The 57,671-nt window shown below is 43.0% G+C and carries 39 protein-coding genes (2 of these 39 only partly in view); 12 read left to right on the top strand and 27 right to left on the bottom strand.

Annotated features, from left to right (window positions below):
- The 3 genes from GKS34_RS01320 to GKS34_RS01310 all read right to left on the bottom strand — a co-directional run.
- Nucleotides 1–994: the 5' portion of a RagB/SusD family nutrient uptake outer membrane protein gene (locus GKS34_RS01320; RefSeq protein ID WP_163383013.1), read on the bottom strand. 461 nt of this gene lie to the left of the window's left edge; 994 of the gene's 1,455 nt are visible here — the first part of the coding sequence; its start codon is at nt 992–994; its stop codon lies beyond the left edge, outside the window.
- 104 nt (nt 995–1,098) lie between these two features.
- Nucleotides 1,099–4,311, bottom strand: coding sequence for a SusC/RagA family TonB-linked outer membrane protein (locus GKS34_RS01315; protein WP_163383012.1), 3,213 nt, complete (start codon nt 4,309–4,311; stop codon nt 1,099–1,101).
- Nucleotides 4,312–4,900: 589 nt separating this feature from the next.
- Nucleotides 4,901–5,509, bottom strand: a complete 609-nt coding sequence (locus tag GKS34_RS01310; RefSeq protein WP_163383011.1) for a Uma2 family endonuclease — start codon at nt 5,507–5,509, stop codon at nt 4,901–4,903.
- 66 nt (nt 5,510–5,575) lie between these two features.
- Between GKS34_RS01310 and GKS34_RS23545 the strand changes: the two genes are divergently transcribed.
- Entirely contained in the window at nt 5,576–5,698 is a 123-nt protein-coding gene (locus tag GKS34_RS23545; RefSeq protein ID WP_262888537.1) for a hypothetical protein, read from the top strand.
- Nucleotides 5,699–5,762: 64 nt separating this feature from the next.
- Here GKS34_RS23545 and GKS34_RS01305 read toward each other — a convergent pair whose 3' ends face one another.
- From GKS34_RS01305 to GKS34_RS01290, 4 genes are all read right to left on the bottom strand, one after another.
- The gene (locus GKS34_RS01305; protein WP_163383010.1) at nt 5,763–6,137 is read right to left on the bottom strand and encodes a sulfatase/phosphatase domain-containing protein; all 375 of its coding nucleotides are present in this window, start codon (nt 6,135–6,137) and stop codon (nt 5,763–5,765) included.
- 33 nt (nt 6,138–6,170) lie between these two features.
- Entirely contained in the window at nt 6,171–7,523 is a 1,353-nt protein-coding gene (locus GKS34_RS01300; RefSeq protein ID WP_163383009.1) for a Gfo/Idh/MocA family protein, read from the bottom strand.
- Nucleotides 7,524–7,851: 328 nt separating this feature from the next.
- Complete coding sequence (locus GKS34_RS01295; RefSeq protein WP_205601996.1) at nt 7,852–9,486, bottom strand: RagB/SusD family nutrient uptake outer membrane protein; 1,635 nt, start codon at nt 9,484–9,486, stop codon at nt 7,852–7,854.
- 18 nt (nt 9,487–9,504) lie between these two features.
- Nucleotides 9,505–12,660, bottom strand: a complete 3,156-nt coding sequence (locus tag GKS34_RS01290; protein ID WP_163383007.1) for a SusC/RagA family TonB-linked outer membrane protein — start codon at nt 12,658–12,660, stop codon at nt 9,505–9,507.
- A 206-nt stretch (nt 12,661–12,866) separates the two neighbouring features.
- On the opposite strand from GKS34_RS01290, the gene GKS34_RS01285 reads away from it, so the two are divergent.
- Nucleotides 12,867–13,073, top strand: a complete 207-nt coding sequence (locus GKS34_RS01285) for a hypothetical protein (protein ID WP_163383006.1) — start codon at nt 12,867–12,869, stop codon at nt 13,071–13,073.
- On the opposite strand, the gene GKS34_RS01280 is transcribed toward GKS34_RS01285, so the two are convergent.
- The 6 genes from GKS34_RS01280 to GKS34_RS01255 form a co-directional block, all read right to left on the bottom strand.
- A complete protein-coding gene (locus GKS34_RS01280; RefSeq protein WP_163383005.1) occupies nt 13,062–13,205 on the bottom strand; it encodes a hypothetical protein in 144 nt (47 codons plus the stop codon). The two genes, GKS34_RS01285 and GKS34_RS01280, sit on opposite strands and share 12 nt — an antisense overlap.
- 81 nt (nt 13,206–13,286) lie before the next feature.
- The gene (locus GKS34_RS01275) at nt 13,287–14,474 is read right to left on the bottom strand and encodes a sulfatase-like hydrolase/transferase (protein WP_163383004.1); all 1,188 of its coding nucleotides are present in this window, start codon (nt 14,472–14,474) and stop codon (nt 13,287–13,289) included.
- Between the two features lie 542 nt (nt 14,475–15,016).
- Entirely contained in the window at nt 15,017–16,819 is a 1,803-nt protein-coding gene (locus GKS34_RS01270) for a RagB/SusD family nutrient uptake outer membrane protein (RefSeq protein ID WP_163383003.1), read from the bottom strand.
- Between the two features lie 32 nt (nt 16,820–16,851).
- Nucleotides 16,852–20,142 (bottom strand): SusC/RagA family TonB-linked outer membrane protein, encoded by a 3,291-nt coding sequence (locus GKS34_RS01265; RefSeq protein WP_205601995.1) that lies wholly within the window; start codon nt 20,140–20,142, stop codon nt 16,852–16,854.
- Nucleotides 20,143–20,321: 179 nt separating this feature from the next.
- Complete coding sequence (locus GKS34_RS01260) at nt 20,322–21,431, bottom strand: FecR family protein (protein ID WP_163383001.1); 1,110 nt, start codon at nt 21,429–21,431, stop codon at nt 20,322–20,324.
- 430 nt (nt 21,432–21,861) lie between these two features.
- Complete coding sequence (locus GKS34_RS01255) at nt 21,862–22,461, bottom strand: RNA polymerase sigma factor (protein WP_163383000.1); 600 nt, start codon at nt 22,459–22,461, stop codon at nt 21,862–21,864.
- A gap of 501 nt (nt 22,462–22,962) precedes the next feature.
- Here GKS34_RS01255 and GKS34_RS01250 point away from each other — a divergent pair.
- Both GKS34_RS01250 and GKS34_RS01245 read left to right on the top strand, forming a co-directional pair.
- Complete coding sequence (locus GKS34_RS01250) at nt 22,963–24,021, top strand: amidohydrolase family protein (protein WP_163382999.1); 1,059 nt, start codon at nt 22,963–22,965, stop codon at nt 24,019–24,021.
- 27 nt (nt 24,022–24,048) lie between these two features.
- Nucleotides 24,049–25,368: a Gfo/Idh/MocA family protein gene (locus GKS34_RS01245; RefSeq protein ID WP_163383702.1), complete on the top strand. Its 1,320-nt coding sequence runs from the start codon at nt 24,049–24,051 to the stop codon at nt 25,366–25,368.
- A gap of 255 nt (nt 25,369–25,623) precedes the next feature.
- On the opposite strand, the gene GKS34_RS01240 is transcribed toward GKS34_RS01245, so the two are convergent.
- The 12 genes from GKS34_RS01240 to GKS34_RS01185 form a co-directional block, all read right to left on the bottom strand.
- Complete coding sequence (locus GKS34_RS01240) at nt 25,624–26,757, bottom strand: DEAD/DEAH box helicase (RefSeq protein WP_163382998.1); 1,134 nt, start codon at nt 26,755–26,757, stop codon at nt 25,624–25,626.
- Nucleotides 26,758–26,797: 40 nt separating this feature from the next.
- Nucleotides 26,798–29,329, bottom strand: a complete 2,532-nt coding sequence (gene glgP, locus GKS34_RS01235; protein WP_163382997.1) for an alpha-glucan family phosphorylase — start codon at nt 29,327–29,329, stop codon at nt 26,798–26,800.
- 312 nt (nt 29,330–29,641) lie between these two features.
- Entirely contained in the window at nt 29,642–31,174 is a 1,533-nt protein-coding gene (locus tag GKS34_RS01230; protein ID WP_163382996.1) for a RagB/SusD family nutrient uptake outer membrane protein, read from the bottom strand.
- 13 nt (nt 31,175–31,187) lie between these two features.
- On the bottom strand, nt 31,188–34,568 hold the full coding sequence (locus GKS34_RS01225) for a SusC/RagA family TonB-linked outer membrane protein (protein ID WP_163382995.1): 3,381 nt from the start codon (nt 34,566–34,568) through the stop codon (nt 31,188–31,190).
- 140 nt (nt 34,569–34,708) lie between these two features.
- The gene (locus GKS34_RS01220) at nt 34,709–35,743 is read right to left on the bottom strand and encodes a FecR family protein (RefSeq protein WP_163382994.1); all 1,035 of its coding nucleotides are present in this window, start codon (nt 35,741–35,743) and stop codon (nt 34,709–34,711) included.
- Between the two features lie 32 nt (nt 35,744–35,775).
- Nucleotides 35,776–36,405 carry an RNA polymerase sigma factor gene (locus GKS34_RS01215; RefSeq protein ID WP_163382993.1) on the bottom strand — a complete coding sequence of 210 codons (630 nt, stop codon included), beginning with the start codon at nt 36,403–36,405 and terminating at the stop codon, nt 35,776–35,778.
- A 474-nt stretch (nt 36,406–36,879) separates the two neighbouring features.
- Nucleotides 36,880–37,275: an arsenate reductase family protein gene (locus GKS34_RS01210; protein WP_163382992.1), complete on the bottom strand. Its 396-nt coding sequence runs from the start codon at nt 37,273–37,275 to the stop codon at nt 36,880–36,882.
- Between the two features lie 178 nt (nt 37,276–37,453).
- Nucleotides 37,454–38,446 (bottom strand): aldo/keto reductase, encoded by a 993-nt coding sequence (locus tag GKS34_RS01205; RefSeq protein WP_163382991.1) that lies wholly within the window; start codon nt 38,444–38,446, stop codon nt 37,454–37,456.
- Between the two features lie 70 nt (nt 38,447–38,516).
- Entirely contained in the window at nt 38,517–39,722 is a 1,206-nt protein-coding gene (locus GKS34_RS01200; protein ID WP_163382990.1) for a GAF domain-containing sensor histidine kinase, read from the bottom strand.
- Between the two features lie 286 nt (nt 39,723–40,008).
- Complete coding sequence (locus tag GKS34_RS01195) at nt 40,009–40,686, bottom strand: SGNH/GDSL hydrolase family protein (RefSeq protein ID WP_163382989.1); 678 nt, start codon at nt 40,684–40,686, stop codon at nt 40,009–40,011.
- 26 nt (nt 40,687–40,712) lie between these two features.
- Nucleotides 40,713–41,636, bottom strand: a complete 924-nt coding sequence (locus tag GKS34_RS01190) for a patatin-like phospholipase family protein (protein WP_163382988.1) — start codon at nt 41,634–41,636, stop codon at nt 40,713–40,715.
- Nucleotides 41,637–41,650: 14 nt separating this feature from the next.
- The gene (locus GKS34_RS01185) at nt 41,651–42,412 is read right to left on the bottom strand and encodes a DUF6503 family protein (RefSeq protein WP_240459146.1); all 762 of its coding nucleotides are present in this window, start codon (nt 42,410–42,412) and stop codon (nt 41,651–41,653) included.
- 655 nt (nt 42,413–43,067) lie between these two features.
- Here GKS34_RS01185 and GKS34_RS01180 point away from each other — a divergent pair.
- The 4 genes from GKS34_RS01180 (at nt 43,068) to GKS34_RS01165 (ending at nt 50,176) form a co-directional block, all read left to right on the top strand.
- A complete protein-coding gene (locus GKS34_RS01180) occupies nt 43,068–44,426 on the top strand; it encodes a NarK family nitrate/nitrite MFS transporter (protein WP_205601994.1) in 1,359 nt (452 codons plus the stop codon).
- Nucleotides 44,427–44,451: 25 nt separating this feature from the next.
- Nucleotides 44,452–47,976, top strand: a complete 3,525-nt coding sequence (locus GKS34_RS01175; protein ID WP_163382986.1) for a nitrate reductase — start codon at nt 44,452–44,454, stop codon at nt 47,974–47,976.
- 170 nt (nt 47,977–48,146) lie between these two features.
- Nucleotides 48,147–49,577, top strand: coding sequence for a rubredoxin (locus GKS34_RS01170; protein WP_163382985.1), 1,431 nt, complete (start codon nt 48,147–48,149; stop codon nt 49,575–49,577).
- Between the two features lie 203 nt (nt 49,578–49,780).
- Nucleotides 49,781–50,176, top strand: coding sequence for a DUF7009 family protein (locus tag GKS34_RS01165; RefSeq protein ID WP_163382984.1), 396 nt, complete (start codon nt 49,781–49,783; stop codon nt 50,174–50,176).
- Between the two features lie 28 nt (nt 50,177–50,204).
- On the opposite strand, the gene cobA is transcribed toward GKS34_RS01165, so the two are convergent.
- A complete protein-coding gene (gene cobA, locus GKS34_RS01160; RefSeq protein ID WP_163382983.1) occupies nt 50,205–50,975 on the bottom strand; it encodes a uroporphyrinogen-III C-methyltransferase in 771 nt (256 codons plus the stop codon).
- 162 nt (nt 50,976–51,137) lie between these two features.
- On the opposite strand from cobA, the gene nirB reads away from it, so the two are divergent.
- From nirB to GKS34_RS01140, 4 genes are all read left to right on the top strand, one after another.
- Entirely contained in the window at nt 51,138–53,636 is a 2,499-nt protein-coding gene (gene nirB / locus GKS34_RS01155; RefSeq protein ID WP_163382982.1) for a nitrite reductase large subunit NirB, read from the top strand.
- 52 nt (nt 53,637–53,688) lie between these two features.
- Nucleotides 53,689–54,066, top strand: a complete 378-nt coding sequence (gene nirD / locus GKS34_RS01150; protein ID WP_163382981.1) for a nitrite reductase small subunit NirD — start codon at nt 53,689–53,691, stop codon at nt 54,064–54,066.
- 137 nt (nt 54,067–54,203) lie between these two features.
- On the top strand, nt 54,204–56,021 hold the full coding sequence (locus GKS34_RS01145) for a sensor histidine kinase (protein ID WP_163382980.1): 1,818 nt from the start codon (nt 54,204–54,206) through the stop codon (nt 56,019–56,021).
- Nucleotides 56,022–56,041: 20 nt separating this feature from the next.
- The gene (locus GKS34_RS01140) at nt 56,042–56,722 is read left to right on the top strand and encodes a response regulator transcription factor (protein ID WP_163382979.1); all 681 of its coding nucleotides are present in this window, start codon (nt 56,042–56,044) and stop codon (nt 56,720–56,722) included.
- A 200-nt stretch (nt 56,723–56,922) separates the two neighbouring features.
- On the opposite strand, the gene GKS34_RS01135 is transcribed toward GKS34_RS01140, so the two are convergent.
- Nucleotides 56,923–57,671 carry the 3' portion of an MptA/MptB family glycosyltransferase gene (locus tag GKS34_RS01135; RefSeq protein WP_163382978.1) on the bottom strand. It continues 616 nt past the right edge of the window, so 749 of the gene's 1,365 nt are visible here — the last part of the coding sequence; the start codon falls outside the window, past its right edge — the gene reads right to left on this strand; it ends in the stop codon at nt 56,923–56,925.

Genomic DNA, 57,671 nt, shown 5'->3' with positions numbered 1-57,671 from the left:
CAAACTCAAATAAAAATGCTTTTAACCTTTCATCCTCAGGATCAAAAAGTTCTAAAAAAGCAGACCATATTTTATACTCGGCAGCAAATATGACACGAGGAGGATATTGCCATTGATAACCTCTGGGAACGACGTGGCTTAGCCACCCGTCTCCAGTATTATCATCCGGATTATCCGACATAACTGCCACAAATATGAATTCGTTATCTCTTTGGTTTTCGGGACTGAACAACTCAGTTCTATCACCCTGGGTAAACAAATCATATATCCCAAGATCCATTACCTGTCTGCCAGCAGATGCAGCTTCAGTCCACTTTTTTGTCATCATATAAAACTTGGTCAAAGCTCCAAGCGCAGCCCCTTTGGTGGCACGCCCGTATTCGGAATTTCTTGGTTCCACAGGCAGGGCATTCGCAGCAGCTATGAATTCATCTTCAATGAATGAAATTATTTCTTGTTCAGAAGCTCTTGATGGCCGATCCGTTACAGTTGTTTGGCTATCTGTAATAAGGGGAACAGGACCAAATAGATCATACAATAGATAATAGTTGAATGCCCGTAAAAACCTTGCCTCCGCAATGGTTTCTCTTTTTCTATCTTCATTCATTTCAATAGCATTGGCATTATCCAAGACAACGTTTGTCCTAAAAATCGTACGGTAACGGCGTTCCCACATATTCCTGATCCATTGGTGCGAGCTTGTCCAGGTGAATTCTTCAATTGGTTCATTAAAGGTAAATATCCCTCCGCCACGTTCCAATGCAATATCCGTGTTTACTTCCTGAAGCGTCACCCCGTCTCGCTTTATATCGCTATACCTTAATTCACCATATACCGAATTAAGAACTACATCGAGATCATCGCCTGTGTTGAAAAAATCATTGGGACTTAGGACGGTGAAGGTTTCTTCTTCCAATAAGTCTTCGCATGAAATTAGCACTGAACAAATCATTGCCAACCAAATAAGGGATTTATGTGATTTTATCTTTTTCATCTGTTTATATATTTTTTTTATTGGTCAGATGGAATCTTTGACGATTAAAATAATCATTGCCCTGTGTGTTTAATGATGATTTTAATCGTGTCGATTTCATATTTTCAAAAATTTACATTAATTCCGATTGCATATGTTCTGGCAAGTGGGTACGCGCTATAATCAATCCTTAAATTCGAAGTTCCCAAAGAGTTAATATCGGGATTATAACCACTGTAGTCGGTCCAGGTGACCAGGTTCTGACCTGATGCAAATAGAAGCAATGATCCAATACCCTTAATATTTAAGTTCGGAAAGGCGTATGCAATCCTGGCACTTCTTAATCTTACAAAAGAAGCATCTTCTACTACCCTGGTATTGAAATCATAGGTTCGGGAAGGGTTAACAAAAGACGGGTTCTCGTTCGTTGGGTTATCAGGAGTCCATCTATCCAAAACATAGGTTTGTCTGTTTCTTAAATCATCGATTGGATTTTCAGAGTCAATTTTTGTGAAATTTGCCATTTCAAAACCAAATTTACCCTCTAAGAATACATCAAGTGTAAAGCCTTTGTAGGATAACGTGTTATTTAGCCCTACAGTGAAATTAGGAAATGGATCGCCTATAATGGTTCTATCCTGATCGTTAATCACATTATCACCGTTCAAATCCTGGAATTTTCTACTGCCGACTGCACCGTTTGTCTGAGTGGGTGAATTGGCCAACTCCTCTGCAGACTGAATTACTCCATCAAACACATGACCATAATAAGCATTGACAGGGCTGCCCACTTCCAAAATCGTATAATCTTGCATGAACCGGGTACCGCCTTGAAGAATCCTGGGCAACAGTCCAAGGTTAGTAACCTCGTTTTTCACTGTGGCCAAATTTATATCTGTTATCCATGAAAAATTACCGACGAAGTTCCTTGACGATAATGAAAGTTCAAAACCACTGTTTCTGGTATTCCCTACATTTTGTAAAGAATTACCAAAGCCTGTAGTAGTAGGGATGGGTAACAGCAATAATAAGTCCCTGGTATTGTTCTGGAAGTATTCCACTGAACCGGTAATTCTCCCGAAAAGCATGCCTAAATCAACTCCTAGATTAAAGGATTCTGTTGTTTCCCATCTTAGATCCGGATTTGCCAATTGAGTAGGAGCAATTGATTGGTATTCATCGCCATTAAAAACGGCAATTGGTCCTGAACCCAAAAGAACAAGCGATCTTCCATTATCAATTTCCTGGTTTCCACTCACCCCATAGCTAGCCCTTAATTTTAAATCGGAAACAAGACCTTCCTTCGGGAAGAAAGACTCATTGGATATATTCCATGCCAGGGCTCCTGATGGGAAGTAGGCGAATTTGTTGTTCGCTCCGAATCTAGAAGACCCGTCCGCCCTAAATGATGCCGTCATCAAAAAACGTTCATCATAAGAGTAGTTCACCCTGCCAAAACCTGAAACAATATTGTTTTTACCCTTAAATGACCCCACTTCATTTAGGAAAGGATCACCAGAACCCAAATTATTTGGCCCGAAAGATGTGGTGGGGAAACTCATTGCGCTTGCATTAAACCCTGAACTGATGAATTCCTGGTAAGAATAACCACCAAGCAAATTCAACCTATGCTGACCATGAATTATCTTATTGTAATCCAATGTAAGTTCAAAAACATAACTATTATTTTCGCTTAAACTTTGCGACGCCTGACCTTGTCGCAAAAGTCCAATTTGAGTCACCACATCATCAAAAGTATCACTTCTTGCAATGCTCTGATCCACACCCAAATTTAGTTTTGCCTTCAAATCACTGATGAGCTCATATTCCAAAAATCCATTGCCAAAAAGACGTGTTCTTCTTTCAAATCGATCCATCGTTCGGGCCTGAGCCACCGGATTGCTTAAATCCTGCAGGCTAGTTGAGTAGGTCCCATCGCTATTGAATACCGGTTCTGTAGGTGGTAATTGTAATGCCGCCGCAATCACACCAGCAGTAGCGTTAACTCCAAGTCCAAGTGGCACTTGATCCTCTTTTACATAGCTATTATTGAAATTGATCCCCACCTTTAACTTATCTCCCACAGAATGAGTAAGATTTATCCGGCCGGAAAACCTTTTAAAACCAGAACTTATAACGATGCCATCCTGATCAAAAGCATTTAAGGATAAGAAATACTGGGTATCCTCAGATCCACCCGAAAAAGAAACACGATGTTCCTGAATGGGTGCCGAGCGGAAAATCTCGCCTTGCCAATCTGTACCTGCACCTATGGTGGCAAAGTCATTTTGATTAAAGATAGGTTCCCGACCTCTATCGAGGTACAAATCATTGTAAAATGACATGTATTGTTGGGCATTCATCATGTCTAATGTTTTCGTGGCAGCTTGAATGCTGGTCGTTACATTATAATTGATAGTTAAAGGACTATTTTGCTTTCCGCTTTTGGTGGTTATCAATACAACTCCGTTTGACCCTCTTGCGCCATAAATTGATGTGGCAGAGGCATCCTTTAATACTTCTATGGATTTTATATCGGAAGGATTTAAGGAATTTTCCGGATTTGCTCCGGGAAGTCCGTCGATCACATATAGCGGTTCATTCCCGGCGGTTATGGAATTCGATCCTCTTATTCTAATGGAAAAATTTCCGCCTGGTCGGGCACTTGCCTGTGTAACCTGCACACCCGGAAGCCTTCCCTGAATGATCTGCTCTACCGATGCCTGGGAATCCGTATTCAACTTATCAGCCTGAATGGAACTGACTGAGCCCGTAAGGTCACTTTTTCTCACTGTTCCATATCCTACGACCACTACCTCATCCAGGGAGGAAGCATCCTGTATAAGGGTAATGTTAACGGTGGTTTGGGTGCCTATTGCTACGGTTTTTGATTCATAGCCAATGTATGAAAACACCAGGCTTGCTTCATCCGGAACGGTAATGGAGTAATTACCATCTATATCTGTGACGGTACCCGAGGTGGTGCCAAGCACGGTAATCGAAGCCCCTGGTAAAGGTTCTCCGTTTTCATCGGTAACTGTACCTGAAACGGTAATATCCACCCCTTCAGTAACCGGTACCAAATTTTTCTTATCGGATCTCACCGTATGGATCTTCCATCCCTCCTGCTTCAATCTTAAATTGGATGTAGTTAGGAATACCATCCGGTCATACCGGCTTCCTGTTATTTGGCTTTCCACGCTTACTACTCCTTTGCCTATCTCCTGGGCGTTACCGCTCCAGGCAAGAAGTAGATCCATACTGAGACACTGTAGGGTGAAAGCAATGCTAAATAATTTGGTCATGTAAGTTACATGCTTAAGTAGTGATTTTTTCATATCTATAAATCATTTGCTTGTCTATTCGGTCAAAGAAATATTTTTCGTAAAAAGAACTGATTAATTGTTTTAAATAATATTTCCAAAGATCATTGTAATCATATAGAACGTAGCCCTTAACATTCCCCTCATCTCTCCCTTTAGCCAAGCTGTATTTGAAAAATACCCTTGCATAGCATCGGCATAAACCTTCCAGTACATTGCCTAGAACCAGCAAAAAATTGTCATAGAGATTACAGGAAATTGAATCCGAATAGATTTTCACCTTGGTTATATTGGGCTATAGATTATCGGGATGTATAATTATCGCTATAATTCTAGATAAAACCAAATTCTATGTGCTTTTCCTACAATTTAGTTTGTTCTATTTTCTATGGATTTAGGCCGAATAAGCATTGGAGCTAGCTCCCGCATCCCTTCATCCCAGATAAAATGAATATCCACTTCTCCCAAACTCATTGATTGGGCATTTTAACCCCGACCCTGATCCTATCATTTGCGGCCTTTGTCAAGTGATTATGTCCAAAATAGGCCTTTGAACGTAACAAACAGGTCTCTTGCAAATGGATATGGAAATTGAATTTATATGCTACTCGATATCCCCAAAAAACTCCTCCAAATCCAGTTTAAACCCGTTGATGACTTTTGACTCCACCACATCACCGGAGGTAAACAGGCGTGAAGGAACGTATTTTCCCTTCGTAAGGCTATAGATCAGCAAATCCTGGGTTTCCGCATGAATAATCCAATATTCACGAACCCCACTCGCTTCGTACAGTTCAAACTTATGCTTTAATTCGGTTTTACTATTACTGGGAGAAAGAATCTCTACGATTAAGTCCGGGGCTCCGAGGCAGCCCCGCTCGTCCAGTTTTTCCGGATCGCAAATCACGCAAATGTCCGGCTGTACCACATCGTGTATTTTATCATCTTCTTTGGATTTTTTAGGAAACCGTACGTCAAAGGGTGCGGCATACACCTGGCATTTTTTCCCCTTTAAAAACCCTGTTAATCTAAATGACAATTCGCCAGATACTTTTTGGTGAATCCTTTTCGGTGCGGCTGCCGCTTTTTTAAAAACCTTCCCTTTGATCAGTTCCACCACTTCTTCCATCTGCCAGGTCAGGTAGTCTGCATAGGAATGGTTGGTGTATTCCATATCCGGTTCATTCACGGTATCGGTTTGTTTGGCTGCCATGGATTAAATATACCGATTTTCAGGCTAAAAAAGCTGCCCATTTGGGTGAAAAAACTACCTACGCGGATGCGATCAAAACCGCCAGGTCCGGGCTTTCGTTATTTGTTGCTGGTAGCAGAAGAATTTAGCCACGGCCATCCGGCGCTTCCATTCTTATCGATAAACATGCGAACGGAAGACAGGCAATAAACCAATAATGACCTCCCGCTAAAAACCCATCAATAAGCGCTCAATTTTTTGAGCAATTCCGGGTTTACTTCCTGCAGGTAAAAAGGAGTGTCTTGTCTCCCCTGTCTTTCCAAAAAGTTGATGCCCCTTCGGGTGATAGAAGAACTTCGCTTGGGATCATCACTTTGGGTTTGGATCGTATCATTCGGTGACCTGTTCCAATTTTACCGCCGACGCCCACACTTTCACTGGCTACATACGCATGAATCTGTGTAGAAGGGTCACTCAGGATAGGCGATAGGGATTTTCCATTCAAATGATCCGGAATCGGCAAACCGGCCAAATCCAAGATCATCGCAAAAACCGAAGTACTGCAAACCAGTGCTTCGGTTATTGTCTGATTAATTTTGAATTTATTCCAGTAGAAGAACATGGGAATCCGGACCGATTCTTCATGCATGGCCAATGTATTTTCAATATAGTGTGGACAATTCTACCAAAGGTCTTCTCCGTAAGACCATCCTTCGCGAACAGGTTCCTTAATGTATGCATCTAACTCGGGACGACCAACGGCCTTCATATTTTTTTCGTCGTAGTGAATAGTTCCGCCAAAACGTTGAGCTAGTACACCAACAAGTCCCATTTCTGTTAAGTCTGCGCCATAATCGAAGTTTGAGCCTGGCAAGGTGTCGTTTTTAATGGCAGCCACCCATTCTTGTACTGGTTTTTCTTCTTCCACTCTTGGAATTGTTTCTGCTGGTTTATTCTTTTGGAAATCTATCCATTCTTCTTCAGGAACAAGTAATCGAGGATTATTTGGACGACCACCATGGTAAAGTGTCTTCTTGGAACCAATCATAATCATCCCATTGTCCGGCATTTCTTTAAGCCCATACTCTTCCTTTAATTCGGGTTTGCCCATGCCTTCAATCCATTTCATAGTAACAGGTGGTTTATTACCACGAGCTCCAAATTGCCATGTTATCGTTGATTCCTGTGCAATCATACTATGATCTGGGACTTCAGGGTTTGGTACCACGGCATCTACGGTATGTGGCATTCCAAGATCCAATGCCCAAAAAGGAGCATCCAAAGAATGACAACACCAGTCGGCCATTGCTCCGCTACCGAAATCGTAGAAGGTTCTCCATGATTTGGGTGCATATTCATTATTAAAAGGGCGATCAGCTGCGGGACCTTTCCATAAATCCCAATCTAAACCCTCAGGCACATCATGTTCTGGAAATGGAAACCCTTCAGGCTTCGAGAAATAGCCATCCGGATTAAATGTTGTTGGGCCTCCCCATCTAATTACTTCTTTTACATCTCCAAGAACACCTGCATCAAACCATTCTTTTACCAATCTAATTCCATGGGTTGTATGTCCTTGGTTTGCCATTTGCGATACGATACCATAATGTTTTGCTGCTTTTTTCATGGTGCGGCATTGCCAAATATTATGCACTAGTGGTTTTTCAACTAATACATGTTTCCCTAGTTGCATGGCAGCCATTGCCGCTGGGAAATGGGTGTGGTCAGGCGTAGCAATCATAACGGCATCAATTTCGTTGGCCATTTCGTCGAACATCACCCTGAAATCTTTGTACTTTTTTGCATTTGGTACAGTTTTGTATGCTTGTTCAGTCATTCTGTCGTCAACATCGCACATGGCAACAATATCCTCTACGGCAACCTGGCTCCAACTGGCACGACCTCTGGCTCCTACACCAATCATTGCAAAACGCAATTTTGTACTTGGTGGACGTTCAATAAAATTAGGAATAAATAATGCTCCTAAACCAGCTGTTGAAGCTGATTTTAAAAAGGTTCTTCTCGTTGTATTCATTATATGATATTGATTTAGGTATTTCTTGAATATCTAATTAAAAAATCCAAATTAGTATTTTTTGAGCCAATTTTAGCACGGGTATTACGACAAAAGCTATTTATCCTATCGAATTTGGTTTATCTTCAGTCAAAATACTTTATTTTTTTGTCCTGTAATCATACTTTTTGGTTCTTTAGAGAAGGATTCAGTCCTTTTCAAATTAAAAAACAGCCCGCCCAAACCTTACCAACAGGGGCAGTAAATGAAAATAGCATCCGGAATATTCCGGATGCTATTTTTCATCTCAAAATAAATTACGCTTTTAGAATTTTAAAGATCTAGCTAGTTAATTATAATTAGGATTTTGAGTTAGCTCAACTTCTGTGTTTGCATCGATTTCTGACTGAGGGATAGGGAGTAATTCATCACGGCCAAAAGTAAATGTAGGCCCTGAGACTGGGTTATACATTTGTACTCTTTCCCCTAAAAGGCCAACTCTCCTCAGGGTAAGTTGACGGGGTTCTTCCACTATAAGCTCGCGAGCTCTCTCATCAAGCAGATAGTGTACATCTACCTCTCCCGGTTCAACCGGTGCGGCATTTGCCCGGGCCCTGACCACGTTAATATCATTTGCAGCACTGATGTTATTTCCTGCTTTTAGATGAGCTTCCGCCCTTAACAGGTAGGTCTCAGCAAGTCTGAAAATGTATATATCGTTATAGGTCCTTCCGCCAGGATCATATCCCTGTGGATGACCAAGAGGCATGGTAGCCTTTTTAACATAAACAAAGACATTCCTGACTGTTTGGGCTTCCGTAGGAACAATCACCTCTCCAAAATGAGCAGACTCCGGATTATTGATGACAAATTCGCGTTGCATATTATAGGGAGAGTTGCGAATATCGTTGTTAAAATCTGATTCCCATATAGTAGAGTCCAGGTAAATCGATGGACGAATGAAACCAACCGGGCGCCCCCAAAATTCATCCTTAAGAATTGCCTGAAGACCGTCCGGAGTTCTTACCGGATCCATGAAAGGACCCCAGGCTCGTTCAGTACGAGCGGCGCTCCCGGCTCCACCCGGTAAATTAAATTCTATTTGTGCAGTCCAAATCACCTCCGTATTTGACGGATCATTTTGATTACCATACCTAAATAGATCCCAGAAAACATCTCCTGGCTCACCGGAGTACGTCCCGAACCTATCCCTCATCAATTCGTACTGACCATCATCTATTACTGCGCTGGCTGCCTGGATGGCCAAATCATAATCTCCGGTTGAGATGTAGGTTTCTGCCAACAAGTGATCAGCGGCTGCTTTAACTACATGCCCATCATTTGGATTTTCAACGGGTAAATTCTGAGAAGCAAATTGTAAATCTCCAATCATGAAATCCAGGACCTGCTCCTTGGTAGCTCTCTCAAAATCAAGTTTAACCCCGGCAATTTCACCTTCAATGATGGGGACTCCTCCAAAGTGATAGACCAAATAACGGTAGGCAAAGGCCCTGTAAAACCTGGCTTCTGCAATTACTTCAGCTTTATCGGTGGGTGCTGTCCAGATGACATTCTCGTTTTCAGCACGGGTAATAATTATGTTTGCATCCTTAATAATTATATAAAGAAGGTTCCACAAACGCGAGGGATAATTTGTCGAGGGATTGATAATCGAATAGTCTCCAAAAAAATTCTTTTTATCCCAGTACCATCCAATATCCGTCCCATAATTTAGGCTCATTAGATCGTCCCTATCAGACCAGGCTGTGCCTGGGGCGTCAGGTACGAACAATGCCCTTGTCATACTGTAAACACCTATTAATCCAGCCCTGAAACCATCCGTATTAATGAAAGTAGTTTCAGGGCTCAGAAAGCTTCTTGGTACTTCCTCTAAAATGTCATCTTGACAAGATAAGGCCATTAGAACAGTTGAAATGCATATCGTGAAAATCAATCTGTGGTATATGTATCTTAATATTTTCATTTCAATGATAATTTTTCGTTAAAAAGAAGCATCAATACCAAATGTTAATGTCCGCATGAGTGGTACATTCTGAATGGATGTTGCATTTTCCGGGTCATATCCGGTCCACTTGGTAAAGGTGTATAGGTTTTTAATACTCGTATATACCCTGAGGTTAGAGAAACCTATTTTACTTAAAGTTTCATTACTTAATGAATAACCCAGGTTAATATCCTGTATTCTAACAAAACTTCTATCCTCCAGGTATGGATGATTTCTTACAGGAATATAGTTTATGCTCGCCACTGAATTGGATGGGTTATTTGGTGTCCAATAATCAATGTCTACGACATTAAATCTTTCTGTCCAGGAAGGAAATTGTGCATTTGGATTATGCATGAATATGTTATTTCCAACATAAAAATTATTATTACCCCCACCTTGGATGGAATTGACCATCACATAAAGAGAAAATCTTTTATACCTCAGCGTGTTTGATAAACTTACGGAGTAATTGGGATTATTTGAACCTAAAATATGTCGGTCATCACCAGTCAGATCACCATCACCGTCATGGTCAATTATTCTAAAATCACCTGGTCCATATCCGGAGGGAAGATCACTTTCACCCACCTGATGGATTCCATCAATACCATATCCGAATATGGTTCCCAAAGGGTGTCCGATAAACCACCTACTGGCAATGTCGTCATCTTCTATCCCGTCCCCATCCTCGTCAGTTCCGTATAATTTTTGAATTTCATTACGCTGACGGTCAAATATCAATCCGGTTTCCCAGGAAAAATCAGGTGTTTTTATATTAACCGAATTCAAGGCAATTTCGACTCCTTTGTTGCCAACCTGACCAATATTACTCAATATCGATGACTGACCTGTAGTTTCAGGAAGTGCTCGGTTAAGCAATAGATCCCTGGTGGTCGAGGTATAGTAGTCAATTGAACCGTTCAACCTGCTTCCAGGAAGAGCAAACTCAACTCCGAAATTATAAACCTCAGTAGTTTCCCAACCTAACTCTGTGTTAGCCAGGGAGTTTACAAAAACGCCATTTGCAACGCCGCCTCCATCACCATATACAGCATTCCGGCTTGCCAGTCTGGCCAGCGTTTGATATCTTGAAATGGCCTGATTGCCATTTTCACCATAAGAAGCTCTCAATTTCAAAAGCTCAAAGAAGGAAACATTGTTCATAAATGGTTCGTCAGAAATAATCCAACCTAAACCAAGAGCTTTGAATGTTGCATATTTATTACCCTCAGCAAACACAGAAGAACCATCTCTTCTTAATGTGGCAGTCACGGAAAACTTATCATTGTATGAATAATTCAGGCGACCCATCATTCCAAGGTTGTTTTGCTCACTAAAACCGCTCGAAACGGATTGAGTAGCACCCAATTGTAAACTATAATAACCCAGACTTTGGTTGAAGAAATCTGAAGATACTGCTCTGAAATTAGATGCTTTTCGGTATTCCCTGCTATATAGAAAAGTTCCATCAATCGCATGTCGGTTATTAATCACTTTCCTGTAGTTCAGTATATTATCGAATATTCTGTAGAAATCATTAAATGCTTGTTGAGATGCAACTCCGTTACTTTGCTGAGCAAGGGTGTTATTCTGAAAACGGTTCGCCTGTCTATCTCCTTTATTTAAGGAATAATTCATGGTCCATCGAAGACCGGGAATGAACGGAACATCCAGCTCACTGGAAACCAATCCCCATAAATCATTTCTTAGGTCTGAATCGTCAATAAGCGTTGGATAATAGGGATTCTCAAAAAATGGATCATCCATAGGGAATTGACGAAGGCTACCATCATCATTTCTCAAACTACCGTAAGGGCTAAGTCCATAAAGTAAGTCCACAGGAACCCCTGAATAATCCAGAGAAGTAAATGAGGAACTTATACTTACCTTAAACCAATTGGTGATTTTATTTGATAGGTTAACCCGAATAGTTTTCCTATCAAAATTGTCATTCTCGACAATACCTTTTTCATTAAAAAGTGTTCCCGAAATAAAGTAATCTGTAACCTCATTCCCTCCGGAAATACTTAGGTTGTAGTTTTCAGTGGTAGCTTGATTTACCAGTTCACCGTACCAGTCTACGGTCCTGCCAGCCAGGTAATTTTCTGCCTCGATTGGGTTTAAATAATTGGTCACATTTTCCATTTCGGCCTCCAGTCCACTTGCCTCCCTGAAATCAAGTACTTTTTGAATGTAATCTGGCCCGTCAAGGACATCAATTAATTTCACAGGATTAGAGATGCCATAATTGGCCCTAAAATTGAAAATAGGTTTCCCCGTTTTTCCCTTTTTTGTTGTAAGTAGGATCACTCCATTAGCAGACCTTGAACCGTAGACAGCAGCGGCGCTTGCATCTTTCAATATATCTACCGTTTCGATATCATTGGGGTTAATATTATTCAGGGACCCGTTATAAATTACTCCATCCACTACAATCAGTGGGGCGTTACCTGCGGTAATAGAATTTGTTCCACGAACCCTCAGGGAAGGCTCCTCTCCAGGCCGATCGGGTGTACCTATGGTCATTCCTGCTACACTTCCTTTTAAAGACTGAAGGATGTTTGTATTCAATAAATCCTGGGTCTTCTCCGTATTCATTCTGGCAACAGAACCTGTCACATCTGACCTTTTTTGGGTACCATATCCGACTACCACTACTTCTTCCAGGGAGGAAGTATCCTCCAATAGTGTAATGTTGATGGTGGTTTGCGAACCAATGGCTACGGTTTTGGATTCATAACCAATATAAGAAAAGACCAGGGAAGCATCATCCGGAACAGTGATGGAATAATTTCCATCGATACCTGTCACCGTTCCCGTGGTGGTTCCAAGTACAGTAATGGTTGCTCCCGGCAATGGCTCCCCGTTTTCATCGGTAACAGTCCCGGAGATTGTAATGTCAACATTTAAAGCGTTCAGATCTTCTCCTGAATCTAGATTCGTCAAATTCAGACCGATATTATTGGAGGCCACATTAATTTCTACAATAGGGTGAATTTCATGACCTGATGATCCTGCAGCAACAATTTGTATGTGAAAAAGTAGAGATATACAAAATCCATAAATTGCTTTTCTAAACAGGCTGCTCATTTGCCAGATTTTCCTGGAGTAGAAATAGTATTCAGGTTTTTTGGGATAATATTTTTTCATCAAATTGGGGTTAAATGGTAAAAAATAAATTTAACCGGTTATTTAAGGCCAAGTGTCCACTATTTTACCCATCATGTGTTTTATATTAACATGAATTACAGGTAAAACTTTTTTTTTAAAAAAGAGGTAAAAAATTAATTTGAATTGTCATAAATTCAAATTATTCCCAAAACCAGTCACATATTCCTTTCTGAAAGTTGGGGTGGGTGAGAAAAAATTTTCCTTGCCAGGTCCAAAATACCGTCCAAACCGGTGGATCTGCTAGCCCTGAGCCCACCGTTGCTTCTGAAAATACAGATCAACCACCTGGTGGTTCCAACCTCATTGGAAAAAATGCCCGGCCTGCCAACAAGCAAATCACCGATAATGGTATCCCCCTGGAAAAACATCAATGGAAAGGATTAATAGGATGACAATTTTTTGGCTAGTTCCGGGTTCACTTCCTGCAGGTAGGCCGCTAGCTTGTTATCCAACTCCTCCGCCTTAGCCGTTTGAACAGGGTACAAATCACTTGTTTCGCCAAGATCGGTCGGCAGGTGGTACAATTCCAGCTTTCCGGTTTTCCAAAACCGGATAAGTTTATACTCCCCCTGAATCAGGGCTGAGTGGGGATAGCTCTCGCTGTATCAGTGAAAAACAAGGAAATCGTTTTTTCTCAGGACCTCCCCTTTTCCTTCAGATCGTAAAATGCTGGCAAAACTGCCTCCATCCAGGTACTCCGGCAATGAGCCAGTATACCCAGCTAGTATGGCAATAGTTGGCAAAATGTCCCAACCTCCTACCTGTTCATGACTCATGGTACCGGGTTTTATTCCGGGACCTTTTACGATAAATGGAACCCGTATCCCTCCTTCGTAGAGTGTCCATTTACCTGCCCGGAGTGGTGCATTGCGCAGGGGTTGATCGAAAGTATCCGGGTGTTTTAATTTTTGCAACGAAGGCACGGGGGGCAAAAATTCCACAGAACCGTTGTCCGACATCAGTATAATGTAGGTGTTACCCGCAATACCCAGGGATGCTACCTTGTCCAAAACCTGGCCAATGGTATAATCCATATCTTCTAACATCCCCGCCCATGCCGGATTGTTGTGCCTGGCTCCTTTTGGTTTGTTCCGGTATTTCTCCAGGCTGGCTTCACGGGTCTGCATGTCTACGTGTGGGGCATAATGCGATAGCTGCAGGTAAAAGGGATTCCCCTGACTCACCTGCCTTTCCATAAAGTTGATTCCCCTCCGGGTAATGGAGGAGCTTCGCTTAGGGTCATTGGTTAGAAACACTGCCTCCCATTTATCGTCTTTTGCTGTCATTAAATTACCGTGTGCATTTCGGGTATCTCCGTCACTTTCGTCGAAACCCAGGTCTTCGGGAAAGATCTCCGCCCGTAAATCCCATTTGCCGAAATGTGCAGCTTTGTAACTGCTATTTATACCTTTCAACAAACCTGGTAGGGTCAGCTGAGCGGAATTTGTCCGGGGGTGATGGGTATCGGGGAAGGTCTCGTCCCCGAGCCTTGCAGGAGTTTGTCCAAACAGGATGCTTCTTCGGGTGGGAGAGCAAATAGCAGCAGGCCCATAGGCATTGGAAAAGCGCATCCCTTCCATTGCCAGGCGGTCGATAGATGGAGTTTCAAAAAAATCGCTTTTGGATCTGGCAAACCGGTCGTCCATGCCGATAGAGGTACTACTCCAACCCTGGTCATCGGTAAGGATAAAAATAAAATTGGGGGGTACGATGCGTTCCTGAGCAAAAGAACTGCTGCTACCTAGTGTACACAGAAACCATAAAAAGGGCGAAATAAAGCGGGCTCTTTTCATAATGGTTAATAATGAAATATTCTTGATCTGCTCATTGTCTTCGATAAGATTTTAAATTTACCGCTTATTTTCTAATTGATATTGCATTCGAGCTTGCATTTCCCAGGGTAACTGGTCCTTGACCTCTTTAAAAAAAAGGAGAACCACTTTTATTAATTACCCCCGGTCAGCGACTACCCGGATACTTGCCTGCATAGGATTGATTCTGCAGGCGAAGCATTTTTCCATGGGAAGAAAAAACAGTTTCTGAAACATGATTGAGAATAACAAGGTCTGGCGCTGTCTCTAAATCCAGGATGTGGATAAGCCAGGACCATTCTACCGAATTACCTGCCCCGGTTATCCACATCCTGAGGTCTCAGTAAATAGATCCAGAAATAATAACAAACCCCTGAATCCGGTTACGATTGGTACAGGAAACGTTCAGCGTTTGGGTTGAGGCTGTTAATTAATTTTTTTGAACAAAAGGATGAACCACAGATTAAAACGGGAAATCAGGAGTCTCCCGTTTTAATCGCGATTCACCCCTTCAATTTCCCTGTTCAATACCCGGGGTTTTGCTGCAAGGGTGGCTGGGTCCTGTCAATTTCGTGTTGAGGAATAGGTCGAAGCAAATGCATTTCTGATAATGCACCATTGGATTTTGTCCAAAAATTATACTTTTGAGTTCTCTCAAGTAACTTATTAGTTCTTTTCAGATCAAACCACCTATTGAATTCCCCCATTAACTCTCTTGCACTTTCATCCAAAATCATATCAATGGAAATATTGGCAGCGGTGGCTCTGTAGGACTCTGTTTCCAATGAACTTAGAATTTCAGGAAATTTTGCTTTTTGCGGATCCACTCCCTGACCTACTGCCCGATCCAGCACTTTATTGTAATATACCTCAGCACCACCCAAAGAGCCACCTGTAGCACCTTTCACAATAGCTTCAGCGGCCAAAAGATAGGCCTCGGCAGATCTGAACAAAGCAAAATCAAAGGTTCCATGACCATCTCCATAGGGGATATTTGGTTCCCAAAATTTCCACATGGTAGGTCTGAATGCAGTAAGCCTGGAAATAGCCTCACCGCTAATGATCTGCTCATGATTCATAACAGCATAATTTTTGGTTCCTCCCTCGTCAATCCCCTTGTCAGCACCGAACGCCGGCCTATTCCATGGAGTCCAATAAGCAACGGTATCTCCTACTTCATAGCTTACCGTCAAGCTTGGATCTTCGAAACTGTAAGCATAATCATTCACGGGTTGGAGAGCATAAATTACACGTAGAAAATTATGGGAATAGCGGCTATCGACCTGTGGATCAAATAACCGATACAGAGCGGGTGTGGGTTCATTTTGGCCCAAGTGCCGGTTGTAATCACTTGTTCTACCCCTGCTACCCACCAACTCTGTGTTTCCCGGAAAAATCGAATGGTAATAATTGCCCGGTTCCCGGCCATTCCCTTCCAAAGCGTTGGTTAGTACATCATTATTGTATTGAATAGCAAAAACTACTTCACTGTTTTTCGCATCCTGGGAACCTGAATATTGCGTCAGCGGATTTTCAGAACGTATTGGAAAAAGGGTATTGTAAGCTTCCACTAAAGGGTAGGCATCGATTACTTTATCCGCATACTCCAACGCCTTGCTAAAATCATCCGGACTTCCACCAAGAGAATTATTAAAATTCCAGCCACGAGTCAGATATACTTTTGCTAAAAGAAACTGGGCGGCTCCTTTCGTTGCCCTGCCATAATCACTGGCCTCAACAGGAAGATCGGCCTCTGCTTCTGTCAGGTCCTTGATGATTTGAGAATAGATAGTGGCTGAGGATTCCCTTTCCACTGTTTTGTTGGCAGTGACGGTTTCCTCAAGGGGCATGGGAACATCTCCCCAGGTCTGTACCAGGTAAAAGTAAGTCAATGCTCTCAAAAATTTGGCTTCCCCTACCCTTGCCGCTTTTATGGCCGGATTGGAATAGGTAACGTCCTCAGCCCGACTGATGGCAGCATTGGTTCTGCCAATTTCTCGGTAAAAAATATCCCACGGCCCGATGAATGTTTCAGAAGTGATATTTATGTAGGTATCGAGAGCCGGTCCCTGACCTACCGCTTTTTCCGTCCATAGCCCATTTTGGAAAAGATCAGTTCCAGGTAAGGCAATCGGGTATTGAAGAATAAAATCACGCAAGAGCGGGTAACAAGATTTGATCAAATCCTCATATCCTGCCTCTGTGGTAACATAAGAATCTGTCGTGATATTTGAAATGGATTCTTCTTTAAGGAAATCCTGGCATCCTGTACCACTCAACATGAGAAGACAAAACAGGAGCACATTTTGAAAGTTATATTTTTTCATTTTGTAACTATTTTAAATATCAGGAAGAGAAATTAGAAAGATGCACTTACACCAAACTGGAAAATGGAATGGGGTACATCATCTTGGTAGGTACTGGAATTGAACTCAGGATCCATCCAAATATTTTTTTCTCTGGTGAAAACGAATACATTGTTAGCCTGACCGTACAGCCTTAGATTACTGAATTTAATGGTATTGAGCAAGCCAGGTGGTAAGGTATACCCTAGCGTAATGTTAGAAATTCTCCAAAAGCTGGCATCCTTGTATTGAATAGCCTCCCGGAAAGGGTTATTTTGCCATACACCAAAGTAATCATTGGTTGGATTATTTTCAGTCCAATAATTGAGATTTAATCTATTGTAGCGATTACTTCCTAGTTCACCCATGGTCCCCTGTAACAAGCTATTTCTGAACTGAACGCCCTGCCGTGTATAGATAAAAACAGATAAGTCCCAATTTTTGTAAGTAAACATATTATTAATTCCAGCCATCCATTTAGGCAACTGGTTTCCCAAAATAACCCGATCATCAATCCCTTCAGAAGAGGAGATCAATCCGTCATTATTCTGATCAACTACCTTTACCGATCCGGGAACCTGCCCATAGGATAAGGCTTCTTCTGCTTCATCCAACTGCCAAATACCATCAAATTCATAGTAGTAGTTGGACCTTAAGGAATGACCTACAAAAAGTCTGTTGGCGATATCTTCTTGAACAGTGCCTCCATACAACTCTAAAATTTCATTGTGATTGGAGGAGAAATTAATGGTGGTATTCCACCTGAAATTTTGGGTTTGAACATTAACCGAGTTGACGGTCACTTCAATTCCACGGTTTAGCAATTTACCCACGTTAGATGTTACGGCTCCAAAACCAAGGGAAGTAGGGATAGCCACATTCTGAATCAGGTCATTGGTTTTTTTATTATAAAGTTCAACTTCTGCATTGATCCGGTTTTCCAAAAACCCCATGTTAATACCCAGGTTGAATTCTTCGCTATTTTCCCATCGTAATTCCGAATTACCTATATTCCTCGGGGCATAGCCGAATGCAGGATTTCCGTCAAAATCATAGGCAGTCCTGTTCAAATATGCCTGGGTGCTGTAAGGGGCTACGACGTCATTTCCCACCCTGCCATAACTCAACCTGATTTTCAAATCTGAAAACAAATTCAAATTCTGAATAAAGGCTTCATCTCCAACCCTATACGCAATGGCTGCGGATGGGAAAAAAGCCCATTGATTACCTTCGGCTAATACCGAGGATCCATCATACCTTCCGGTAAGGGTTAGCAGGTACTTTTCATTAAAGATATAATTAAGCCTGCCCATATAAGACAAAATGGATCTTTCCACCAGGTCGCTCCCCACCCCATTGATTTGGGCCGCGGTATTCAGTGCGTAAAAACTAGAGTTATATGCCAGGTTTTCCACCCTTATCATGGAACTTTCAAACCTTTCCTGAAGTGCACTTTGCACCGCTGTAAAATTCAGATCATGTGATCCACGCTTCAATTTATAATTCAGGATATTGTCCCAGGTATAGGAACCATTAAAACTAAAGTCATTACCTGCACTTGGAAGTCTATTTAACCTGCTCTTGGAATCTGCTCCTCTGAATTCGCCTCTCCTGCTATTAAAAACAGAGGCCGACATGGAAGACCTGAACGAAAATCCTTCAAAAGGAGTCAATTCGACATAGGCATTTCCGAGAAAGCTGGAAACCCTGGTTTCATCCTGAAAATTTTTAGCGGCAACCTCCGTCAGGGGATTATTGACCTGGGTATCTTTGATTCCCATCCAAAAAGCGTATCCATCCACATTTTTATCATTGGTTTCGGTGGGATTACTCAAATCGTCAAAATAAATGGTGCCGGTGGGCCTCGCCCTGTAGGCATTTCTTAGTGTTTCAAATGAACCCGTATTAAGAATGCTGTAGGTATAATAGGTGTTAAAACCGACTTTAACCACCTCATTTAATTTGCTGTCCGCGCTACCTTTCAGATTAAATCTTTCAAAGCCCGTATAAAGAACATTTCCTTTTTCGTTTAAATAGCCTGCCGAAAAATAATGGGTAGTGTTTTCATTCCCACCGGAAAGAGCAATCACATGACTGGTCTGAAGGGAAGGATCAGTAACTTCATCCACCCAATTAACGGATCTTCCATTTTGAACATTTTCCAATTGGGCAGTTGTCCAAATCACCTGAGCATTGGGATTTTCGGCCAGGACCACGTCGTTATAGGCCGTATAAAACTCCTGCGCATTCATGAGGTCGGGTAAAAAAGCAGGAGTTTTGACCCCAGCATATCCTTCGTATGTAACTTTAGTTTTACCCTGAACTCCTTTTTTCGTAGTTATAATAATTACCCCATTAGCACCACGGGCACCATAAATAGCAGAAGAAGAAGCATCTTTCAAAACATCCATCGAGGCAATGTCACTTGGATTCAAGGTATTTAACCTTCCTCCCATCACCCCATCAATTACAATCAAGGGCTCATTACTGAAACCGATCGATTGAAGTCCCCGGATATCAATGGTATAATCCGAGCCCGGTCGGGAATTGATTTTATTCACATTAACACCGGCTACCTGCCCTTGCAGTGCCCTCGCTGCCTGAACCGGATTTTGCCTGATTATATCCTCTGAATCAACGGAACCGACAGCACCCGTTAAGTCACTTTTTTTAACCTCTCCATATCCCACTACTACGACTTCCTCAAGCGAAGAAGCATCGGGTTCCAAACTTACATTAATAGTAGATTGATTACCTACCGTAATGCGCTGGGCCAGGTAACCTATATACGAAAAGACCAAAGTCGATCCTTCCTCCACCGTCAAAGAATAATTTCCATCCAAATCTGAAACTGTTCCACTGGTGGTGCCAAGCACCGTAATCGTAGCCCCTGGTAAAGGGTCCCCATTTTCATCGGTTACCCTCCCCGAGATCGTTACAACTTCTAACTCCACCAGTCCAATCAAATTTCCCTGTTCTGAATTTTTGACATGGATGGTCTCGTTGACCTGTTTGAAACGGAGGTTGGTTTGGGTGGCAATGGAAACCAGCAGGTTATATAGGCTTTCACCATTGCTTTCTATGGTCACCAATGGACTGTTCTGGATTTCCCTGCCGGCAAAAACAAAATTGAAATCCGTTATCTTCTCCAGTTCTTTAAAGGCTGTTTCTACCTTTACCCCATTTAGTGAAAGGTTCACGTTTACTTCTTCTATACTTTTCACCTGTGCATTGCCGTTCCAGGCAAGCAGCAAACTCATGCTGAGGCATTGTAGGGTGAAAGCCAGGGTAAATAATTTGCTCATGTAAATTACATGCTTAAGTAGGCATTTTTTCATATCTTTACATTGTTTGTTTGTTAAATAAACATTTAGCGGAACAGGGATGGCCGTCCCGGTTTCCGCTTACATTGGGGTCATAGGTGTTGACGCACTTGTGGCCCTTTTTCCATTTTGTTCGTCAGGTTTTGTCCATAGGCGTGTTTTTATTTAAAATTTAAGGTTACCTGGTCTTTATCAATCCTAAAATCAAATCGGGCAGAATAACTCAGCCCTTCCAATACGTTCTCCAATGTTTGGTTGTGAAACCGGCCCGATACTTCCAAATCTTTCCTGGGCGGATTGGAAAACCGAATGGTGACCCCGTACCAATTTTCCAAAACGCGTTTAATCTCAGGCATGGGGCTGCGGTCAAATACAATGGTTTTATCCGTCCAGGCCAATACCCTGTTTTCGTCAAACCGAACTCTTTCCAACCGCTCCCCTTTCAAATCAATTTGTAGCCCTTCTCCTTTCCTTAGATTAACCTGTTGCGATGGGATCGAATCGTGGTTGACTACTACCAGGCCTGTAACCAAGGAAATATCAAGGGATTCATTTTCATAGGACTTGATATTAAAAGAGGTACCCAGGGCAGTGGTGGTAACCGGACCGGTTTTGACGGTGAACGGCCGATCCTGGTCGTTTGCTACCTCAAAAAACGCTTCTCCCCGTAACTCTAATACCCGACGATGAGGTTCGAAATTTTTGATATAGCGAAGGGAACTACCAGAGTTGAGGATAACCTTGGAGCCGTCTTGCAAGGTAAGATTGGATTTCACACCTGGGGGAGTCGAATGTTCTTCGTATTCAACCGGAATTTCCACTTGCGCGGGGATCGGTTCGGCTAAATAAAAATGAATAAGAAAAGACAAGGTAAACACTATTACTAAAATCCCTGCCAGTCGGTAAAGCTGCAAGGATCTGCTGTACCCCCTGCCCTGACTTTTCTCAAATCGCCTAAGCGTAGTGGATGAATCCAAAGGGATTACTTTTTTGCTCTGATTTTCCTGTTGAATTTCATCTAACGCCTGATCGATGACTTTCCAGGTTTGCTGAATACGGGAATTTTCTACTTGCCGGGTTTTTCTGGAAATATTTAGCACCAGTTTTCTGGCCACCACCATTTCTTTATGCTTGCCCGGATTGGTACGAATATATGCTTCCCAATAGGTTTTGGCCTCAGTATCAGGAAACAATACCCATTTTTGGAATTCGGGGTCCAATACAAAATCTTCTGTCGTATAATCTCGCTTGCACATAAAATTGGTATTCATACAAAGGAGACAAGGGGATGATAAAGTTATCCTTCGAAAAGAAAAATATTTTAAATTTTTGAAAAAGGTTAAAATGACTGGGTAAGGGTATTACGGTAATTAATGAGTTTACCTGCTTTTATTTTTTGAGATAAATTCAGATAATTAACCCTATGTTCTCTTTCTTTTTGGCTTGACCCAAAAAGAAACAAAAAAGTCAAGACAAAAAAATCCTTCCCCCCACGGACCCCCTACGCTCCCCGGTTTTTTGTCGGCCCACCCGCTTTTCGTAAATTAATACAATTATTGGTTATATTTTTGTACCTCTTAAATCTGTTATTCCAATAACATATAAAATTCCACAATACATATGTGGCCCGGAGACTCATTTGAAAGAAGGCGAAACAAACGCCAATTTAGGAGCAATTTGTACCGGATGGAATAAAATAAATTATAAAATCAATAAAAATATTCCCGCAAGGGAGACCACATACTTTTTCAGGCTGCTGATGGCTTTCCAGGCAAGTGTATATACCGATCGAAGGTTGATGCCCATCATTTTTGAAACTTCCTCATAGGAAAACTGCTCAAAAAACAGCAATTGGATGACCTGCTTTTGTCTAAGTGGCAAATTATCGATACCGTTGGCCAACTTCCGCTGAATCCCCTCTTCCCGTTGAATCCCAATAAGTGTACTTTCCATGGATTCAATGGAATAGGAGATGGCACCCAAATCATCCAGGCCTTCCATTTTCCATTTGCCTTTCTTTTTACTCTCCCGGTAGATTTTATGGGATAGGGATTTAAACAGGTAAACTTTTACATTATCTGCCCTTTGTAAGCTTGGGTGATATTTCCAAAGGTCGATAAAAACTTCCTGAATGCAGTCTTGAATAAATGCTTCATCATTCACCAGAGCCAGTCCATATTTAAAAAGTTCATGGGAAAAAAGCCTGTATATTCCCTCCAGGCCCTTTCTGTCACCCTTCCTTAAAAGCAACCAAAAGTCGTCCCAATTTTGAAAAGAAATAGGGTTTTCCTGGATTTTCACGATGGATATTTTGGGTAAATACTGGTTTCAATATCTAATTATCGCTATAAATTTAAAAAAAATCAAATTTTATAAATAAAATTCCTCTTTTTAATTCTGCACATATATTCGGTGAAATCAATACCTCATAAACGCCAAACGAATGATTGTTTTTTCCACCTTTAAAGAAATTCCGATCCTTCCCAGTTTTACACCTACTATCATTTTGTTGAGCATCCTGTTGAGGGTCAACCCCTTCACTCCGGGAAAAGAATAACGTTACCTGCACCTAACCATTTTGTAATCCAGTTCAATTAAAATTCATTATTTTTTGTTTCAAAAAGATAATTTTTTCAAAATTTTACCAGAATAACTAATTGATTTAGCTAATTTAATTCATCCAAAATGACGAAGAAGTTAAGAACCATGAAAATTAAGGCTTTAGTATTCAAATCGTTAATTTTTCCCCTCTACCTAATAACTCTTTATACGTTCTGTCAATCACCTCAAGAAAAAGCGGAAATGAATGAACCTACGCATGACACCTATTATTCCCTGGCGGATTTTGATCGTGTGAAAAAAATTGATGCCCACGTACATCTAAGAACCGATTTCGATACCATTTTTATACGGCAGGCGGCACGGGATCACTTTAGATTGCTGAACGTAAGTGTGTATACCTCTCCAAGCAGGACGCCGGAAGCACAGGAAAATTTTTCATTGAAACTCATCGGCGAATTTCCGGATATCGTTACCTATGGCACGACCTTTTCCCTGGAGGGATTTAATAAGAAAGATTGGGAAACGAATACCATGGCCTATTTGGAAAAATCCATTTCCAATGGAGCCATAGCGGTAAAAGTTTGGAAAAACATAGGGATGGAATTGAAAAATGAACACGGCGAATTGGTGATGATCACTGATGAAAAGTTTGAACCCATCCTACAGTTGTTAATCGAGAAAGACATTACTTTACTAGGTCATCTTGGAGAACCCAAAAACACCTGGTTGCCGCTAGAGGAAATGACGGTACAGGGGGACAGGGATTATTTTCGGGAAAATCCCAGGTATCACATGTATAATTTCCCGGATTTCCCAACCTATGAGGACCAAATTAGTGCTCGGGATCAAATGTTGGCCAATAATCCCAATCTACGATTTGTTGGAGCACATTTGGGAAGCTTGGAATACGATGTCAATGAATTGGCGAAAAGACTTGACCAGTTTCCCAATATGGCTGTGGACATGGCAGAACGCATTTCACACCTTCAATACCAGGCCATCACCAATTGGAAAGGAGTGCGAGACTTTTTTATTAACTACCAGGACAGGCTTATTTACGGAACGGATCTGAGAGCCGGGGCATCCGACATTCAGGCCAAAGGGTTGACCGACCCGGAAGAAATTGCAAACCATGCCCACGAGGTTTGGTTAAGGCATTGGCAATTTTTCACTGGGGACGATGAAATGACGGTGCCGAAAGTCAAAGGTACATTTAAAGGCTTGAAGCTACCCAGGACAGTGGTAGATAAAATTTATCGGACCAATGCTGAAAAATGGTATCCGGGACTTCTCCATTAGTTTTTAAAACCTAAGAATTTAAAAACCATGAATTATCTTGACCGAAGAAATTTTCTCAAGTTATCAGCTCTCGCCCTCGGTGGCTTTTCCACAGGCTTGCTAACAAATCAATCCAAGGCTTCAGACCTCAAAAAAAACCTGAGACTGGGTTTTATAGGTATTGGAGGACGGGGTTCTTACCATTTAGATACGGCTCTTGGCATTTCAGGGATAGAAATTCCTGCCATTTGTGATATCGATCCCAAAAACCTTTACCAGGCCAAAAGATGGATTGAGGAATCTGGTCAGCCAAGCCCCAACCTGTACGATAGGGGTCCGACCGATTTTATAAGATTATGTGAGCAGGAGGAACTGGATGCTGTAATATGTGCTACTCCCTGGGATACGCATGCACCAGTATGTCTGGCTGCTATGAAAAATGGAAAGCATGCCGCCTGTGAGGTACCCCTTGCCCAAACCCTTGAAGAAGCGTGGGAACTGGTAGAAACCTTTGAAAGTACTGGAAAGTGGGCCAGCATTGTACTGGGCGGATTCGGAGACCTTACCATGCTCAATATGGTTCGAAAAGGACTTTTAGGAGATATCCTTCATGTAGAGAGCGGGTATATCCATGACCTGAGGATGGTGAAGTTTAATCCGGAAGAAGAACCCTGGAGATTACAACCTGCTATAGACAAAAACGGGAACTTATATCCCGACCATCCCATGAGAAACATGATGCCTGTACTGGACATCAACCATGGGGACAGATTTGATTACCTGGTTTCTATGAGTACGAAATCGGGTATGCTTAACGATTATGCCAGAGCTCAATACGGAGAAAAACATCCGTATGCCAATATGGAAATGGCCCTCGGAGATTACAACGCTTCCCTAATACGTACCGTAAAAGGAAAAATGATAACTCTAAATCACGATACCCATACCCCCCACCCCAGGGAAAGTTTCCGGCTCCAGGGTACCAAAGGGATTTATTTAAAGGAAAGGGATTCCCAGCGAATTTACATTGAAGGCAGAAGTCCCAGGGAACATCAATGGGAACCCGCAGCGGCTTATTTAGAAGAATACGAGCAAGAGATCATGAAAAACTATAGCCCTCCGGAACGGATAGGAGGAGCCATTCGCGGACACGGCAGTGGTGGAATGACCCAAACTCCCATTAATTGGCACCGACTGGTCCTTGCCTTGCAGGGAAATAAACAACCGGACTGGGACGTGTATGATTCGGTAACGAGTGCCGCGATTATCCCACTTACGGGAAATTCAGTAGCGGATAAAAGCAGGCCGGTAGATTTCCCCGATTTTACCAAAGGTAAATGGAAAACAAGACTCCCCCTTTATTCCTGACAGGGGGCCCTGAAAGAAAAATTAGCTATTGAAAATGGATGGGTAGTCCCTCGAATGGGTATCCCAATGCGAAATACTGAATACACAATAAATCTCCAATTTGTGTACGTTTACTGCCGCTGTTCTTCCTGTCAGGGAAAATGTATCAGGCTATCTACTCTATAAAAGTGATCAAATAAGGTATCAAAAAAAGGAATCGCGCAAAGTCAAAAAAATCAAATGAAGACCTTTTAGGCCCAGAAAGAAATATACATTTTAAAAGCCCAAATTCCTTGAATCAATCAATTCTACCCTACGTTTCATTTTTTTCTGAATGACCTTGAAATGATGCGCGTCTTCCTCCGATATCAGGGAAATGGCCTCTCCTTCAGATCCAGCCCTGCCTGTCCGACCGATCCGATGAATGTAATCTTTGGGGGAGCGTGGCAATTCATAATTGACCACATAAGGCAAAAACTGAATATCGATACCCCTGGCGGCAAGATCAGTGGCCACCAAAACCCTTAAAGTTCCCTTTTTAAAACTGTGTAGAGACGCTGTTCGGGCACCCTGACTTTTATCCCCATGAAAAGACTGCGCCTGAATTCCATGTTTTTCTAATTTGGCCGCAAGATTATCTGCAGCCCTTTTTGAACTGGTAAAAATCAAAACCTGCTCCCAATTTCCTTCATTGATCAAAAACCTTAGTAATGGTCCTTTATTTTCGGGTGTTACCAAATAGGCCGATTGCTTGATTTGGGCTGGGGTTACTATATCTTGCGCTATTTCTATTCTTACCGGATGGCGAAGCAGTTTGGCCGTTAAGCCCTCCACTGGTTCGTCCATAGTAGCAGAAAAAAGGATATTCTGACGCTTTTTAGGCAAACTTGACAGGATTTCATCCACTTCTTCCTTAAATCCAAGGTTGAGCATCTTATCGGCCTCATCCAGAATCAGAATTTCCAACTCGGACAAGTCCACCGCATTTTTTGATATTAAATCCAGTAACCGGCCAGGGGTTGCAATCAGTATTTCGGTACCATAGAGGTTTACCATTTGGGGATTGATGGAAACCCCTCCATAAACCGCCATGGATTTTACTTTTCTTGGTAAAAATTCACTGAAAACGCTTACCGTTTCTTCTACTTGAGTGGCCAGTTCCCGGGTAGGAACAAGCACCAGCACCGGCATGGATCTGCTTTTTACAGTGGGTTTTGCCTGAAACATTTCCAATATTGGCAACACATAAGCTGCTGTTTTTCCAGATCCCGTTGGCGCCAAACCCCAAACATCTTTCTTATTCAAAATAGCAGGAATCGCTTTGATTTGAATGGGGGAAGGATTTTCGTAGTTTGCTTTGCTTATAGCTTCTTGCAGTGGAGTAGAAAGGCCGAGATTGGAAAAACTCATTCGTATAATTTTGGTCAAAGGTAGTTTTTTTTCATCAATATCAGTGTTCCCAAAAGATTTGAGATACTTCCAAAGGCACCGAAGTGCTTTTTAAGTTGGGCCTTACCCTGATCGTAAAATGCTCCATGGGTTTAGCGGAAGTCACTTTTCCTCTATATACCTGTACCCCAGGATTATTTGGGTCCATTAGCCTTTCCATAGGCACTTTTTCGGGCATTCCCCCGTTCGTACCTTCAGAAAAAATTTCAACTATAACCCATTCCGGATTAATTTCCCCCAGCCTTATGGCGACCTGGAATACATGAAAATCCCCTATCGTTTCATTCTGAATATCTCCAAAGCTAATGGCATCCCAATTAGCTTTAAGATGCATATGATCCTCATACATTTTCTTTCCCAATTCCCCCTGATTGCCACTTCTTTCCAGGTATCTTGTTGCCGCAGGTAAATAATAATTTTCTGTATATTCCCTTACCGTTCTATTGGCAGAAAAAACCGGAGCCAGCAGCGACATACTTTTTCTTATCCTTTCTATCCATCTGGTGGGAATACCTTTTTCATTTTGCTGGTAAAATTCGGGGATAATCTGGTGTTCCAAAAGGTCGAAAAGTACTTCTGTTTCTTTAGCTTCAGAAAGACCGTCACTATCCGAATGCGCTGCATCATTTATCGCCCATCCCACTTCAGGGGAATAGGCTTCAGCCCACCATCCGTCCAGGGTGGAAAGATTAAGCCCTCCATTTACCAACACCTTCATCCCACTCGTACCACAGGCTTCCCAAGGCCGGATAGGGGTATTTAACCAAAGGTCTACCCCGCTGACCATTTGTGCAGTAATTTCCATATCATAATCACTAAGAAATACCACTTTTTGATACAGATTATTTTTTTCAATAAATTGAATCCATTCACGAATGAGCGCTTTTCCGAATTCATCATTAGGACCTGCTTTTCCGGCAAGCACCAACTGCAGGGGTTGGGATTTTTGGTTGAGTAGGCCTAAAAGTCTGTTTTTGTCATTCAATAGTAAATTTGGACGTTTATAAGGCACGAAACGTCGTGCAAAACCCAGGGTTAACACATTTTTATCGAAAATAGTATTTAGGTCCCATTGCTGATGCGTTATACTTCCTCCGAGGAGGGCCTGCCTTTCAAAGCGCTCCCGGATAAAGTGAATCAACCCTTCCCTGCAACTATTTCGAAGCTGCCACAAATCATCATCTGATAAGCGACACATGGATTTTCCCAGATTTCCCAAATCGCCTCTCCACCTTTCCTTGCCACAGGCCTTTGACCAAATTTTATCAGAATATTCATTGTCCCAGCTGGGCATGTGTACCCCGTTGGTAACATGTCCGATAGGAATTTCTTCTATAGGCCACCGTGGAAACAAAACCCGAAACAATTGCCGGCTTATTTTACCATGAAGTTGGCTGACGCCGTTTACAGCTCCACTACCTCTTACGGCCAAATAAGCCATATTAAAATATTCATTCTGGTTATCCGGATTTTCCCGGCCCAATGCCAACAATTCTTCCATGCTAATTCCCAACTCCTCTCTGGTATATTTTCCCAGCATATTTTCCATAAGGGAGGGATTAAAGTGATCAAAACCAGCGGGCACTGCAGTATGCGTAGTAAAGACATTTCCTGCACGGGTAATGCTTAAGGCCTCATAAAAAGAACACCCTGATTTTTTACTGTAATCCCGCGCCCTTTCCAGTACCACAAATCCAGAATGACCTTCATTTAAGTGACAAACCTCTGGTTTCAGGTTGATTGCATCAAGCAATTTCCACCCACCAATCCCAAGGATGATTTCCTGTTTAATGCGCAAATCAGCCCCCCCTCCATACAATTCATTCGTGATTCCCCGGTGCACCGGTAAATTGGCGGGATCATTGCTATCCAATAAACAAAGCCTGACCCTTCCAGCCTGAACTTCCCAGGTGCGTAGCCATATCTTGTAACCACCTAAAGGCACCTGTATTCGTATCCACTCCCCACCTTCATTTCTTAAAGGGGTAATGGGTACTTGTCCCGGATCATTAAATGTGTGAATAACTTGCTGGTTTCCATACTGATCAATTTCCTGACGAAAATATCCTTGTTGGTAGAATAATCCGATTCCGGTAACCGGAACGCCCAGATCACTGGCCGATTTAAGTTGGTCACCCGCAACATTTCCAAGACCGCCTACATAGATTGGAAGGGCTTCGTTCAACATGAATTCCATGCTGAAATAGGCTACCTGGGTCAGTACAGCTTCCGGATGCTTTTCTTGAAACCAGGCAGGTTTAGTCGCTGCTTTTTCTCTTAGTTCTAATAAAGAATCCAGCTTTTCTTTAAATAAGGAATCATTGAGTACTTCTTCCACCTTGCTTCTGGAAACGGTCTGTAATACCAACCATGGATTCTGGGTAAGATCCCAAAGCCCAGGATCCAGCTGCCTCCAAAATTTGTCTGCCGCATGATTCCAGGACCAGCGCATGTCTAAGGCCAGGGTGGCAAGTTTTTCCACTCCCGTTTTATTAGAAGGCAAAAAACCATAAAGTTGTCGGGGATCTAACATAGAAGGTGCAAGGATATCTTATAGAAACCAGTTCAAAACACAGAATACAAGATAGGAATAAAATAAATTAGCAAAACTATACGAGTGCCTGAAAACATCCATAACCAGTCCTGAGGCGGTTCCCGGGAAGAGATGCCAGTCATTAAACCTAACTACTTTTCATCTCTAACCAGTGTGTTGCTGGTTCCCAGGAAAGATATCCCCTTCCCTGTTGAGGATAAGCCGAAAGGCAATATCGACTTCGATTTCTGTAGAAGCAAAAAAACATGAAAGCCTTAGGTTTTCATGTTTTTTATCAATTTTAAGATTCAATTAATAGCCCGGGTTCTGGACCAGGTTGGGGTTGATATCTATTTCTGACTGTGGAAATGGAAACAAGTAATGCTTACCTGGATCGAAGGCCCTGCTTAAACCGGAGCTAGGTTCCACCAAGGTCGGAATATAAGTCTCCGCTATTTTCCATCGCTTAATATCCCGGTAGCGCATTCCTTCAAAGGCAAATTCAACTCTTCTTTCATTCCGTATTCGTTCCCTCATTTCATCCTTGGTTAATCCGGACGGCAATGGAGGCATGTCAACCCCCTGGCGGGTTCGGATGGCATTAACCGCATCGTAAACGGCAGGTACGGGTCCGCTCAATTCATTTGTCGCCTCGGCAAAATTCAACAAGACCTCCGCATAGCGGATTAGTATCCAGTCTTGTTCACTTTTGGTAGAATAATCAATGGGTAGGGTTTCTACATTTCCGCCTTTTGCCGGCATCAGTCCGGTCATGGACACGCCATTGTATGCAAAGGAAACCACCTCTCCTGAGGCCTTGACAGCCGGGTCTTCAAAATTCCGCATGGTCTGACCCAGTCGCGGATCTCTGTTTTCCTGCCAATTTTCCGGATCGTACAAAGGAGATTCCGTGATGGGCAAGCCATCTGTGCATTCGTAAGCATCCCTTAACTCTTGTCGCGGATTCCAGATACCGTGCCACAAAATCCGGATATCCTGCTGGCTGGAATTATCGGGATTGAGGTAACGGGTAGAAAACATGATTTCCGGGTTATTATTTTGTCCTTCAGCCAAAAATAAATTTCCCCATTTTTCCTGGTGAAGACTAAATTGCCCATCAGCCATAACCTGTGCAGCAGCGGTAGCCGCTCCCGACCAATCGGACTGATGAAGCAAAACCCTGCTTTTCAAAGCCAGCGCAGACCCCCTGACAGCATGGCCCTCCGAACTGTAATCGGAATTTGGAAGGTTGGCGATGGCTAGGTCCAAATCCGATAGCACTTGTTGAAACACCTGTTCTTTGGTGCTTTGAGCAACTTTTGCCTCTTCGGCAGATACCGGTTCTGTGTATAGGGGTACGCCACCATAAAAATCAGCCAGATTAAAATAAAACAAAGCCCTTAAAAAATGGACTTCGCCCTTGTACCGATTGATCGTCGTGGCAGGCATGTCCACCCGGTCAATATTTGCCAGAAAATAATTGCAACTTGCCACGCCCCGGTAGCAGTCGTTGTAGATATTTGCCAATAATCCCCCCGATACGGCCTCCATGATTCCCATGGCAAAGGTACCGGTGGAGGATGCGCCCAAACTTTGGCCGCCTTCATTGGCATCGCCAGCCATGATGGCCAGGGAATAGACTCCTTCGTAATTAAATGTATTGGTATTCAGCCGGGAATAAACACCAGCAAGGGCCATTTCGGCATCCTTTTGGCTATTCCAGAAGGTGGGTCCGGAAATTTCAGTCGTTGGATTTCTTTCCAGAAATTCCTCACAGGCGATAACGGTCAGTGCCATGCACACAAATCCTAACGCCTTCAAGTAAGTGATCGTTAATTTTTTCATCTTCGTCAGGAGTTTATAGTTTGAGTTTCAAGCCCAGGGTATAGCTCGTAATTTGGGGATAAGCCTGAAACCAGTTGGTATTGGCTCTTTCCGGATCCGATCCCGGCCAGTCGGTAATAGTGAATAGATTGTCTCCTGACCAATAGACCCGGGCAAATTTTAAACCTAGCTTCTCAGTCAGATGAACCGGCAAGTTATACCCTATAGCCAGGTTTTTCAAACGAAGGTAGGAGGCATCCAAAAGCCAGTACGAATTCCGGGTACCAGTCACTGGCGCATACCCTGAAATGTACATAGCGGGATGGGCATTGGTAGAGCCTTCGCCTGTCCACATGTTTTCGATGAAATCCACTGGCGGCGGCGATCCCTGAATATACGGCACCAGTCCCCAGGCAAGACCCTGAGTACTCTGCTTGTATCCTTCCAAGCCCTGGAAAAAGGCATTCAGGTCGAAATTCTTCCACGAAAGATTGATGGTACTTCCGTAATGAAAACGGGGATAGGCCCCATCCATTACCACCCGGTCATCCGCATTGATTACCCCATCGTTATTTTGGTCTTTAAATTTCAAATCACCTGGCTTGGGATTAAACTGGTGTTGTGGACTATTGGCGATTTCCTCTTCATTCTGAAAGATTCCAATCCATTCCACCATGTAGTGGGAATTGAAGGGTAAGCCTTCCTGAATGGTATAATTACCATATACTGGTGAAAGTATTCGCAACACTTCATTTTTAAAGGTGGAAAAATTGACGCTCAGATCATAGCGAAAATCCCCGATTTGCCGCATGGACCCCAACTCAATTTCTATTCCTGTGTTTCTCATTTTTCCGTAGTTAACGGTGGGTGGAGACATACCTACACTGGCGGGGATGGGTACATTATATAGGATATCGTTGGTAGTTTTGTCAAACCAGTCAAAGGTCAGGTTCACGAGCCCTTCTTTCAGTGTCAGATCAAACCCAACATCCGTCATGGTAGTGGTCTCCCAGCGTAGGGACGGGTCCACCAGGCGGTTGAGGACCACGCCCGCATAAGGGGTACTGAATGGATAAGAGGTGGTGGTTAACACTTCCTGATAGGGATAAAGCCCGATATTTTGATTACCCAGTTGTCCCCAGGAAGCCCTTATTTTCAGGTTTTCAAGCCAGTCACTTTGCATCAGAAAAGGCTCCTGCGAAACCCGCCATCCTGCAGATACAGAGGGGAAAAAACCCCAGCGGTTGTCCGGAGAGATCCGAGAGGTACCGTCGAATCGTGCATTTGCCTCAACCAGGTATTTTTCTTTGTAGTCATACATGGCCCGGCCAAAAAAGGACATGATGGCCCATTCACTGGAATTACCGCCTGTGGTTTGATCCAGTGGAGCACCGGCATCTAGTTCCATCAATTCGTTGGTTGGAAAATGAACCCGCGTGCCACGCAACATCCGGTCAAGGTTGTACTCCTGATTGTAGCCTGCCAGAATATTTACATTGTGCGTATCGTTAAACAAACGCTTGTAATTTAGGGTGGAATAAAAGGTAGTCCACATCCGGGTACTCCAGGTTTCCCTTACTCCCAGTTGCCAGGTAGAATTATTATGGGCATAGGACCCGTCTTTAAAGAAATAATTGTCTACCGGGGTCTCGTGATTTTTAAGCGCCCTGGTATCGTAAGATACCGCTCCTTTAGTATACCACGTAAAATAAGGGCTGGGTTTGATTTCGACATAAAACTGAGGAAGGATATTGTAATTGATATCCGTTTGTATCCCGCTAACATTTTGTGCGTCCGGATTACGTACGGTCCATTCACCAATATTGGAACTGTAACGCGCCACATGGCCTATAGAGCCGTCTGGAAGGATCATGGTAGGTGTATAATTGGGGGCCGCTCCATAAATTGCCAGGATCTGATAATCCACATTTCCGTTGTCCCAATTACTGCGTTGTATATCCTTATTTACCAATTGTATATCGCCTCCGACTGAGATCCAGTCATTAATTTTAGAATCAACTGTCAGCCTGGCGTTGTATTTTTTAAACTCATACAAACTGGTAAGACCTGGCTGATCAAAATACCCAAGAGAAAGCCCCACTGCTGTTTTTTCAGTACCCCCACTCACACGAACGGACTGCATATTAGCTACTGCGGTCTGGAAGGAATGGTCAATCCAATCGAAATTGGGATAATTAATGGGGTCATTGGGATTGTTTCGAAATGCATCGATTTCTTCCTGACTGAAATAGGGAGCCTGTCCGCTGCGAGCCCTGCCCTGATTCCAGTACATCATGTAATCGGCCGAATTGCTCAACAGTTCTGGTAAGCGGGTGGGTTGATGTACTTGTACATTGCTGTGAATGTCAATCGAAAGCGCTCCTTCTTGCCCTCTCTTGGTAGTAATCAGAATTACCCCGTTAGCAGCCCTGGCACCATAAATGGCGCTGGAAGCAGCATCTTTTAAAACGGACACGGATTCCACATCATTGGGATCCAGGTTGGTCATGTCTCCGGCTACACCGTTTATCAACACCAGTGGTTCGCTGCCAGCGGCACTAAACGTACCCAGCCCCCGAATTCTTAATGAGTTATTTTCACTACCTGGCTTTCCGGAATGAGAAGACACCTGCAATCCAGCCACTTTTCCCTGCAACAATCCGGCAACATTGTTTAAGGGACGCTTGATAATCTCATCCCCACCGACGGTAGCGACCGCCCCTGTCATATTGGCTTTCTTTTGGGTTCCGTACCCTACAACGATCACCTCGTCCAGCGAGGCAACGTCCTCGATTAGTGTGACATCTATCGTGGATTGGTTGGAAACCTGTATACTTTTGGATTCGAATCCGATAAATGAAAAAACCAGTGTGGCTCCTTGCTGAACTGCAAGGGAATAGTTACCATCCAAGTCCGTGACCGTTCCCACATTTGTCCCCAATACGGTGATGGTAACGCCGGGTAATGGTTCTCCATTTTCATCTACTACTTTACCTGACACATCTAATAAAGCTTGTTCCACAATGGAAACAGCAGCTTCCTCCTCCTGATTCGTTTCGTATTTCACATGGATATTTTCATTTACCTGCACAAATCTGAGTTTTGTTTGCCTGGAAATATCTCCCAATGCATCATAAAGGGTGGGCCTACGCCTGGTCATGCTAATTAGCTGATCCAAATCCACAAAATCACTGTTGTACGTAAACCGGAAAGCGGTTGCTCCTTCCACCGTTTTGAAAAAAGTCATTAACGACTGCGTTTCTTGTGGGAAGGAGACCCTGACTTTATCAATTGTTTTCCGCTGTGCATTTCCTGTATTTGCTAAGAGAAGCGTACAAAACAGCATCTGAATCAGAAAACCATGGAACATTCGTTTTGAAAGCATCATGAGTTGCCCCTGTATATTTTTTTTCATAATATTGAATGATTTAAGTGTAAGTTCGCTTAAATGGTTGCCTCTAACCCTCTGGGCTAAAGGCAATTTGGACAGTCCCTTTATCTCCCCAGAACCGGGACTGTCCTTTGGCTATCCTGAATCTACGCTGCACATAGGCTTTATTTATTGCGGTTATACAAAAACACTTTTCCTTTTTCCAAGCGGTAATCCAATCCGGAGGTTAGGGAAATTCCCTTTAATACATTCTCAAGATTTTCATTGTGATATGTTCCGGAATAATTCCAGGTGGCAGATACCTCTCCCGAAAAATCCAGGTCTACTCCGTACCAGTGCTCCAATTTTTTTATGACTTGCTCCAAATCATCATCCTGGAAAACCAGAATTCTGTCTTTCCATCCGGTAACTGCCAGGACATCAAAGCCGCTTTTACTCGCTTTACCGGCTTTATCTACCGTTAGCATTTCCAAGGGGGCCAGATCGTATTGATTACCTTCCCGATCTTTGACGTGCACCTTTCCACTAACCAAGGCCACAGAAAGCTCCTGATGTGCTTCCTTTACATTAAAAGCGGTTCCCAAAACGGCGATTTCGGAATAATCTGTTAGTACTTTAAAGGGCCGCTTTTCTTTTTCTACCTCAAAAAATGCTTCGCCTTTTAGCTGCACCCAGCGTTGATCGGGAGATTGCTGTTTCGGATAAATCAATTCACTTTCAGCATTTAAAAATACCTTACTACCATCCGCCAGGGTTACAATCGCCCTTTTTCCTGCTGGTACCGTTCTCGTAATCAACACTTCTTCTGTTGGAGGAGAGATAACGGTTTCGTTGGAGGCCACCATTTGCAGGTAAACCATGGTTGCACAAAACCCGATTAGAATTACTGCTACCATATTTTTTAGATTAAAAAAAGAAAAATTACCACCGTCGGACACGGAACCACGTTGTTTTTCAGAATCGGTTTTGATGACGTTTTCAAAAATTTCCACATACATGGCATCGGTGATTTCTGGATCATCCCCATATTTTACTGACCGGATCAGGGACGCTGCCTGCATAACCAGCCCTCTTTTTTCTGGATGCTCCTGAATCCACTTTTCCCAAAAATGCCGATTGTTTTGGTCCGGATTTTTTATCCATTGAATGAAAAACTCATCCAATAGAAAATCTACAATATCGTATTCACTGTATTTCATTTTATTTTAGCTAGCATCCTGGCTCCTAACCATTAGTATTTCAAAATTTGTCTCAAGGAGGAAAGTGCCCTGTACACCAGCTTTCTGGCAGACTTTACCTCACTAAACTCCATTACCCGGGCAATTTCCTGGTAACTCATGCCTTCTGTATACAAAAGAAGTAATGCCTGCCTCTGTCTGCCGGTGAGTTGATCTAATGCTTCCTGGATCTTTTTTACCTTCTCGCATTCCTGTTCTTTTTGGATTAGAATCGCTTCATGTGACAAGCAGATCGGGAATCCATCCTCCTGTGTCATCATTTCTAGATGCTCTCCTCTTAGCTCCTTCATCCTCCTAAAAATCTCGTGCTTTAGACAACTGAATAAGTACGCTTTGCAGTTATGCACTTCCGATAAGGTTCCTCTTTTTTTCCTGAGTTGAATGAATATATTTTGTATGCAATCTTTAACCAGGCCTTTGTCTTTGGAGATTTGACATCCATACCTATACATAGGGGCCACCAAAGTCCTGTACAAATAATTAAAAGCCAATTCGTTTCCTTTGTTCAACGCCATCCAGATCTCCTCATCGGTTTTTGCCTGGAAGGATAAGAAAGAATCGTTGTAGTTAGAGGTGGTTGCGGATAGGGAGGGTGCCTGAGCTTCCTGGGTGTGGGGTTTCATTGGGTTTTAAGTTAGATCGACTATCTAATATAAAGAGTAAAAAAATAGTAAAAACAACCCCACAAAAATTGATTATTTTAAAAAATAATTTAAAAACAAACTATAATTTAGATTATTTGTAAAAGTAAAAAATATTATACCATTTGTAGATTTCGGTAATGGAAAAACCAATGAATATTTCGAGTATGAAAGATAATCCAATAATACAATAACTGGAATAAACATGAAAGTTATTTTTATTGTATCGATTAGTTTATAACCTACACCACCCTGCCATCACTTCATCAGAAAATTCCTAGTCCTGAAATGAACAAAGGCCTTAGTCAAAACAACAGGTAGAAAAGTGCGAAAAAAATGTGCGCACAATTCAGAAAAGTTATTCCCCATTAGATAGTAACATATGTATTGCGCCAAAAAAAATCATCACATCACCATTGGATTGTCTACTGATTACAGAAGAAAATAGGGAGTTTTTTAATCTTTTCCACTTATTTCATTGAATACCATATCTATCTTAATGGTATCCCTTGGATATTCTAAAACCTTTGCCCCCTCAGCTGAAATCAAAATAGGCGTTTTCAACGCGGATTTTTCTTTGACCAGTAAGGTCAATAGATCTGTGTCCTCTATTTCTTTTCCCTGGATGTTTGCTTTGAAATAATCAGAATTCTCGTCGAAGAGATCAATTATGCTTTTGTTTAGTTTTTTTGCCAGCTCTAAAACCTGGGTTGGGGTCATATCATTTTTCGATACATCCAATTCATTGATTACATGCTTATGAAGGGTCAAAACATAGGCATAGGCTTCCCTGTCTTCTAACTTTTTGCCGTTGTACAGAAATTTGATTTCGTTTTTCTCCAATTCAAACATGATTTTAATAATTTTAGAAATTTAAAAAATAGAATCAATTACACCAATTTCAACCATAAATGATGCCAGTATTTACTTTCCTCGTTGATGTGGTTGCCAAATCATTGATCCCCATACCGGTCAATTCCATATTTTATTACAAAGAATGAGGAAGACCTCAGCCCAATCAAAGAAAACATCATACCACCCTACTTTCACTTTGCCATAAATCCGCATTGGGTCCCAGTGCTTCCTTGAGCGGACGGGTGATATCATTGAGTGCGGCTACCAGGGCAGGTGTAAGTGCTAACTGGGCGCTGGCTGCATTCTTTCTAACCTGTGCCGCATTTCTTCCACCGACGATGGCTGCCGCTATGCCCTCTTGGTGAAGCAGCCAGGCCAAACTTAAATTACCCATCGGGATATTCGCCTCTTTGGAAAGGTCCTTAATTTGGCTTATTGTTTGAAAAGTAAGCTCTTCACACCCATCCTCCTGATGTCGGGATTGTGGACGTTCCTTTGTAAAATGCCGGGTTCTCGCCCGGTCATCCGGAACTTCTGTTTCCGAGGAAAATTTCCCTGTCAACAAGCCCTGCATGATCGGCGAATAACAAAGAACGGGTACCCCATCGGAGATGCATTGGGGAAGAATCGAATACTCAATGGCCCGAAAAAGCAAATTATAAGCCATTTGATTACTGCTGATCTTGAATGAAGACTTTTTGCAGGTTTCCAGGCTTTTGTTTCCAAAATTAGACACTCCGAAAGCTCGGATTTTACCTTCATTCCGAAGTTCCTGAAGCGCTCCCAACGTTTCTTCCAACGGGATTTCCGGATTGGGCCAGTGCAGCTGGTACAGATCGATGTAATCGGTCTTCAGATTCTTCAGACCTCTTTCGCATGCTTTTTTAATATCCTCCGGTGCAAAATCGGCAGGACCCGCTTTGGAGGCGATAATAATATCCTTCCGTTTTTCTCCCAGAGCCTTGGCTAGCAAATCTTCCGAAGCCCCTCCTCCATAGGCCTCGGCAGTATCAAAGGTGGTAATTCCCTGATCATAGGCCATTTTGATAGCTGCCAGGGAATCCCGTTCGTCCTGTGGTCCCCAGTTAAAACCACCGACGATGGCCCAACAACCAAAAATCAATCTTGAAATCTCCAATTCTGAATTAGGTAATGCGAATTTTTCCATGGCTTTCTAATAAGGGTTACTTCAAAAAAAGCGATTTTGGATTCAAAATCAAACCAAAACAGGTAGAAAATCAGACCGGCAGCTCTATCTCAAACAGGGAATAGGCTCCAGGCTTGGAATCAATTTTCAGCGTGCCACCCATGCCATCAATCAAATGCTTTACCAAGGGAAGACCAAAACCATAGCCTTTTTCGCCGGAGGTTCCTTTGGTAGTATTCCCCTCTCCTTTCAGAATAGCCTCGATTTGTTCTTCAGTCATTCCAGCCCCAGTGTCTTTTACTTCTGCTGATAATTTCTTTTTATAGGACTTTTCACAAAGTGCCAGGCTTACGGTCACTTTACCTCCTGAAGGGGTAAACTTGATGGCGTTGGAAATCAAATTTCCCAATATTTGCAGTAATTTGGTTTTGGGAAAGGCAATTTCTTTATTTTCACCGTTCACCTCTACGCTTAGTTCCACGTTTTTCTGGTTTCCTTGCACACCATAAAGGTTTTTTAGTTTTTTCTTTAAGGTCAATAGGTTGTATTCATTATCCGGGTTTAGTTCGGACTTCTTTTTCCCCTCATGTTCCTCGGATGAAAGTATCTCATCAGCTAACTCTAATAAGGATTTGCTGCTATTTTGAATGACTTTGATAAACTCCAACACATCATCCAACTGGTTTTTATCCCCTTGTTCTTTGATGATCTGCGCCAGGCCAATGATTCCACCAATGGGCCCCCTTATATCATGAGCTACCTGTTGTTGCTTTTCCCTTGCATTTTGAACTTCTGATTGCAAATAAGCCACCTCTTTGATGATTTTTAACCTATTGACGATTTCATCCGCAATTATTTCCAGCAAAACGACCTTTTCAGGACTAATGTGTTTTGTCTCGGTGTCCACCACACATAAAGCACCCAGGTTCAAACCCGATTCACTTCGTAAGGGAACCCCCCAATAATACTTAAGATTGGATTCTTCTGTTACGTAGGACCTTTTGTTGAATCGCTCATCTTTTGTAAGATCTTTGATTTCAAGAGGTTCTTTACCCATGATGGTATATTGGCAAATAGAATCCTCCCTTGGTGTCTGCATTACCGGAAATCCTTCGCTGGCAACACTCCATTGAGTATACGCATCGATCAAATTTACCAAAGATACATTTGTACCCGCCACCTTTGCTGCCAGTTTGGCAAGGTCTTTCAAGCTACTTTCCAGTGCATTTGCATCCAGGTCGTACTCAGCCAATTTTAACAGCCTGTTAAATTCATTCTCGGGGATGGGACTATCCATAAAAGTAATTTCTTGTGTTTCGGTGAAGGTAATCTGTAATAAAATCCTATCCTAAATTTGATGAATACAAAACTCAGGTTGACGATTGAGCAGGAAACCATAAAATGGGCAACGAAATATGCGAAAAAATCAAAATCGCATCCTTTCCGATATCATTGAAAATTGACCAAAAACCTTAATTACAGGAAGAACAAAAAAAACCCACCAAAAATATTAATCCGTTTTTAAAACCCCTGGAAGGTTTCTTAAAAAGGCCGCAACGGAAATTAAACTTGAGCGGGGGAAGTTAATCTATATAATGAGCCAAAAACCCTGCAATAAAAGCAGCCTGCCTGGCACGCGTTTCCTCCCCGAAATGAACGTGGTCGATAAACAGATCGGCACCCAGATTTTGTGTAAAACGATGGAGATCAATCACGGGGACGTTTCTGGTCTCAAAAACCACATCGGCTACCGCGTTGTAAATTTCCAGATCTGCCGCATAGCGGTGAAAGGATTGTTGTTTTGAATTATGGGTCTCATCGTCTACCGGTGTAGTTCGAATCCAGACCATTCGGATTCCGCTTTCCTGTAAAAGGCTATAAATTTGCTCCAGATTTTCGCGATAGTCGTCTAGAGAAACCTGCTTCTTTCCTGTTCGCACATCAGTTTTGATGTCGTGCAGGCCGCAATTGATTAGCATCAAATCCGGATTAAATGCCGGATCTTGTACTTTTTTCTGAAGGTATGCCAATACCATACCGGAATCACCTCCATTTGCACCGGCTGGATTATCCAGATTCGCTGAACTCGAGCCATCGTCTCTTTTCCGGTCATAGACCCACTTCCCTTGTACGTATTGTTCCAGGAAGGGGCCGTACTGCATGGAAATGCTATCGCCAATTACAAATAACGATGGCAAGGCTCGTTTATCCATCGCTGTCAGCCCTAATAGCGACAGAAAAGCGGCCGGGAGATAAATCATTTTAATCCAAACGTTTCGCATACGATCTATTTGTCAATTCCTATTTCGATACATTTACATACGGGGTTCTGCTCTTTTGCAAACCGCTTCCCCTGCCGCCACCATTTTTTCATTTGGTAAGGGTCAAAAATAAGCGAATTTTCCGTCAGCACCGCCGGCGGATAATAAAAGTTGAGACTCACCCTGCGTCTTTTCCCAAGCAATTCGCCGATTTTTATATCATCACTGGAAATCTGGTCCAACATAAAATCAAAGGCCCTGGTCGTGAGTTCCAAAGCATTCCGAACTGGCCGCTTCATTTCCCTTCCTGCCCTGGCTTTCAGTACGATCACGTCTATTTCTGTGGCACCCCTGTAGATGGCCTCGGAGATAGGAACCAAGTCAGCAAACCCCCCATCGGCGTACTCACAGCCATTTTTCTCCACCAAACTCATAAAAGGAATTAAATTAGACGAAGCCCAAATCCATTCACAAAAATCATGGTACTCACAATCTTTTAACCGTTTGTATTCTACATTATTCGTACTCAGATTCGAAACAGTAATGTAAATTTCCGCCGTATTGGCTTTCATCCGGTCAAAATCTGCGGGCGTAATGATTTTTTTGATGAGTTTGAACAAGTTTTTGCTTTCTCCAAAGGTCTTTTTACCCTTCAAAAACATTTTGATCGTACTTAGATGATTGATCCGTGTTTTATATACTCCGTTAATTTTAGATATTATAAACGGATTGGTGCTGAAAATACAATCCTGAGTAACCGATGTATAAATCGCTTTGATTTTTTCAACCTCATCTATTGAAAGGAGAGGAACTAAAAGGCTTCCCGTAGAAGTACCCACAAATATATCGTAATTGAAACCACAATCACGGATCAGATATTCGGCTATTCCTCCTCCAAACGCCCCTTTACTACCTCCCCCGGAAATGACCAGTGCTCTTTTTTCTTGCATGCAAACTGCCTATTTTATTGATTCAATTCGACTTTTATATTCTCTAAAACTATTTCCGACAGCAATTCCAGTTCTCCAGCCTCATACAAGGATTGCATTTTTTCCACCGCCACTGTTTCATCCTCAGGTTTGTAATTGTCGTAGTCCTGGAAGAGAATCCCGGATACCTCCCGTTGATTTTTAGCTTTTCGAAATCGAACGCCACCTCCATCCGTGTGGTAGGTATATGCCAAAAAATCCATCCTGTAATTTTCCTGATTGATCCAATATAAAAACTCGTCGTCGTAATCCTCCCCTCCCCCATCTTGTTCAAAGGTTACTTTGATAAGCTCGTAAGTTTTCCCTTCCAGTTGGGTCTGGCCCAAATGGGTTTTGATTACCGCCGGATCATTGAGACCATAGGGTAAAAAAGCAAAATAAGCTACCGAATTTACTGAGTTGGAAAAAGCATTTCGATCCTTATCCGTGAGGGTCACCCGCTCGCCGTTGATTTTTCGGGCAAAGCCGTCGTTGTCCAATACATCTTCCACCTGACCACTTTCATCGGAAAACGCTCTTACGTACCGAAACCGATCAGGCGATTTGAATATTTCGTAATGCCTTTCCCGAAAATCAAAGCTTATTTTTGCCGATTTGAAGCGCTCGCCTCCGTGAGCAGCAATGGATTGGTCAATGATTTTTTCGGCTTCGGTTTTAGGAGAACAAGCGACCCACCCAGTCAATATCAGCCAGCCCCAAATAAAGTTCTTCATAAAAAAAACAGATAACTTTTTCATACAGATCAACTCATTTGTTAAAATACAATAATCACCATATTAAATTGAGGCATTCTCCCCAAGAAACCGGCTTCAGAATACCACTTCAAATGCGGAACTACTCCCTTTTTCCCCACTAAACCTTTAGAATAGCACCCAGCTGACCATTCGGCTATCTTTAAAATCCGGAGACCCTCATTTTTGGAAAGATAATAAAATCCATCCAAACTTGAGGGCAAATTTACACCCACTATGCAAGAATGTAAATACTGCGGGATTTGATAGCCATCAGTAGTGTATGAATGGATTTGAAACAGGCGTGATTTGCTTTCGACTCATTCTTAAACGCAGAGTGCACCTCTAAACAAACTTCTTCTCCATCAGACACTACGTATTTCATTATTTTTACGTAAATTTTATACGTATTTTTACTTAATTAAAAAAACATCTCTTATCTTAGCATTTCCAACCATTAAAAGGAATAAATAGTCGGTTATTTATTTGTATTGAGTATTTTACCTTCCTTAACGAAAACAAAAGGCAGGAAGGAATGGACCGTCAGGTCACCAACTTACCGTGAAATTTTAGAAAAATTAACCGTATTTATACGTAAAATAGGAATTAATAAGCTCAGCAAGCAATGTACCTTTTCTAGCATATTAAAATAAAAAACATCATGAAATTTTCAGCAAAAAAAGCAACCTACATTAATTTACTGGATTTCAAATCCCCACAGATGCGCGCTTTTCACCTTTCCTGGTTTGCGTTTTTTCTTTGTTTTTTCGGGTGGTTTGGAATTGCGCCCTTAATGGCCATCGTACGGGAGGAACTGGAATTAAGCAAATCCCAAATAGGAAATATCATCATTGCCTCGGTTTCAGTAACGGTGCTTGCCAGACTTTTTATTGGGTGGCTGGTAGACCGCATTGGCCCCAGAATAACCTATACCTACCTGCTGGCATTAGGGGCAATACCGGTAATCCTGATCGGACTAAGCGATAGTTACGAAAGTTTTCTATTGTTCAGGTTGGCCATTGGAATTATCGGCGCATCCTTTGTAATCACCCAATACCACACTTCGGTGATGTTTGCTCCCAATGTCGTTGGAACAGCCAATGCAACATCAGCCGGTTGGGGCAATATGGGAGGAGGGGTCACCCAAATGGTCATGCCGGCCATCTTTGCCTTGTTTGTTTCTCTTGGATTCCTGGATGCTGAAGCCTGGCGATACGCGATGGTGGTTCCTGGATTTGCCATGATCCTCACCGCAATAGCCTATTACAAATGGACAACGGATTTTCCGGAAGGCAACATAAAAGACCTTAGCAAAAAAGACCTGGACTATAAGAGAAAGAAAAAAGCCGACGGAAAAGGGGCCCTGAAAACGGCTCTTTCCGACCGAAGGGTATGGGCGCTGTTTTTGATTTACGCTGCTTGTTTCGGTATTGAACTTACCATTAATAATATTGCCGCTATCTACTACCATGATAACTTTAACCTGGACTTAAAGACAGCCGGTTTGATTGCCGGTTTATTCGGATTGATGAACCTGTTTGCTCGGTCTCTGGGAGGCTTTTTTGGAGACAAGGCAGGGTTAAGGTGGGGGCTCAAAGGAAGGGTTAGCTTTTTAGGAGCGGTAGTGCTGATTGAAGGAGTTGCCCTAATGCTGTTTTCTCAAATGACCTTGCTGCCGCTAGCTATTGGCACCATGATCCTGTTCAGTCTCTTTGTGCAAATGGCAGAAGGAGCCACCTTCTCTGTGGTGCCATTTGTCAACAAAAAAGCGATAGGTATGATTTCCGGAATCGTGGGAGCTGGCGGAAATGTGGGAGCAGTCATGGCCGGATTTCTGTTAAAAATAGAAGGGCTTAGCTACGCAGATGCCCTATTCTTCCTGGGGATTACCGTATCCGTCATCAGCTCCGCTTCCCTCTTAATTCGATTTTCCAAAACCGATGAAAAAGTAGCGCATGAAGAGCTGGAAGAATCACTGACCCAGCAGCCGACCCTCCAACCGGAAATGGTCAACAGCTAATTTTTTCATTCAAACCAAAAAAGGAATGGCAAAGGCAGAAAGTTATAAAAGCACCTGTTCTTACTGTGGGGTAGGATGTGGAATCCTCGCCGAAAAGGATACAAAAGGGAGAATTACCCTACAAGGAGATCCTGATCATCCAGTGAATAAGGGCATGCTTTGTTCCAAAGGCATGAACCTTCATTACGTGGTGGAAGACAAATCAGACCGATTGCTTCATCCTCAGATGCGCTGGGGCAAATCCCATCCTCTGGAAAAGGTAGATTGGGATACCGCGCTGGAAAGGGCTGCTGCCGTATTTTCCTCCATTATAGAAAAGCACGGACCGGATTCAGTGGCTTTTTATGTTTCAGGTCAATGTCTGACAGAAGAGTATTACCTGGTCAACAAACTGACCAAGGGATACCTGAAGACTAACAATGTAGACACCAATTCCCGACTTTGCATGAGTTCTGCCGTAATGGGCTACATCAAAACGTTGGGTGAAGACAGTGTACCCATTGCTTACGAGGATATTGAGCTTGCCGATTGCTTTTTAGTGGCCGGAGCCAACCCGGCCTGGTGCCATCCCATACTTTGGAGAAGGATCGAAAAACATAAAGAAGAGAATCCCGGAGTAAAAATCATTGTAGTCGATCCCCGGGTTACCCAAAGTTGCTCCATAGCCGATATTCACCTGCAACTAAACCCCGGGACGGATGAAGTGTTGTACCATGCCCTAGGAAGGTGCCTGATCGAGCAGGGGGACATCAACCTGGAGTTCATTTCCAACCATACCGATGGATTTGAGTCGTATAAGGAATTGGTGATGAAAACTTCATTGAAAGAAGCCGCCAAGATCTGCGGTGTCCCCGAAGTGGATATTAAAACAACCGCCTCCTTAATTGGGAACGCCAACGGTTTTCTTTCCCTTTGGACAATGGGTCTTAATCAAAGTGCCGACGGCGTCAATAAAAACCTGGCCCTGATTGACCTGAACCTGATTACCGGACATATAGGAAAGCCAGGCTCCGGTCCGTTCAGCCTAACCGGACAGCCGAATGCCATGGGAGGTCGGGAGGTTGGAGGCATGGCTACCTTATTGGCTTGTCACCGTAATCTCAGCCTGCCCAAACACCGGGAAGAGGTAGCCAAATTTTGGGGTGTGGATGAAATTTCTGAAACACCAGGAAAAACTGCCACCCAGGTATTTGAAGGGCTCGAAGATGGCTCCATCAAAGCCCTGTGGGTCATCTGTACCAATCCCCTTGTAAGCATGCCGGATGCCCGCAAGGTAGAGGCTGCATTGAAAAAAGCCCGGTTTGTAGTGGTGCAGGACATTTCTAATAAATCCGAAACCATTCCTTATGCTGATCTGGTATTACCAGCTGCCGGATGGGGAGAAAAAGAAGGGACCATGACCAATTCAGAACGGCGCATCAGTCACCTGAGCAAATTCACCAAGGCGCCTGGGGAGGCCCTCCCGGATGCCGAAATACTGATGCGTTTTGCCCAAAAAATGGGATTCTCTGGCTTTGACTTCTCAAATATGGAGGCGGTATACTCCGAATACTGCCAAATGACCAAAGGCACAAATATCGATATTTCCGGTTTAAACTATGATTACCTGAAAAATCGAGGTTCGGTACAGTGGCCATTTCCCAGCGGGGCACAGGGGGGTACCAGACGCCTTTTTACAGATCTCCAGTTTCACACCCCAAACGGGCGCGCACAAATTCAAATCTCCGGCCCAAAAAACAACTATGAGAAACCTTCTGAAAACTTTCCACTGATCCTGACTACGGGTAGGGTCCGGGACCAATGGCATACCATGACCCGCACCGGAAAAGTAAATAAACTCAAAAAACACCTGCCTAGTCCCTTTTTAGAAATCAACCCCAGCGATGCCGCTGAAAGGGGAATAGCGGATGGGAGCACGGTGTTGGTTTCCGGAGCCAGAGGCGAAGTCAGGGTACATGCCCAGCTAACCGAAAAAATCAAGAAAGGCGTGGTTTTCCTCCCCATGCACTGGGGAAAAATCTTACAGAATGACTTTGCCCGTGCCAATAACCTGACGGGAAATGCCATCGACCCAATTTCCAAGCAACCGGATTTCAAATATTCGGTGGCACAGGTAAGGCTCTATAAAAAACCCAAACAAAAAATTGTTATCGTTGGCGCGGGCGCGGCGGCCTATCGCTTTATCAATTCCTATCGGGAATGCAATTTAGAGGATGAAATCCATGTGTTTTCCAAAGAAAAACACCCCTTTTATAATCGCGTGTTGCTTCCGGACTATGTAAACCGGCACAAGTCCTGGGAGGATTTGCTTAAGTTCAAGTCAGTGAAAGATTTGGATAATTTAGACATCCACCTTCATGTAGAAAACGGTATAGAATCAATCGACCGGTCCAATAAAACCGTAACTGATGAAAAGGGTCGGGTTCACTACTACCACACCCTCATTCTTGCAACGGGAAGCAGGGCCTTTGTACCGGGAGATGCTCCCATGCATTTGCCCGGCGTATTTACCATGAGAAACCGGGCAAATGCGGATGAATTAAAGCAATACCTTGATAAGAAAGGGCACGTTTTGATTGTTGGAGGGGGTTTGCTGGGATTAGAATTGGCTGCCGCACTTCGGGAGATCGACCTGAAGGTAACCATCGTGCAGTTAGGGTCCCGATTAATGGAGCGGCAATTGGATCCAATGGCAAGTTCACTACTTCGCGATCGGCTGGAAGAGATGGGAGTGCAATTATTCATGAACAATCAATTGGCTCATCTGGAATCCCATGGAGAAGATAAGCACATTATTGCCAGCTTAAAAAGTGGGCAGACAGTTGGTTGCAATGCAGTCGTGTATGCCATCGGCACCCGCCCCAATATCGAACTGGGAAAATCGGCTGGATTGACCTGTGGCCTTGGAATAAAGGTCAACGATTACCTTCAAAGCAGCGATCCAGACATTTTTGCTATGGGAGAAATAGCCGAACATCAGGGAAAGCTGAACGGGATTACAGCAGCAGCCGAAAACCAGGCAGATTGTGCCGCTCGATTTATCGCTGGAGATTTACTTAGCCTTTACCAGGGAAATGTTCCGATGAATATCCTGAAGTTTGCTGACCTGGACCTGTGCTCTATTGGTATTCCAGAAGTTCCTGCAAATGCGGAAGGATACGAGGAAATCCTGCTAATCGACACGGCACAAACGTACTATAAAAAATGCATTGTTCATCAGGACCGATTGGTGGGTGCCATTCTAATGGGGGACAAGTCTGAATTCGCTGAATTCAAAACTCTTATTGAAGAACGAACCGAACTCTCCACCAAACGACAGGAATTACTTAGAGGCAAATCATCGAAGGAAGAATTGATTGGAGCTTTGGTTTGTTCCTGTGGAAATGTCGGCAAAGGAAACCTTTCAAAAGCCATTCAATCAGGCTGCAGGGAGTTTCGCCAACTTTGCCAACAAACTGGTGCGGGATTAGGCTGCGGGAGTTGCAAACCGGAAGTAAAAGGGATATTAGAAAAGGAGAAACGTATTGCTACTGTGTCTGCGGCGGTCTAAAAAAGTCTTTCTGGGTTAGTATTGATTTCCATTTCCTTGCGGAATACTTCCTAAAACTAGTACGTCAACAAAAAACAGAATACATTTACCTATTCACGAAGTGCTGAGAAAACAGATGGTTACCCTAAACTTAGTTTACCATCAATATCACTCTAAAATCACCAAAAGTCATGCAGAAAGCCGATTTAGTCAGGGTATTCGTAAAAGGAGGGATCATTTCACCCGGTGATTTTCTGAAAATGATTCAAACAGCCAGTGAATTGGGCGCCAGTTACATTCATCTGGGTTCAAGGCAGGATGTTTTATTCCCTCTGAAAAACAAGAATTTGGAAACTCTGGCCAATACTTTCGAGGCCATCGATACGGAATACGATACCGATGGGGAGGAATACCAAAATATAGTCTCCTCCTACCCTGCATTGGACATTATGCCCACCACTCATTGGCTGGCATCGCATACCTATCATTACATCCTGGACACGTTTGACTACCGACCCAAACTTAAAATTAACATCACGGATCCGGTTCAAAACCTTGTACCGCTATTTACTGGCAATATCAATTTTGTTGCTTCATCCATCGACAATTACTGGTATCTCTATTTACGTTTTTCAGAAATCGAACCAAAACCCTGGTGTGCTCCTGATCTTATTTATGGTTATGACCTTGCCAAAATTGCCAAGGCGATAGAAGAAATCAATCCGGTAAAAAATAAAAGAAAGTACGAAGAACTCTATTTGGAAGTAAAGGGGACCATTTCCCCAAATTTTCAGAAAGTAGTGCAAGAGCTGGACTATCCGGAAGCCACCACCCCTTACTATGAAGGAATGAACCGCATCGTAGGAGGAAAATATTGGCTGGGGCTTTACTGGCGAAACAATAAATTTTCCATTAACTTTTTGAAAGCATTGTGCCAGCTATGCCTGGACACCACTATTGGTAAGGTTTGTCTCAGTCCCTGGAAATCCATTATTGTAAAAGGTATTGCGGAGAAGGACCGGCTTAGCTGGGAAAAACTTCTTGGCAAATTTGGCATCAACATTCGACATAGCTCATTGGAACTAAACTGGCACCTACCCGTACTGGATGAGGAGGCACTTGAAATAAAAAATTACCTCGTTCGGGCGCTGGATAAGCAGGATATCAGCACCTACGGGCTAAGTTTTTCTATAAAGACGAAACACATGGCCTTGTTTACTTCGGTAGCTATAGAAAAAGCTACGAAAAGCAAGGAAAACGACCCCGATACCTTTAATATCCTCTACTCCAAAGATTTTAACCCTAATTTATCGGAATACTTTTATTTTGTAAAAAATGTACCTATTGAAACGCTTCCCCCGCTATTGATTGAGCTGAGTTACAAATATTACGACCAACTCGAAGTCCGTAAACCTCCGGGGTCATCCGACGGAAGCGGGGAAACCATGCGTAAACAACCCAGGTTATACCAATGTGCCAGTTGCCAGACAATTTACGACGAAAAATACGGGGATCCTGCATCCGATGTACTTTCTGGAACTTCGTTTATGAAACTGCCTGACAGTTACCTGTGCCCGATTTGTGAGAGTCCAAAATCAGCATTTAAGTCAATTGTACGTTAACCACGATAAACACATGAAATCGACACGATTAAAATCATCATTAAACACACAGGCCAATGATTATTTTAATCGTCAAAGATTCCATCTGACCATTAAAAAAAATTATAAACAGATGAAATCGAGCATGACGCAAGCGACCGACGGAGGGATGATTATCAACCATGCGAGATTCCATATGGCCACTTAAAGACAATTATAAACATATGAAACTAAGAATCCATAAAAACGCTATCCGTCTTAGGCTGAGCCAGTCAGAGGTCGACCAAATAGCTTTAGGACGCCCCATCTACGAGGAATTAAACCTTGGCGAAAAACAAGTATTGCAGTATGCCTTAATTCCAGACCAAACTCTGGATAGCATCCTGGCAAGATTTTCAGATCAAAAACTAGAAATCTTCGTGCCTTTAACATTATCCACCACCTGGGCAAAGACGGATGAAGTCTCACTAAATCAGACACAAAACGAGGGCACCTTGCAGGAAACCCTGATCCTTATTGAAAAAGATTTTCAATGTCTTCACAAAAGACCCAATGAGGACGAAAGCGATAATTTTCCCAATCCCAAAACACCTGAAGATTATTCGAAAAGTGTAAATTGAAATCGCCCGACATTCTTTATTCTTATTTTCACTTTTCCATAGCTATTTCCTGTTCCAGCATTTCGTGCAAACGCTGTCGCTTTTCCCTAACCACCTTGCCAATTACAATGATCGCGGGTGCAGACAAGCCGGCCTCAGCCTGTATCGAAAGAATCGAGTTCAGATCTCCTACGATGGAGCGCTCTTCGGGTTTACTTCCATTTTGAATCATGCAAACTGGTTCGTCTGCCTCCCGATATCTTCGGAACAGATCCACAATTTCAGGTAGTTTTTTCACTCCCATTAGAATAACCACTGTGGCAGAGGATTGGGCTGCAAATTGCAGATCCCTGGCCGTTCGCTGGTCGCTCAAGGTCCCTGTTACTACCCAGAAACTTTCGTTTACACCCCTTTTCGTCAAAGGAACTCCGATCAAGCCCGGTACCGCCACGACACTACTGATGCCGGGGATATAAGTAGTCGGGATGCCATGCTTCTGTGCATATTCCAATTCTTCATGACCCCTGCCAAATACGTAGGGATCCCCACCCTTTAGCCGGACTACATGGCCGCAGGTTTTGGCATAATTCACGATCATTCGGTTGATTTCCTGCTGCTGTCTAAAGTGCATTCCTGCTCTTTTACCTACAAAGACCTTAACGGAGGTCTCTGGAGCGTAATCTAACAATTGCTCATTGGCCAGGGCATCATACAATACCACATCAGCACTTTCCAATGCTTTAATAGCTCTTAAAGTGATCAAATCGGGATCACCTGGACCCGCTCCTACTAACGATAATCTTGAATTAGTACTATTCATAGATACTTACTACTTAACTTATAGAAACAAAATTAAGTATTTTTTTACGTATTTATACGTATTTTAAAAATTTATTTTTACCTTAGCCCAAGAATTAAGCGAGAGTAATCAAATTAATTACTCAGAAAAAGCATTTGAGAACCCCCTAAAAAATAAACGGACATGACGCGAATCGTGGTAATTGGAAATGGCATGGTAGGCTACAAGTTTTGTGAAAAACTAAGAGCAGCCGCCACTACTAGTGACTTTAAGATTACTGTATTTGGCGAAGAGCCCTGGCCTGCTTACGATAGGGTTCATTTAAGTGCCTATTTCACCGGAGCCACCGCAGCTGATTTGTCGCTGGCTCCCCGCAGCTGGTACAAAGAGCATGAGATTGACTTACGTACCAACGAGCTCATTACAGCCATCGACCGGAAGCAGAAAAAAGTGATTAGTCATACCGGCACAGAAACAAACTACGATAAACTGGTACTGGCAACCGGATCCGGAGCATTTGTTCCCCCGGTCAAAGGTGTGGAAAAGAAGGGCGTTTTTGTTTACCGCACCCTGGAAGACTTGGATGCCATCATAGATTTCGGTAGAAAAGCGAAATCTGCAGCGGTATTGGGTGGAGGGTTGCTGGGCCTGGAGGCAGCAAAGGCGGTGATGGACATGGGACTCAAAACCCATGTCATTGAATTTGCGCCCAGATTGATGCCCCGGCAATTGGATGAGGCAGGAGCTTCCATTCTAAAAGGCAAACTGGAAAATCTCGGGATTACTATTCACTTACGTAAAAATACACAACAAATTAGTGGAAATGGAAAACTAACCGGACTGGATTTTGCTGATGGGTCCCGATTAGCCGTGGACATGCTGGTGATTTCTGCAGGCATCAAACCACGGGATGAATTGGCAAAAGCTTGTGGGCTGTCCACTGCTCCAAGGGGAGGGATCCTGGTAAATGAATTCCTTCAATCCAGGGAAGACAACGATATTTTTGCCATTGGAGAGGTGGCTTCCTATCAGGAAATGGTTTATGGCTTAGTTGCTCCAGGGTATGAAATGGCCTCCCAGGTAGCCAACCAATTGTGTCAAAAAGAAGTCAAGCCTTTTCTGGGTTTTGACATGTCTACCAAATTGAAATTGATAGGGGTAGATGTAGCCAGTTTTGGTAATCCGTTTGGTGAAGAAGCAACTTCAACATCCATCGTCTACGAAAATAAAAACACGGGAGTATACAAAAGAATCAATGTCTCCAAAGATGGCAAGCGCCTACTGGGGGGAGTATTGGTAGGAGATGCTTCTGCTTATGGAATACTCCTGCAAATGACCCAAAATAAAATGCCCCTACCTCCGGATCCGGAGGATTTAATCCTGGGAGCCAGAGGAGACAAAGAACCTGTGGGAGCCGGAGTAGAAAACCTGCCTGATGAAGCCCAGATTTGTTCCTGTGAAAATGTTACCAAAGGGGCTATTTGCCACCTTATCGAAACCGATGGTATTAGCAAAGTGGATGGGATTAAAACCTGCACCGGTGCCGGCACGGGATGTGGAGGCTGTATGCCCATGGTCAACGACCTTTTGAGACACCAGCTCAAGGCAATGGGAAAGCAGGTTAAGAATGTCCTTTGCGAGCATTTTGACTATTCCAGGCAGGAGCTGTTGGACCTGGTAAAAGTAAAAAGAATAAAAACATATAATGAACTTTTGAACCAGGTCGGAACGGGAGATGGCTGTGAGGTATGTAAACCAGCCGTCGCATCCATTCTTGCCAGCACCTGGAACGAACTGATAACCAAACAAGACAGCATTCAGGATACAAACGACCGGTATTTAGCCAACATACAAAGAGGCGGGACCTATTCGGTCGTTCCACGAATTCCGGGAGGAGAAATTACACCCGAAAAGTTGATCGTTATTGGAGAAGTGGCCAAAAAATACGGGCTGTACACCAAGGTTACAGGAGGGCAGCGCATCGACTTATTTGGGGCAAGGGTGGATCAACTTCCTGACATTTGGGAAGAACTGATTATTGCCGGATTCGAAAGCGGCCATGCCTATGGAAAATCCCTGCGGACGGTAAAAAGCTGTGTGGGATCCACCTGGTGTCGCTACGGAGTTCAGGATGCCGTTTCCTTTGCCATTCAGGTTGAGGAAAGGTACCGGGGATTGCGTTCTCCCCATAAATTGAAAGGAGCCGTATCCGGATGCATCCGGGAATGCGCCGAAGCCCAAAGCAAAGACTTTGGAATCATCGCCACCGAAAAAGGATGGAACCTGTACGTCTGCGGAAACGGAGGATCGAAGCCGCAGCATGCAAAGCTTTTGGTCACTGATGTGGATAGCGCCACTTGTCTGAAGTACATTGATCGATTTCTGATGTTCTATATACGAACAGCAGAACCCCTTACCCGAACAGCTACCTGGTTGAACAAACTGGAGGGAGGTCTGGATTACCTGCATGATGTCATTGTGAATGACAGCCTGGAAATCGGAGAAGAATTGGAAAATGAGATGGCCTTTATGATCCAAACCTATGCCTGTGAATGGAAGGAAGTCGTCAACAACCCCGAACTCAGAGCAAAGTTCAGGCATTTTGTCAATGATTCCAGTGGAGATCCTAGCGTAGCTTTTCAGGAAATGCGTGGACAAAAAATCCCTGCCTCCTGGCGTTAATTCCCTGGTACTATTTAAGAAATTTGATCTTATACCTAACATTAATACTGAGATGACAACCAAACTGGAAATGTATAAAACAGCCGACAGTTCCAAAATCACTACCTGGTTTAAGGCGGCACCGGTAAGCGCTCTTCCTGAAAACGGTGGTGCCTGCATTAAATACAAAGACCTGCAAATCGCCATTTATAATTTCTCAAGAAGAAACGAATGGTATGCTTGCCAGAACCTGTGCCCGCACAAGATGCAAATGGCCTTGTCGCGAGGCATGATTGGTTCGGAAGGAGATGAACCCAAAGTTGCCTGTCCATTCCACAAAAAAACGTTTTCGCTCAAGTCTGGCAAAAACCTTAACGGAGACTGCTGTGCTATTGCTACCTATCCCGTAAAAGTCGAGGAAGGGTATGTATATGTAGGCTTTGAGGAATAAGCCAGTGGATCCGTTTTTTATTGGATGGCATTAAAGGAAAGCAAGGTCTCGATTTAGGCCTTGCTTATTTTTTGCTTTACCTTAATCGAATGGGAATTTTAAGTGGTTTTACGTATTTTTAAGCTACGAAATCGCCAATGGATAATCAGACATTAACGGAAAAACCAACCTTCGAAAAACTCGGCAGGTATTACCTGCTGGCACTTTGTGCCATTGCGGCAAGCATCATTATCAGTCAGGTGCTGATTCAAAAATTTATAAGAGAGCAGGAAAATGATTCCCTGGTGGTCAATCTTTCCGGTAGGCAGCGGATGCTTAGTCAGAAGATAAGTAAAAGCGTACTTTTGCTTGGAGAAACTTCGGTTCCTGCCGATAAAAAAGAAGTACTAGGAGAATTGGAATTGTCCTTACAGGAATGGTTGAAGGCCCACGAGGCCTTGCAATCCGGAGATGATTCATTAGGAATTACTGGAAAAAACAGTGAAACAATAGAAGCCCTCTTTACCCAAATTGAGCCCAATCACCGGATAATAGCAAGTGCTGCTTCACGCATCCTTCACTTGCTGAAACAGGATATTCAAACCCCAACAGATCGAATCCATGACGATATCCTATCCATTATCCGGCACGAGCCCGGATTTTTGGAAGGGATGGACCGCATCGTTTTTCAATACGATCGGGAAGCCAAAACCAAAGTCACCAACCTGGGGAATATTTCGCTGTTTTTAATGGTGCTTTCCCTGGGTGTGATCCTCTTTGAATTGTTTTTTGTTTTCATCCCCTCAGCAAGAACCATCCGGCAGACGTTTGTCAAACTGGTGCAATCCCAGAAAAAATCCAAAAAAATGACGCTGGAGTTAAGTGCCTTATACAGTTCCCTCGAACAGGCCTATCAAGACCTGCTGGAAGTGGATGTGACACTGGAAGATTTTACTCTTTACGCCAGATGCACAGCAGATGGAGATTTTAAGCAATTTTCGGATCAGTTCGTTTCGTTGATGGAATTCGAGGAACGGCGGCCGGAAAACCTTTTTCAATGGCTGCAGGAGCAGGGATACGACGGGAAGTACTTGCAAAACATCCGGGAAATGATACGCATCGGCAATCCCTGGAATGGAGAAATCAAATTAGTAAACCTGGCAGGAGATTTTGTCTGGCTAAAAGTGAATCTGATTCCTACGCATAATGAGCTGGAACAGGTTGATAGCATGCTATTGGTTTGTACAGACGAAACTGAAAAAAAAGAAGCAGAGGCGATTTCTCAGGAAATCAATAAGGAGAGAATCGAGAAAAAAGTGAAGGAACAGCAGTTTCGTTCCGCCTTGATTCTGGAAGGACAAGAGGAGGAGCGAAAGCGAATTTCGCGGGACATGCACGATGGGATTGGCCAATTGCTATCGGCTATGAAGTTTAATTTGGAAGGAATTCATTCCGTAAATTCAGGCTTTGAAAAAGAAAAGCTAAAAACAACAAAGGATTTACTAAAAAATGTAATCCGGGAGGTCAGACGGATTTCCTTTAACCTTACCCCAAGTGCCCTTTCCGATTACGGAATTGTTCCGGTATTAAACAAATTTGCCAGGGAGATCTCGAAAATTTCTGATTTGCAGGTCACCTTTGAGAACAAAACGGGGTTTCTAAGCAGATTGGAAGGGAAAGTAGAAAACAATCTCTACCGAATCTCCCAGGAAGCAGTAAACAACGCTATCAAATATTCCAAGGCAACGGAGGTGACCATAACGCTATCACACAATTCACAATTCTTAAACCTGGAAATTGCCGATAACGGCCAGGGCTTCGACATCCAAAAGCTGGAGGAGACAGGGTATTTTTCTGCTTCTGGTCATGGGCTTTTCAACATAAGGGAACGGGCAAATTTCATCAATGGGCAATGTGAGATTCTCACGGAAAAGGGAAAAGGAACCACTATTAGTATCAATGTGCCCTTGGATTAAACAGTGAAAAAAACAGGATCATGGAAAAAATAAAAGTAGTATTGGCAGACGATCATCTGGTCGTACGAAGTGGTATTAAAAACCTGCTCGAAAATGAAGGCGATATCGAAGTCATAGGCGAAGCCTCCAATGGTGAGGAAGCGTTAACGGTGGTGGAAAAACTAAAGCCAGACCTACTCATAATAGATATCCGAATGCCGGTCATGAATGGCTTGGAAGCAACAAAAAGACTTACACAGTCCACACCTTCCGCCAGGTCCCTTATCCTCTCCATGCACGATGATGAAGACTATATCCTGCAGTCCATCGAAAGCGGTGCCTCCGGTTATCTGCTTAAAGACACCAGTAAGGAAGAATTTCTAAAAGCCATCAAGACCGTGCATCAAGGTGGAAAATATTTTAGTGGTGACATCAGCCAGGTATTGGTAAATAATTACTTGACTTTTAAAGACCGAAAAGTCACCAACAAAACAAGCGGAGTCAACCAGTACGAAATTACCAAGAGAGAGAAACAAATCCTGAAAATGATCGCTGAAGGTATTGCTAATAAGGAGATAGCAGAACAATTGGGTAAAAGCATCCGGACAGTAGAAACCCATCGCTTCAACATCATGAAAAAGCTTAAGGTAAACAATGTGGTAGAATTACTCAAAAAAATCGATGAGGAGCCGGGATTAAAAGAGCATATCAAGAGCACCTGAATTCGAATTTCATCTGTTTATTATTTTTTCTTCAACGGTCATAACCGGTCCCGCACCAAAGGTCGGGATAGCCTGTCCCGATCCTGAATCGGGAGAATCTCGCAATTGCCTACCGGCAGGCAGGTGTTATATAATCATCCCTCCGTAATTCGCTTGCGGCATGCCTGTCTTTATTTTCAGGCAGGCTTGGTTGATGACCATCATAGTTCCCCCTGGGAGGAGGCACGCGAAGACAGGATACGTCTACTACTGAAGTCACGGTATAAGATAAGCAAACCTGCAACCCCCAAAAGAACATATTCTGCAGTGATAATCCATAAATTCTCTTTAAAAGCGGGTTGCGAATAAGCGTGGTACGAAAGAAAAACCAGTCCAGTCCATACCACAAAGATGCGATTAGAAGTCAACACACTGATGCCCAGGGCAGGAATGAGGTACCAGGGATGAACGGTGGTTTGAAGCAAAAGAAAAACCAGGTACATCCATACCATTTTGGAAACCAGTGCTTCCTGGGTATAAGTCCGCTGGTACAAACCCATGGCCAATAAGCAAATGGCGGCAAAAACCTGAAAAGCAGGACCAACATACGCTATGGGATTATAATCTACAAAGAAACCGGAAATTTCCCGGATCAGGTAATACAGGGAAGCATTAAACTCAAATTTGATCTGAAACAAGCGGAAACTCTGGTAATAGTTTTCTCCTCCCTCAAGCAAAAAAATGGGGCTCAAAAAGAGAAGCACAAAAAAGACGGCCGTTATTGAAAATATCAGAAATCTCTTTTTATCCCAAAATCGAATCCAAACAGGGGCCAGTAAAAGAGGGGTTAGTTTTAATCCCACAGCAGCAGCCCAACTCAATGCGGTACCAAAAACCTTTTGAGTAGAATAAAAATAAACAGCTGCTAACAATCCTGTTAGAACCAACCCTTCAAAATGTAAGTTACCTG

The organism is Cyclobacterium jeungdonense (assembly GCF_010994275.1).
GTDB classification, from domain to species: Bacteria; Bacteroidota; Bacteroidia; order Cytophagales; family Cyclobacteriaceae; genus Cyclobacterium; species Cyclobacterium jeungdonense.
Note: the sequence above shows the minus strand (reverse complement) of the source record. Positions and strands in the feature narration are given on the sequence as shown.

Coding starts and splice junctions, on each gene's coding strand:
- GKS34_RS01290 (WP_163383007.1), bottom strand. CDS start 12,660: ATGAAAAAATATTATCCCAAAAAACCTGAATACTATTTCTACTCCAGG.
- GKS34_RS01200 (WP_163382990.1), bottom strand. CDS start 39,722: ATGGATAGTCCCATCCCCGAGAATGAATTTAACAGGCTGTTAAAATTG.
- GKS34_RS01245 (WP_163383702.1), top strand. CDS start 24,049: ATGAATTATCTTGACCGAAGAAATTTTCTCAAGTTATCAGCTCTCGCC.
- GKS34_RS01210 (WP_163382992.1), bottom strand. CDS start 37,275: ATGTTTGAATTGGAGAAAAACGAAATCAAATTTCTGTACAACGGCAAA.
- GKS34_RS01260 (WP_163383001.1), bottom strand. CDS start 21,431: ATGAATACCAATTTTATGTGCAAGCGAGATTATACGACAGAAGATTTT.
- GKS34_RS01175 (WP_163382986.1), top strand. CDS start 44,452: ATGGCAAAGGCAGAAAGTTATAAAAGCACCTGTTCTTACTGTGGGGTA.
- cobA (WP_163382983.1), bottom strand. CDS start 50,975: ATGAATAGTACTAATTCAAGATTATCGTTAGTAGGAGCGGGTCCAGGT.
- GKS34_RS01305 (WP_163383010.1), bottom strand. CDS start 6,137: ATGCATGAAGAATCGGTCCGGATTCCCATGTTCTTCTACTGGAATAAA.
- GKS34_RS01165 (WP_163382984.1), top strand. CDS start 49,781: ATGAAACTAAGAATCCATAAAAACGCTATCCGTCTTAGGCTGAGCCAG.
- GKS34_RS01170 (WP_163382985.1), top strand. CDS start 48,147: ATGCAGAAAGCCGATTTAGTCAGGGTATTCGTAAAAGGAGGGATCATT.
- GKS34_RS01215 (WP_163382993.1), bottom strand. CDS start 36,405: ATGAAACCCCACACCCAGGAAGCTCAGGCACCCTCCCTATCCGCAACC.
- GKS34_RS01250 (WP_163382999.1), top strand. CDS start 22,963: ATGAATGAACCTACGCATGACACCTATTATTCCCTGGCGGATTTTGAT.
- nirB (WP_163382982.1), top strand. CDS start 51,138: ATGACGCGAATCGTGGTAATTGGAAATGGCATGGTAGGCTACAAGTTT.
- GKS34_RS01190 (WP_163382988.1), bottom strand. CDS start 41,636: ATGCAAGAAAAAAGAGCACTGGTCATTTCCGGGGGAGGTAGTAAAGGG.
- glgP (WP_163382997.1), bottom strand. CDS start 29,329: ATGTTAGATCCCCGACAACTTTATGGTTTTTTGCCTTCTAATAAAACG.
- GKS34_RS01180 (WP_205601994.1), top strand. CDS start 43,068: ATGAAATTTTCAGCAAAAAAAGCAACCTACATTAATTTACTGGATTTC.
- GKS34_RS01265 (WP_205601995.1), bottom strand. CDS start 20,142: ATGAGCAAATTATTTACCCTGGCTTTCACCCTACAATGCCTCAGCATG.
- GKS34_RS01315 (WP_163383012.1), bottom strand. CDS start 4,311: ATGAAAAAATCACTACTTAAGCATGTAACTTACATGACCAAATTATTT.
- GKS34_RS01220 (WP_163382994.1), bottom strand. CDS start 35,743: ATGAAATACAGTGAATACGATATTGTAGATTTTCTATTGGATGAGTTT.
- GKS34_RS01140 (WP_163382979.1), top strand. CDS start 56,042: ATGGAAAAAATAAAAGTAGTATTGGCAGACGATCATCTGGTCGTACGA.
- GKS34_RS01275 (WP_163383004.1), bottom strand. CDS start 14,474: ATGAAAAGAGCCCGCTTTATTTCGCCCTTTTTATGGTTTCTGTGTACA.
- GKS34_RS01270 (WP_163383003.1), bottom strand. CDS start 16,819: ATGAAAAAATATAACTTTCAAAATGTGCTCCTGTTTTGTCTTCTCATG.
- nirD (WP_163382981.1), top strand. CDS start 53,689: ATGACAACCAAACTGGAAATGTATAAAACAGCCGACAGTTCCAAAATC.
- GKS34_RS01310 (WP_163383011.1), bottom strand. CDS start 5,509: ATGGCAGCCAAACAAACCGATACCGTGAATGAACCGGATATGGAATAC.
- GKS34_RS01185 (WP_240459146.1), bottom strand. CDS start 42,412: ATGAAAAAGTTATCTGTTTTTTTTATGAAGAACTTTATTTGGGGCTGG.
- GKS34_RS01205 (WP_163382991.1), bottom strand. CDS start 38,446: ATGGAAAAATTCGCATTACCTAATTCAGAATTGGAGATTTCAAGATTG.
- GKS34_RS01195 (WP_163382989.1), bottom strand. CDS start 40,686: ATGATTTATCTCCCGGCCGCTTTTCTGTCGCTATTAGGGCTGACAGCG.
- GKS34_RS01240 (WP_163382998.1), bottom strand. CDS start 26,757: ATGAGTTTTTCCAATCTCGGCCTTTCTACTCCACTGCAAGAAGCTATA.
- GKS34_RS01295 (WP_205601996.1), bottom strand. CDS start 9,486: ATGAAAATATTAAGATACATATACCACAGATTGATTTTCACGATATGC.
- GKS34_RS01230 (WP_163382996.1), bottom strand. CDS start 31,174: ATGAAAAAATTAACGATCACTTACTTGAAGGCGTTAGGATTTGTGTGC.
- GKS34_RS01145 (WP_163382980.1), top strand. CDS start 54,204: ATGGATAATCAGACATTAACGGAAAAACCAACCTTCGAAAAACTCGGC.
- GKS34_RS23545 (WP_262888537.1), top strand. CDS start 5,576: ATGCGATCAAAACCGCCAGGTCCGGGCTTTCGTTATTTGTTGCTGGTA.
- GKS34_RS01300 (WP_163383009.1), bottom strand. CDS start 7,523: ATGAATACAACGAGAAGAACCTTTTTAAAATCAGCTTCAACAGCTGGT.
- GKS34_RS01225 (WP_163382995.1), bottom strand. CDS start 34,568: ATGAAAAAAAATATACAGGGGCAACTCATGATGCTTTCAAAACGAATG.